The sequence below is a fragment of the Pseudomonas sp. TE12508 genome, assembly GCF_056279485.1.
Window position 1 is genome coordinate 113207 of record NZ_JBWCCN010000006.1, and the last position, 54533, is coordinate 167739.

General features: G+C 57.6%; 58 protein-coding genes (2 of these 58 running past the window's edge). 22 read left to right on the plus strand and 36 right to left on the minus strand.

Features of this window, described 5'->3' with window-relative positions:
- Together ACZ9IM_RS10020 and ACZ9IM_RS10025 are read right to left on the minus strand one after the other, a co-directional pair.
- Positions 1-138, minus strand: partial view of a DMT family transporter gene (locus ACZ9IM_RS10020; RefSeq protein WP_063341262.1) — the 5' end (the start) only. It extends 795 nt beyond the left edge of the window; 138 of the gene's 933 nt are visible here — the first part of the coding sequence; it begins with the start codon at positions 136-138; its stop codon lies beyond the left edge, outside the window.
- Between the two features lie 280 nt (positions 139-418).
- The gene (locus tag ACZ9IM_RS10025; protein ID WP_008076708.1) at positions 419-1255 is read right to left on the minus strand and encodes a CvfB family protein; all 837 of its coding nucleotides are present in this window, start codon (positions 1253-1255) and stop codon (positions 419-421) included.
- Positions 1256-1606: 351 nt separating this feature from the next.
- Here ACZ9IM_RS10025 and ACZ9IM_RS10030 point away from each other — a divergent pair, with 351 nt between their 5' ends.
- The 3 genes from ACZ9IM_RS10030 (at position 1607) to ACZ9IM_RS10040 (ending at position 3668) form a co-directional block, all read left to right on the plus strand.
- Positions 1607-1795 (plus strand): hypothetical protein, encoded by a 189-nt coding sequence (locus ACZ9IM_RS10030; RefSeq protein WP_017337097.1) that lies wholly within the window; start codon positions 1607-1609, stop codon positions 1793-1795.
- 209 nt (positions 1796-2004) lie between these two features.
- On the plus strand, positions 2005-2721 hold the full coding sequence (locus tag ACZ9IM_RS10035; RefSeq protein ID WP_008076706.1) for a TorF family putative porin: 717 nt from the start codon (positions 2005-2007) through the stop codon (positions 2719-2721).
- Between the two features lie 77 nt (positions 2722-2798).
- A complete protein-coding gene (locus tag ACZ9IM_RS10040; RefSeq protein WP_476223818.1) occupies positions 2799-3668 on the plus strand; it encodes a DUF6279 family lipoprotein in 870 nt (289 codons plus the stop codon).
- Between the two features lie 125 nt (positions 3669-3793).
- Here ACZ9IM_RS10040 and ACZ9IM_RS10045 read toward each other — a convergent pair whose 3' ends face one another.
- Positions 3794-4186 carry a transcriptional regulator gene (locus ACZ9IM_RS10045; protein ID WP_427626027.1) on the minus strand — a complete coding sequence of 131 codons (393 nt, stop codon included), beginning with the start codon at positions 4184-4186 and terminating at the stop codon, positions 3794-3796.
- A 201-nt stretch (positions 4187-4387) separates the two neighbouring features.
- Between ACZ9IM_RS10045 and ACZ9IM_RS10050 the strand changes: the two genes are divergently transcribed.
- Positions 4388-5122 (plus strand): DUF899 domain-containing protein, encoded by a 735-nt coding sequence (locus tag ACZ9IM_RS10050; RefSeq protein WP_427626026.1) that lies wholly within the window; start codon positions 4388-4390, stop codon positions 5120-5122.
- Positions 5123-5474: 352 nt separating this feature from the next.
- Here the strand turns inward: ACZ9IM_RS10050 and ACZ9IM_RS10055 are convergent, their stop codons facing one another.
- The 3 genes from ACZ9IM_RS10055 to ACZ9IM_RS10065 form a co-directional block, all read right to left on the minus strand.
- On the minus strand, positions 5475-5678 hold the full coding sequence (locus ACZ9IM_RS10055) for a hypothetical protein (RefSeq protein WP_427626025.1): 204 nt from the start codon (positions 5676-5678) through the stop codon (positions 5475-5477).
- A gap of 164 nt (positions 5679-5842) precedes the next feature.
- Positions 5843-6292, minus strand: a complete 450-nt coding sequence (locus ACZ9IM_RS10060) for a DUF2247 family protein (protein WP_008067910.1) — start codon at positions 6290-6292, stop codon at positions 5843-5845.
- 9 nt (positions 6293-6301) lie between these two features.
- Positions 6302-9631, minus strand: a complete 3330-nt coding sequence (locus ACZ9IM_RS10065) for a hemagglutinin repeat-containing protein (protein ID WP_476223819.1) — start codon at positions 9629-9631, stop codon at positions 6302-6304.
- Between the two features lie 403 nt (positions 9632-10034).
- Between ACZ9IM_RS10065 and ACZ9IM_RS10070 the strand changes: the two genes are divergently transcribed.
- Entirely contained in the window at positions 10035-10307 is a 273-nt protein-coding gene (locus ACZ9IM_RS10070) for a hypothetical protein (protein WP_048397200.1), read from the plus strand.
- 106 nt (positions 10308-10413) lie between these two features.
- The gene (locus ACZ9IM_RS10075) at positions 10414-10689 is read left to right on the plus strand and encodes a ribosome-recycling factor (RefSeq protein WP_476223820.1); all 276 of its coding nucleotides are present in this window, start codon (positions 10414-10416) and stop codon (positions 10687-10689) included.
- Between the two features lie 136 nt (positions 10690-10825).
- Here the strand turns inward: ACZ9IM_RS10075 and ACZ9IM_RS10080 are convergent, their stop codons facing one another.
- On the minus strand, positions 10826-12172 hold the full coding sequence (locus ACZ9IM_RS10080; protein WP_008153197.1) for a DEAD/DEAH box helicase: 1347 nt from the start codon (positions 12170-12172) through the stop codon (positions 10826-10828).
- Positions 12173-12365: 193 nt separating this feature from the next.
- Between ACZ9IM_RS10080 and ACZ9IM_RS10085 the strand changes: the two genes are divergently transcribed.
- Positions 12366-13664, plus strand: coding sequence for a mechanosensitive ion channel family protein (locus ACZ9IM_RS10085; protein WP_476223821.1), 1299 nt, complete (start codon positions 12366-12368; stop codon positions 13662-13664).
- Positions 13665-13704: 40 nt separating this feature from the next.
- Here the strand turns inward: ACZ9IM_RS10085 and ACZ9IM_RS10090 are convergent, their stop codons facing one another.
- The 6 genes from ACZ9IM_RS10090 to ACZ9IM_RS10115 form a co-directional block, all read right to left on the minus strand.
- The gene (locus ACZ9IM_RS10090; RefSeq protein WP_427626020.1) at positions 13705-15177 is read right to left on the minus strand and encodes a S41 family peptidase; all 1473 of its coding nucleotides are present in this window, start codon (positions 15175-15177) and stop codon (positions 13705-13707) included.
- A gap of 31 nt (positions 15178-15208) precedes the next feature.
- A complete protein-coding gene (locus ACZ9IM_RS10095; protein ID WP_476223822.1) occupies positions 15209-15718 on the minus strand; it encodes a TolC family protein in 510 nt (169 codons plus the stop codon).
- Positions 15690-15986 carry a hypothetical protein gene (locus tag ACZ9IM_RS10100; RefSeq protein ID WP_427626019.1) on the minus strand — a complete coding sequence of 99 codons (297 nt, stop codon included), beginning with the start codon at positions 15984-15986 and terminating at the stop codon, positions 15690-15692. Before ACZ9IM_RS10100 ends, ACZ9IM_RS10095 begins: the two co-directional genes overlap by 29 nt.
- An 85-nt stretch (positions 15987-16071) precedes the next feature.
- Positions 16072-16938 (minus strand): carboxylate/amino acid/amine transporter, encoded by an 867-nt coding sequence (locus tag ACZ9IM_RS10105; protein ID WP_427626018.1) that lies wholly within the window; start codon positions 16936-16938, stop codon positions 16072-16074.
- 345 nt (positions 16939-17283) lie between these two features.
- The gene (locus ACZ9IM_RS10110; protein ID WP_427626017.1) at positions 17284-17883 is read right to left on the minus strand and encodes an FMN-dependent NADH-azoreductase; all 600 of its coding nucleotides are present in this window, start codon (positions 17881-17883) and stop codon (positions 17284-17286) included.
- 151 nt (positions 17884-18034) lie between these two features.
- Positions 18035-18364 carry a 3-phosphoglycerate kinase gene (locus tag ACZ9IM_RS10115; RefSeq protein ID WP_476223823.1) on the minus strand — a complete coding sequence of 110 codons (330 nt, stop codon included), beginning with the start codon at positions 18362-18364 and terminating at the stop codon, positions 18035-18037.
- Between the two features lie 49 nt (positions 18365-18413).
- Between ACZ9IM_RS10115 and ACZ9IM_RS10120 the strand changes: the two genes are divergently transcribed.
- The 4 genes from ACZ9IM_RS10120 to ACZ9IM_RS10135 all read left to right on the plus strand — a co-directional run bounded on the left by ACZ9IM_RS10120 (position 18414) and on the right by ACZ9IM_RS10135 (position 22642).
- Positions 18414-19337 (plus strand): PA3225 family LysR-type transcriptional regulator, encoded by a 924-nt coding sequence (locus tag ACZ9IM_RS10120; protein ID WP_476223824.1) that lies wholly within the window; start codon positions 18414-18416, stop codon positions 19335-19337.
- 14 nt (positions 19338-19351) lie between these two features.
- Positions 19352-20155 carry an alpha/beta fold hydrolase gene (locus tag ACZ9IM_RS10125; protein ID WP_218397847.1) on the plus strand — a complete coding sequence of 268 codons (804 nt, stop codon included), beginning with the start codon at positions 19352-19354 and terminating at the stop codon, positions 20153-20155.
- A gap of 3 nt (positions 20156-20158) precedes the next feature.
- Positions 20159-20716, plus strand: coding sequence for a peptidylprolyl isomerase A (locus tag ACZ9IM_RS10130; RefSeq protein ID WP_008013582.1), 558 nt, complete (start codon positions 20159-20161; stop codon positions 20714-20716).
- A 93-nt stretch (positions 20717-20809) separates the two neighbouring features.
- Positions 20810-22642 (plus strand): ABC transporter ATP-binding protein, encoded by a 1833-nt coding sequence (locus tag ACZ9IM_RS10135; protein WP_401174062.1) that lies wholly within the window; start codon positions 20810-20812, stop codon positions 22640-22642.
- A 149-nt stretch (positions 22643-22791) separates the two neighbouring features.
- On the opposite strand, the gene ACZ9IM_RS10140 is transcribed toward ACZ9IM_RS10135, so the two are convergent.
- From ACZ9IM_RS10140 to ACZ9IM_RS10150, 3 genes are all read right to left on the minus strand, one after another.
- A complete protein-coding gene (locus ACZ9IM_RS10140) occupies positions 22792-23280 on the minus strand; it encodes a GNAT family N-acetyltransferase (protein WP_123501442.1) in 489 nt (162 codons plus the stop codon).
- A 101-nt stretch (positions 23281-23381) separates the two neighbouring features.
- Positions 23382-23867 carry a GyrI-like domain-containing protein gene (locus tag ACZ9IM_RS10145; protein ID WP_476223825.1) on the minus strand — a complete coding sequence of 162 codons (486 nt, stop codon included), beginning with the start codon at positions 23865-23867 and terminating at the stop codon, positions 23382-23384.
- A gap of 66 nt (positions 23868-23933) precedes the next feature.
- A complete protein-coding gene (locus ACZ9IM_RS10150; RefSeq protein WP_476223826.1) occupies positions 23934-24596 on the minus strand; it encodes a LysE family translocator in 663 nt (220 codons plus the stop codon).
- Positions 24597-24734: 138 nt separating this feature from the next.
- Between ACZ9IM_RS10150 and alaC the strand changes: the two genes are divergently transcribed.
- Positions 24735-25952 carry an alanine transaminase gene (gene alaC, locus ACZ9IM_RS10155; protein ID WP_123357886.1) on the plus strand — a complete coding sequence of 406 codons (1218 nt, stop codon included), beginning with the start codon at positions 24735-24737 and terminating at the stop codon, positions 25950-25952.
- A gap of 168 nt (positions 25953-26120) precedes the next feature.
- Here alaC and ACZ9IM_RS10160 read toward each other — a convergent pair whose 3' ends face one another.
- Together ACZ9IM_RS10160 and ACZ9IM_RS10165 are read right to left on the minus strand one after the other, a co-directional pair.
- Entirely contained in the window at positions 26121-27473 is a 1353-nt protein-coding gene (locus tag ACZ9IM_RS10160) for a GntP family permease (RefSeq protein ID WP_008069109.1), read from the minus strand.
- Positions 27474-27556: 83 nt separating this feature from the next.
- Entirely contained in the window at positions 27557-28090 is a 534-nt protein-coding gene (locus tag ACZ9IM_RS10165) for a gluconokinase (protein ID WP_007902444.1), read from the minus strand.
- 215 nt (positions 28091-28305) lie between these two features.
- Here ACZ9IM_RS10165 and gntR point away from each other — a divergent pair, with 215 nt between their 5' ends.
- Both gntR and ACZ9IM_RS10175 read left to right on the plus strand, forming a co-directional pair.
- Positions 28306-29337 (plus strand): HTH-type transcriptional regulator GntR, encoded by a 1032-nt coding sequence (gntR, locus tag ACZ9IM_RS10170; protein WP_123501447.1) that lies wholly within the window; start codon positions 28306-28308, stop codon positions 29335-29337.
- Positions 29338-29404: 67 nt separating this feature from the next.
- Positions 29405-30037, plus strand: coding sequence for a glutathione S-transferase family protein (locus ACZ9IM_RS10175; protein WP_476223827.1), 633 nt, complete (start codon positions 29405-29407; stop codon positions 30035-30037).
- 65 nt (positions 30038-30102) lie between these two features.
- Here the strand turns inward: ACZ9IM_RS10175 and ACZ9IM_RS10180 are convergent, their stop codons facing one another.
- Positions 30103-31035, minus strand: coding sequence for a LysR family transcriptional regulator (locus ACZ9IM_RS10180; protein ID WP_427626011.1), 933 nt, complete (start codon positions 31033-31035; stop codon positions 30103-30105).
- 99 nt (positions 31036-31134) lie between these two features.
- Here ACZ9IM_RS10180 and gstA point away from each other — a divergent pair, with 99 nt between their 5' ends.
- Positions 31135-31737, plus strand: a complete 603-nt coding sequence (gene gstA, locus ACZ9IM_RS10185) for a glutathione transferase GstA (protein WP_476223828.1) — start codon at positions 31135-31137, stop codon at positions 31735-31737.
- A gap of 133 nt (positions 31738-31870) precedes the next feature.
- Here the strand turns inward: gstA and ACZ9IM_RS10190 are convergent, their stop codons facing one another.
- From ACZ9IM_RS10190 to ACZ9IM_RS10205, 4 genes are all read right to left on the minus strand, one after another.
- A complete protein-coding gene (locus tag ACZ9IM_RS10190) occupies positions 31871-32884 on the minus strand; it encodes an ABC transporter substrate-binding protein (protein WP_476223829.1) in 1014 nt (337 codons plus the stop codon).
- Entirely contained in the window at positions 32881-33429 is a 549-nt protein-coding gene (locus tag ACZ9IM_RS10195; RefSeq protein WP_427626008.1) for a sigma-70 family RNA polymerase sigma factor, read from the minus strand. Before ACZ9IM_RS10195 ends, ACZ9IM_RS10190 begins: the two co-directional genes overlap by 4 nt.
- 239 nt (positions 33430-33668) lie before the next feature.
- Positions 33669-34460: a phosphate/phosphite/phosphonate ABC transporter substrate-binding protein gene (locus tag ACZ9IM_RS10200; RefSeq protein ID WP_476223830.1), complete on the minus strand. Its 792-nt coding sequence runs from the start codon at positions 34458-34460 to the stop codon at positions 33669-33671.
- A gap of 135 nt (positions 34461-34595) precedes the next feature.
- A complete protein-coding gene (locus tag ACZ9IM_RS10205; RefSeq protein ID WP_476223831.1) occupies positions 34596-35537 on the minus strand; it encodes a fatty acid desaturase in 942 nt (313 codons plus the stop codon).
- Between the two features lie 342 nt (positions 35538-35879).
- Between ACZ9IM_RS10205 and ACZ9IM_RS10210 the strand changes: the two genes are divergently transcribed.
- Positions 35880-36296 carry a GNAT family N-acetyltransferase gene (locus tag ACZ9IM_RS10210; RefSeq protein ID WP_427626005.1) on the plus strand — a complete coding sequence of 139 codons (417 nt, stop codon included), beginning with the start codon at positions 35880-35882 and terminating at the stop codon, positions 36294-36296.
- Positions 36297-36435: 139 nt separating this feature from the next.
- Here the strand turns inward: ACZ9IM_RS10210 and def are convergent, their stop codons facing one another.
- From def to ACZ9IM_RS10225, 3 genes are all read right to left on the minus strand, one after another.
- The gene (def, locus tag ACZ9IM_RS10215; protein WP_008069131.1) at positions 36436-36975 is read right to left on the minus strand and encodes a peptide deformylase; all 540 of its coding nucleotides are present in this window, start codon (positions 36973-36975) and stop codon (positions 36436-36438) included.
- The gene (locus ACZ9IM_RS10220; RefSeq protein WP_427626004.1) at positions 36972-37916 is read right to left on the minus strand and encodes a YihY/virulence factor BrkB family protein; all 945 of its coding nucleotides are present in this window, start codon (positions 37914-37916) and stop codon (positions 36972-36974) included. Before ACZ9IM_RS10220 ends, def begins: the two co-directional genes overlap by 4 nt.
- Before the next feature lie 172 nt (positions 37917-38088).
- Positions 38089-38280, minus strand: coding sequence for a CsbD family protein (locus ACZ9IM_RS10225; RefSeq protein ID WP_095054313.1), 192 nt, complete (start codon positions 38278-38280; stop codon positions 38089-38091).
- 191 nt (positions 38281-38471) lie between these two features.
- On the opposite strand from ACZ9IM_RS10225, the gene ACZ9IM_RS10230 reads away from it, so the two are divergent.
- A complete protein-coding gene (locus tag ACZ9IM_RS10230; RefSeq protein WP_063341286.1) occupies positions 38472-38849 on the plus strand; it encodes a hypothetical protein in 378 nt (125 codons plus the stop codon).
- A gap of 171 nt (positions 38850-39020) precedes the next feature.
- On the opposite strand, the gene fadD1 is transcribed toward ACZ9IM_RS10230, so the two are convergent.
- Together fadD1 and fadD2 are read right to left on the minus strand one after the other, a co-directional pair.
- On the minus strand, positions 39021-40721 hold the full coding sequence (gene fadD1 / locus ACZ9IM_RS10235; protein ID WP_008069135.1) for a long-chain-fatty-acid--CoA ligase FadD1: 1701 nt from the start codon (positions 40719-40721) through the stop codon (positions 39021-39023).
- 378 nt (positions 40722-41099) lie between these two features.
- On the minus strand, positions 41100-42788 hold the full coding sequence (gene fadD2 / locus ACZ9IM_RS10240) for a long-chain-fatty-acid--CoA ligase FadD2 (RefSeq protein WP_427626003.1): 1689 nt from the start codon (positions 42786-42788) through the stop codon (positions 41100-41102).
- A 258-nt stretch (positions 42789-43046) separates the two neighbouring features.
- Here fadD2 and ACZ9IM_RS10245 point away from each other — a divergent pair, with 258 nt between their 5' ends.
- Positions 43047-43991, plus strand: coding sequence for an alpha/beta hydrolase (locus ACZ9IM_RS10245; RefSeq protein ID WP_427626002.1), 945 nt, complete (start codon positions 43047-43049; stop codon positions 43989-43991).
- Between the two features lie 44 nt (positions 43992-44035).
- The gene (locus tag ACZ9IM_RS10250) at positions 44036-44506 is read left to right on the plus strand and encodes a MaoC family dehydratase (RefSeq protein WP_007902410.1); all 471 of its coding nucleotides are present in this window, start codon (positions 44036-44038) and stop codon (positions 44504-44506) included.
- Positions 44507-44628: 122 nt separating this feature from the next.
- Here the strand turns inward: ACZ9IM_RS10250 and ACZ9IM_RS10255 are convergent, their stop codons facing one another.
- From ACZ9IM_RS10255 to ACZ9IM_RS10270, 4 genes are all read right to left on the minus strand, one after another.
- Positions 44629-45492, minus strand: coding sequence for an efflux RND transporter periplasmic adaptor subunit (locus tag ACZ9IM_RS10255; protein ID WP_427626001.1), 864 nt, complete (start codon positions 45490-45492; stop codon positions 44629-44631).
- A gap of 11 nt (positions 45493-45503) precedes the next feature.
- Positions 45504-45710, minus strand: coding sequence for a DUF1656 domain-containing protein (locus ACZ9IM_RS10260; protein WP_008069143.1), 207 nt, complete (start codon positions 45708-45710; stop codon positions 45504-45506).
- Entirely contained in the window at positions 45697-47685 is a 1989-nt protein-coding gene (locus tag ACZ9IM_RS10265) for an FUSC family protein (protein WP_476223832.1), read from the minus strand. Before ACZ9IM_RS10265 ends, ACZ9IM_RS10260 begins: the two co-directional genes overlap by 14 nt.
- A 157-nt stretch (positions 47686-47842) precedes the next feature.
- Positions 47843-48310 carry a ferritin-like domain-containing protein gene (locus ACZ9IM_RS10270; protein ID WP_427625999.1) on the minus strand — a complete coding sequence of 156 codons (468 nt, stop codon included), beginning with the start codon at positions 48308-48310 and terminating at the stop codon, positions 47843-47845.
- 204 nt (positions 48311-48514) lie between these two features.
- Between ACZ9IM_RS10270 and ACZ9IM_RS10275 the strand changes: the two genes are divergently transcribed.
- Positions 48515-48751 carry a DUF3820 family protein gene (locus ACZ9IM_RS10275; RefSeq protein ID WP_003213031.1) on the plus strand — a complete coding sequence of 79 codons (237 nt, stop codon included), beginning with the start codon at positions 48515-48517 and terminating at the stop codon, positions 48749-48751.
- Between the two features lie 25 nt (positions 48752-48776).
- On the plus strand, positions 48777-49958 hold the full coding sequence (locus tag ACZ9IM_RS10280; protein WP_476223833.1) for an aminotransferase class V-fold PLP-dependent enzyme: 1182 nt from the start codon (positions 48777-48779) through the stop codon (positions 49956-49958).
- A gap of 2 nt (positions 49959-49960) precedes the next feature.
- Here the strand turns inward: ACZ9IM_RS10280 and ACZ9IM_RS10285 are convergent, their stop codons facing one another.
- The 4 genes from ACZ9IM_RS10285 to zwf form a co-directional block, all read right to left on the minus strand.
- Positions 49961-50686, minus strand: a complete 726-nt coding sequence (locus ACZ9IM_RS10285; RefSeq protein ID WP_476223834.1) for an intradiol ring-cleavage dioxygenase — start codon at positions 50684-50686, stop codon at positions 49961-49963.
- A 214-nt stretch (positions 50687-50900) separates the two neighbouring features.
- Positions 50901-51566: a bifunctional 4-hydroxy-2-oxoglutarate aldolase/2-dehydro-3-deoxy-phosphogluconate aldolase gene (locus tag ACZ9IM_RS10290; protein WP_007902383.1), complete on the minus strand. Its 666-nt coding sequence runs from the start codon at positions 51564-51566 to the stop codon at positions 50901-50903.
- A gap of 17 nt (positions 51567-51583) precedes the next feature.
- Positions 51584-52297, minus strand: a complete 714-nt coding sequence (pgl, locus tag ACZ9IM_RS10295) for a 6-phosphogluconolactonase (protein ID WP_427625995.1) — start codon at positions 52295-52297, stop codon at positions 51584-51586.
- Positions 52284-53753, minus strand: a complete 1470-nt coding sequence (zwf, locus tag ACZ9IM_RS10300) for a glucose-6-phosphate dehydrogenase (protein ID WP_123495454.1) — start codon at positions 53751-53753, stop codon at positions 52284-52286. The genes pgl and zwf overlap by 14 nt, the downstream gene beginning before the upstream one ends.
- Positions 53754-53981: 228 nt before the next feature.
- Between zwf and ACZ9IM_RS10305 the strand changes: the two genes are divergently transcribed.
- Positions 53982-54533: the 5' portion of a MurR/RpiR family transcriptional regulator gene (locus tag ACZ9IM_RS10305; protein ID WP_177319492.1), read on the plus strand. 309 nt of this gene lie beyond the right edge of the window; 552 of the gene's 861 nt are visible here — the first part of the coding sequence; the start codon lies at positions 53982-53984; its stop codon lies beyond the right edge, outside the window.

The following is a 54533-nucleotide window of genomic DNA, read 5'->3' on the forward strand; positions in this document are numbered from 1 at the left end:
CCGCCCCGCCGCTTGCATGACCGGCGCGATGTCGGGCGCGGCCCACTTGATCATCACCTGCTGCACGCCCCAGATCAGGCACAGCCCGACCATCACTTGCAGGGCAAACCCATCGGCGCTACGCCGGGTGGCGCTCACCGGAACACCTCGATAACACAATCCATGGCAGTGACTCGACAGTAAAAGCAAAGCCCCGACCTTCTGGCTGAGCAGAGTGTCGGGGCGAAAAATTATGCCGTCGATTATTAACCAGATGGACAGAAAAAGGTGTCTGCAAAAGACCTTTAAATCGTTGCTTGCGTCATATGGCGGTCGCGTCCTCCCTGTAGGAGCTGCCGCAGGCTGCGATCTTTTGCCTGTAAAAGATCAAGATCAAAAGATCGCAGCCTGCGGCAGCTCCTACAGGGAGCGCGTAGGGTCAGCTGAGTTCGATACGATCAGCGTGAATGACGATCTGGCCGTTCTTGTACAACGCACCAATGGCCTTTTTGAAGTTGCCCTTGCTGACGCCGAACATACTGCTGATCAGCGTCGGGTCGCTCTTGTCGCTGACTGGCAGAGTGCCGTTGTTGTCGCGCAACCTGGCAAGAATCTTCGAGTTCAGGCTAGTGGCAGCTTCCTCGCCCACCGGTTGCAGGCTCAGGCTGATCTTGCCGTCGGCGCGGACTTCTTTGATAAAGCCCTTCTCTTCTTTACCGGCGCGCATGAACTTGAAGATTTCGTTCTTGTGGATCAGACCCCAATGCTTGTTGTTGATGATTGCCTTGAAGCCCATATCGGTCGCTTCGGCCACCAGCAAATCAACTTCCTGACCCGGGGTGTAATTGGCCGGGGTCTTGTCCAGGTAGCGGTCCAGACGCGCCGTCGCGGTGATGCGGCGCGTGTGTTTGTCGAGATAAACGTGCACCACGACATACTCGCCGGCCGTCATCTGGCGCTTTTCTTCGGAATACGGCAGCAGCAGGTCCTTCGGCAAACCCCAATCCAGGAACACGCCGATGCTGTTGACTTCAACAACTTTCAAACTGGCGAATTCACCGACCTGAACTTTCGGCTTTTCGGTCGTTGCGATAAGTTTGTCATCGCTGTCCAGATAAATAAAAACGTTGAGCCAGTCTTCATCTTCGCTGGGAATATCTTTGGGGATATAACGGTTAGGCAGAAGGATTTCGCCATCCGCGCCACCGTCCAGATATAAACCGAAGTTAGTGTGTTTAACCACTTGCAAACTGTTGTAGCGCCCGACTAAAGCCATGTCCAATACCCTCATTGCGTGGGCGGCATTCTACCCGGTTTTGCGGGCCGCGTTCGGCGGCCGGTCCGGTGGCACAAGAAAATCCGTCGAAGGCCTTAATTTTCCTGGGTTTTACCCGGTGCGCTTGCCCGCTCGTCAGACCATTTGGGTGCCTCGCTCCATGGTCTGCCCATCCGAAAAACGCTTTTTCTTCACTTGGGTTCTTAGTTAAAACAGCAGCTTACGGGAACATTGCGAATAATAACTTGCGATAAATTGCGTTTCTCCGAGGTGTATTTCGGGAGGATATTTACCAAGCAATTGTCAAGTATTTCCTGTACGATGCCTGGCCAAGTTAATTTCTACAGGTTAATGGCCGCCATGCGTGTAAAAGCATCCAACAGCAAAGCAAAGCCAGCTCCAGCCGTTGAAACCAGCGAATCGATCAACAACCAGATCGCTGCGTTTCTCAAGTCCGGCGGAGAGATCCAGCAAATTGCCAAAGGCGTCAGCGGCCAGACGTTCGGCCCGTCCAAGCAGATCACATTGGGCAAGAAGTAATCCCCCTGTGTTAACTGGTCCCTAAGCGCTTTGAGCTTCGAAGCGCTTGGACTGGAACCCTCCCGCAATACCCCATCAAACAAATCAATATTTCAAAAATCGACGAACGGCCCTCGATGCCGAGCATTCGCCGGTATGCTTGCACACGTCTAGATCAAGCGTTTCAGTAGGTTTCAAGGACCTGCTCCTCGCTGTTCATGGAGTGACGCATGCTCAAGCCCTCTCTTTTCCTGCTCTGCAGCGTGCTGTGGTGTTCAGACGCCAATGCGCAAGTCTTCCAGCGCGAACTGGGCGACTTCGATCTTAAACTCGCCACCACGCCCAGTCGCAGCATGGCCCAAGGGCTGGTCAAACCCTCGACGACCGGCTCGTTCCACGGTGGCCTCGACCTGAGCCACGACAGCGGCTTCTATGTGGGTCAATGGTCCCCCAGCATGGGGCTGAGTCCCTCGAGCAATCTCGAAGTCGATTCCTACATGGGCTTTAAACAGCCCTTCGATCACTCCCTCGGCTACGAAGTGGGCATGATCCATTACAGCTACCCGAAAGTGGACACCCTCGACAGCCAGGAGCTTTTCGGCGGCCTGACCCTGCTGGGCAGTCGCTTCGGCGCGGCCTTCAGCAACGACCCGGACAAACAGAACAGCACCCTGTTCGCCGACCTCAGTGGCAACCAGCCGTTCGGCATCGGGATCAGCCTGAAATACACCACCCATCAACTCAACACACCGGTGTCCGTTGACGATGGGTATGTAGGCAGCTTTACCGACTGGTCAGTGAAATTGTCCCGGCCGTTCATGGGCATCGATCTGGACTTGATCTACAGTGATTCAAGCCTGAGCGGCAGCGATTGTTCCGCTTATTCTGGCCACAATAGCCAGTGCGACGGCCTGGTGACGCTCAAGGCTGCGCACAGCTTCTATTAATTGGCTGAACTGCCGGGCTTATCCCGCGATCACACAAGAGACCCCTTTAAGAAACCAGGTCTTCGCAAGGACTCGTCATGTCGCACTGGTTGAAGCAGATCGGCGTCATCCTCACCCTTAGCCTCACCGTCGCCGCGTGCAGCCGCGTGGGCCTGGCTTACCGCAACCTCGACGTGATCATTCCCTGGACGCTCAGCGACTACCTGGAGATGAATCACGAGCAAAAAGACTGGTTCAACGAGCGCCTCAAGGAACACTTGAGCTGGCACTGCACCACGCAATTGCCCGGCTACCTCGACTGGCTGGATCGTTTACAGGCCATGGTCGAAGCCAACCAGATCACCGACGCCGCACTGCAAACCCGCACCCAGGAAGCCAAACAGGCCATCGCCGATACCGCCCGGGAAATCACCCCGTCGGCCATCGAGTTGTTGCAGGGCCTTGATGACAAGCAAGTCGCGGAAATGAACGATGCCTTCGCCAAGGACCAACGTAAACGCCAGGAGGCCTACCTCAAACCGTCTCTGGAACAACAGATCAGAGAGCGGAGCAAGCGCATGGAGAAACGCCTGAATGACTGGCTCGGCCCGCTCAACCCAAGCCAACAGCAACGGGTCGTGGCCTGGTCGAATGCCTTGGGTGATCAGAACAAGCAATGGATTGCCAACCGCGCCCATTGGCAACAGCAATTCAGCGCGGCAGTCGCGCAGCGGCAGAGCCCAGAATTCCCACAGCGAATCGAGACACTTCTGGTGAATCGCGAGAGTTTGTGGACGCCGGCTTACCGCCAGGCCTACGCCAACACCGAAGCCCAGGCTCGGGCGTTGCTGGTGGACGTGATGGCCGAGAGCACACCGGTTCAACGTGAACGGTTGCTGCAAAAGATTGAAGGTGTGCGCAAGGATTTCGTTGATTTGAAATGCCTGAAAGCGGCGCGGCAGGATTAAACGGATCACCACAATCCAATGTGGGAGCGGGCTTGCTCGCGAATGCGGTTCAACATTCAAATCTATGTCGACTGTCACACCGCATTCGCGAGCAAGCCCGCTCCCACAGGGGGTAAACGCGATCTTCAGGCAATCTGCGCCTTCGACGCCACCTCATCAAACGTCATCTCCTCCAGCGCATCTTCCTGCTCATCCAGCACCTCGCGCGGATGCTCATTACCCGGAATGCTGCTGTCAATCAGGCTTAATAAACTCGAGCCCCGAGGCGTCAAAATGTAGTTCTCACCATTGCCACCCTGATCTTCTGGCCGAGACTCGATATAGCCCCGCAGTAGCAGTAACTTTTCGTACTCGCCAGCCACGGTTTTCAGGTGATCCAGGTTCTCAAACGGCTCACCCGCGGAGGCTTTCTCCGCCGCATACTGCTCGGCATAAGGCCGTGGAGTGAAACTGTGGCCAGCGCCGTTCTGCACTTCATGCAGCAAGCGTTCAATCAAATCCCAGTTATAAGTCGTCATCCTGATCAACCTCCAGAGCCCGTGAGTGAAATGGCCTTCATAGGTTGTGACCGACAGGGAGGGCGGCCGTTCAGCCTGGTTATTTCGCCCTACCGACCGGCGGTATGTCGAATAGGGCACAGGCCAAACGACTAGGCTGTGTAAGACGGTTTACCCCTCTGCGCGGATCGACTTTCGCCAAAGCATGCAGGAGAAATCACCATGAACATTCAGAACCATCCGGTCGTGTCCCGGGAAGAATGGCTCGCTGCCCGCAAACAACACCTGGCCCACGAAAAAGCCTTCACCAAGGAACGAGACAAACTCAGCGCCGAACGCCGCACTTTGCCCTGGGTGAAAATCGACAAACCCTACCGCTTCCAGGGCCCCAACGGCGAACTGAGCCTGACCGACCTGTTCGGCGGCCGCAGCCAATTGATCATCTACCACTTCATGTTCGCCGCTGGCTGGGACGAAGGCTGCCCCGGTTGCTCGTTCCTCTCCGACCACATCGACGGCGCCAACCAACACCTGGCCCATCACGATGTAGCCGTGGTCGCGGTTTCCCACGCACCGTTCGCCGAATTCCAGCTTTTCAAACGGCGCATGGGCTGGAAATTCGACTGGGTCTCGTCTGAAGGTTGCGACTTCAACTACGACTTTGGCGTATCAGCCCGGGCCGAAGACGTCGCCGCTGGAAAAGCTACCTACAACTACGAAAAAACCGACGGGGCTGAAGAAGAACTCCCCGGGCTCAGTGTGTTTTATCGCAATGAAGCGGGGGAGATTTTTCACACCTATTCAACGTATGCCCGAGGTTTGGATTTGCTGGTTGGCGCCTATAACTACCTCGATCTCACGCCCAAGGGGCGTAATGAAGAGGAAATCATGGACTGGGTGCGGCATCACGATCGGTATGAGGACAAGGCACCGGCCAGTTGCTGTCATGGGGGGTAGACACTCAGGGATCGAGGCACAGGTCCAGGCTGGACACAGCCCCCATGAACACCACAAATCCCCTGTGGGAGCGAGCCTGCTCGCGATGACTGACTAACATTCAACATTGATGTCGACTGATACACCGCTATCGCGAGCAGGCTCGCTCCCACAAAGTTGCGCGGTGTTCTGTAGGTGCGGCCGGTTGCCTGACTGCAACTGGGGCAAATGCCCTACAACAACCTCGGAATATGGCACCTTGCACCGCTGGAACGATGAAGGGGACAGACCACGTTTTAAATCAAAGGCGCACCGGCCCGCGCTCAAGAAAAACGTGGTCTGCCCCCCGCTTATCCTCCTTATCCTTTAACAATTAATTTATCCAGGAAATATTAAAATCAGCCAATTGCGCTTGAAGACCAGCTTCATGCTCAAACCAATAATCAAATCCTTGACCATCAATTTTTTCCAGATAGAGATAATATCCACCAGTATCTCCGCCACGATCATCATCAATACGCACTCGCCAGCCAGAATACTCACCAGTGACGACTATACCCTCTCGAATTATAGACATAAGAACATCCTAGTCCGCATAGGGGACATGATTATTAGATACATAACTTCAAGCAAAAAGGGGACAGATTTAATTTCTGGACAAGCCAGACAAATAAATCCGCCCCCTTTTCTCTCGGAGTAGATTTGTTGGGATCCCTCGCAGTCTGTTCCAATTTTTGCAAACTAATCAATAAAAAATTGCGCCTTCAACTTTTCCACAACTTCACGCATAACGACAAGCGGACAAGCATTACCTTGAGAGTAGATGCTACATAAAGCCATATCTTCTGGATAACCAAAATCCGCATAGGCCTCCTGAAGCCTATCAATCTTGTGTTCGTCACTATCGCCAGACAAATCAATACACAGTAAAAAAGCCAAACGCCACTTATCCATATCAGCGACATCATCTGATATTTTTATTTGTTTTGAGGCAAGCCCAAGCAACTCTTCATCACTTAGACACATCCCTCCTGCGAGAACAGCAACATCCTCACTTTCACTACCGTTCAGAAGCTGACTGAGAGCATATTCAATAATATCTTCCCGTCCCACCCAACCTTTACCAAACCCTAACAAAATGGTTGACCACTCCATCAAACCTAAACTGATCAAGCACTTTAATGGATCCATCATCCCCTCCTACTTCTTCGGAATTTGGTTAGGCAACCCAGTGACTTTTCCGCCCGGAATAAAACGTCGATGAGTGACATCTCCTTCATCAACAATCCATTCGAAAACCCCTTCGACACCGTTATTACTACCTTCAATTTGACTGAGTTCAGACACCCTAATCACCACACCACCAGGACCTTTGGTGGGTATTTCAAATTTAGTAGCATCACCAGCATAGTTATCAATAATGTCATTAAATCCATGCTGACCATCAGGAATTTTAGTTGCGCTTCCGACTCTTGGTTTCCCTATGATCTGATTTTCAATTTCTTTTGGACCGCCCGTCCCACTACCCGAGGCATTAGATTCCCCCAGTGCCCCCGAACCGCCTTCTTTGGTCGGGCCCTTACCACCACCCGCCCCCACAGACTTGATGGTCGGATTCAACCCGGTCGCGAGCGTCGCAAGATTCTCGATAGCAACAACAGCGGTCTCGTGGCTGATGCCGAATACTTGAACAAGGGTATCGGCAATCGCATTGACCGTGTGCCCGGCGGTAACACCTGCGAGCATGTTCTGGAAACCGTTGTTCTCCGTAATCAACAGGTCAAAGATCTCTTTGGCTTCGGGCGACGCCGAGGCGGCGATGTCTTTGAGATTCTGGGTTTGCTTCTCAGCTTCGGCGACGCGCTTGGAGATGGAACCGCAGTTGGCGAGATTCGCTGCACATTGTGCGACCGCATCAATATCCTGCTGACGGCTCAGTTCGTGATAGTTGGTGTACGCCTTGTTTATACAGGCGGAATCACTCCCGCAGCCCTTCAACTCATTTGCTGCCCGCTCAAGATCCGAATGATTCAGGTAGTTGTATTGAGTGGCATTGGCAGCGATGTTCGCGGCAATAGTGGGATCGCTGTCTGAAAGTACCGCTGTGAGTACGCCAAGCAGCTGCGACATCGCTAACAAGTTGGCTTTAGCCTGGTCGGCCCCCGGCATGTTCGGATCGTAGCCTTCGGGCAGCACCAAGTCCGCCAGGTACTGCACCAGTGCTTCGTTAGCTCCCCCTGCCAATGCTCCCGTCTTGAAGTCACCGCCCATGGCCATCGACTTCAAGCCACCGACCAGTGCGTGAGCCGCGATCTTGGTCGGGCTGCCGTCGATCAGATTCAAGTTGCCGACTTTATTGGCCGCAATTGCGCCGCCAATATTAACGATGGCACCCAGCAGGTTATCGACGAAGTTATCGCCCAGGCTGCCACCCTGGAGGACGGTTTGGGCCACGGTGTCAGCACCGGTCTTGAGAACGACTTGGCCAAGACTGTCCAGGTCGAACCCAATTTTACTTGGGTCATAACCCAGGCTGCTGCTGCCAATTCCACCCAATAATCCGGAGAGCACGTAGCCTTTTAGGCTTTCACTGCTGAAGGTGTCTTTTAAAACTGCACCCAAGTTACCTTTGTTACTGATGGCGCTGTTGGCTGCCGTGGTTTCCACCGCGATCAATACCGCGTTGGCGAAGCCTGCTGAAAAGGTACCCGCCGTAGCACCAATTAACCCGGCTCCTGCCCCGCCTGTGACCGCTGCCAGCAAGATTGCCAAGGCCAATTGTGCGGCGACGCCGAGTCCCGAACTCGAGTATTTGAAGCTCTTGTGGATTTCTTCCACTCGACGCCAATCAACATCGCCTCGCTGTTCGGCCTCTTTCAACCAGACCAGTTTTGGATCAGCCGCCACCATGGAGTCGATGATCTGGCTGACGCTCTTCTGATCGATTTGCTTGATATCGATTTTGAGGCCGTTCACCGCCTTGATCACCAACGCGCCGTTGGCCACCAACTCACTTTGACGCAAGGTTTCATCAGTGTTGCCTTTGCCCTTCATCGAGTTCCAGGCAGCGTTGCTATCGCTCTTGGTGTGGCTCTCGTCATGCAGGTCCTTCACCGCTTCGAAAGTGATGCTGCCACCACTGTCGAGGATGATGTCCTTACCACTCTCCAACTTCGCCACCTGATACCGCTGATCCCCACCACTGACCAAGCTCAGGTTGCCCCCGGTGGTGATTGCACTGCCGATGTTTTTCACATCGGTGACTTCATCACGCTGGGTTTTCTCGGCGCCGAAACCGCCCTTTTTCTTCATGTCATACAGCGTGTAGTCGCGGTCTTGCGCCGCCAGCAGCTCGAGCTTGTCACCGGCCACCAGATAGGCCTCATCCCCGGCGGTGACCTTGCTCGAAATCAGCGTCAAATCCTTGCCCGCCTTCAGGGCAACGCTGCCCCCCGCAGTGATCTCCGAGGACACCTGACTGACATGGTCTTCTTGCTTGGTGACACTCTCGGTTTTTTCATACGAGTGCTGTTCATCCGCCGCCGAGGCCAGGGTCAGATTGTTTGCGGCAGCCATTCCGATGTCGCCTTTGGCATCGATCTGACTGGCAATGGCGCTCAGGTCACGGCCGGCGTCAATGGTCAGGTCGCGACCTGCAGAGACCTGCGAGCCAAGCTGCGTCACCGACGCATCGTTATGATCCCGACCATCGGTGATGCTGTTGGCCGTCTGCGCCGACACGATGTTCACGTCCCGGCCCGCTTTAATCGTCAGCTCACCCCGGCTGTTGATCACGCTGCCAATGGTGTTGAAATCGCGCCCGGCACCGATGGTCAGGCTGTTGGCCGCTTCTATTCGTGCCGCGCTGTCGGCAAAGCCCTGGGACCAGGACCATTGGCCGTTCTGGTCGTCGTAACTGCTGACGGTGCGTTCGTTGATCACGTCGCCCCGGGTGGCGGTGAGCGTGACGTCACGGCCGGCGATGATGCCGCCGGCCTTGTTGACGAGGTTGTTGCTGGCTTTCAGGTCGAGGCGGTTGCCGGCTTCCGCCAGGCCGCTGTTGACCAGGTCGTTGGCGGCGGTGGCCGACAGGTTGTTGGAGGCGCGCAAGGTGCCGGCGTTGTTCAGGTCCTTGCCGGCGATGAGGGTGATGTCGTTGCCGGCAATCAACGCGCCGTTGGGTGCTAAACGGTTGTTGGCCTGGGCCAGATAGAGCACCGGCACCAGCACCTTCTCGCCGTTCACTTCGTGCTCTTCCATCCAGACAATATCGTGGGTCAGCGCTGCGACCTGTTCGGAGGTCAGGCTGACGCCCAGAGACAGGTTGAGTTCCGTTTTGCTGACGACGGCGTTGTTCATCAGGTATTTGAACAAGCCCTCGTCGGAGGTCTGGCCACCGATGAAGCGTTGGCCGGTGCGGGCCACTACCGCTTGCTGGATCAGGCGTTGTTCGAAGAGGCCGTCGCCAAGTCGTTTGGCGCTGGTGTCCGGGTCGTAACCGAGGTTCGACAGCAGGTAGTCCGAGCTCATGAATTGCTTGAGGTCGGTGAGTACCGGGTTGGTTTCGATCAGGTATTTGTGCGGTTTGGATTGAACGCTGTTGGCTGGTAAGCCCTGGACACGGTTGATCGTAAAAGTCCTACGCCAACCTCGGAATCACGCACCTTGCACCGCTGGAACGATGAAGCTTATAGTCCGCCCGTCGTCCACATGGCGACCGGGTTTGGCGACCTGACGAACGAGTGCGAGAGCTGTCTGCTTATTTGCAGGCGCCTCCGCATCCGCAAAACTGTTTTTATGGCAGTTGTGCGCGGGAGACCTTCGGGTCTGCCGGTTACTCGTTTCCGGTTCGCCAACCTGCGTACAGCTGCCACCCCATTTCGTTTGGCGACGAACTGCTGGCAGTCTCAGCAAACTAAACGAGGCTTCAACGATGGATAGATACATGCCCCTCACCGGAATCGACCTGATCCCGGCTTCTCTGCTTATTGATACCCAAGCGCCACTCGACGTCCTGCACGCGATGGCGGATTACCGCATTCGCACGGTTACCCAGGTGCTGGAGAACATCGCCTTTCGCGCCGAGATCGGTTGCGACACGGTGGTGCTTTCCGACTTCTCCAAACTGCTGGCCATTCCGTTACGCGATGGTTGTGATTTGATGGATGTCATTGGCAGACGGCTGCGGGCGCAGGCTGCGGAGTGAATGAAAACGGGCGACCTGTGGGTCGCCCGTTTCTGTCACTGAACTTTTTTCGCCCTTCAGCCCTCAACCGGATAACCCGCCTTAACCGGAACCGAGGCCTGACTTTATGAAAACCCTGCTCAAACTCACCTTCGCCGCCACCCTAGTCTGTGCCCTCCCCGTTTGGGCCTGCCCTCCCGACGAAGCCACCGCCAAGCGCGAACAACTGGCCAAGGAAGTCGCCAAGATCACGGAGCAGAATCCGGCCAAGGCCAAGGAGATCAATGACGAGTTGAAGAAGATGGACCTGGAGACGGCCAGCAAGGATCTGCCGGATAAGTGCCAGTTGATCGATCAGCGTCTCAAAGAGTTGCAGTCGGCGGAGAAGAAAGCCGAGAGCTGAACGGCGAGATCAAAAGATCGCAGCCTTCGGCAGCTCCTGCACGGGTTTGAGCGTGCAGCTGTAAGAGCTGATGCGATTTTTTGACGTAAAAAAACCCGGACACTGTCCGGGTTTTTTATGGGAACGCTACAGCGCTTTATTCAGCCGCTGGCGCTTCCGGCTTGCGGCGTTTCAAAGGCGCCATGCCGTCCTTGCTAACCAGCGACAGGGCGTCGGTCTTCGGGCGGTTGGCGATCTTGCGCTTGGTCGGGGCCTTGGCGCCGGTTTTCTTCTTGTCGCCTTTGGCGTCGACCTTTTTCTTCTTCACGCCAACGGCTTTGCCCGAGGCCTTGACCTTTTTCGGTCCGCCGTAGGTACCTTTGACTTCCTTGATGGTGCGGCGCTCGAAGCTCTGCTTGAGGTAGCGCTCGACGCTCGACATCAGGTTCCAGTCGCCATGGCAGATCAGCGAGATGGCCAGGCCATCATTGCCGGCGCGGCCGGTGCGACCGATGCGGTGAACGTATTCGTCGCCGCTGCGCGGCATGTCGAAGTTGATCACCAGGTCCAGGCCTTCCACGTCGAGGCCACGGGCGGCTACGTCGGTGGCCACGAGGATCTTCACGCCGCCCTGCTTCAGACGGTCGATGGCCAGTTTGCGGTCTTTCTGGTCCTTGTCACCGTGCAGCACGAACGCTTTGTATTCTTGCGCCACCAGACGGCCGTAAATACGGTCGGCCATGGCCCGGGTGTTGGTGAACACGATGGCCTTCTGATAGGTCTCGTTGGCCAGCAGCCAGTTCACGATCTGTTCTTTGTGCTGATTGTGGTCGGCGGTGATGATCTGTTGACGAGTGGTGGCATTCAGATCGCTGACGTTGTTCAACTGCAGGTGTTCAGGGTTGTTCAGAACCTTGGCGACCATCTCGCGCAGGCCCGAACCGCCGGTGGTGGCGGAGAACAGCATGGTCTGCTGACGGTTGGTGCACTCTTCCACCAGACGCTGCACGTCTTCGGCAAAGCCCATGTCGAGCATGCGGTCGGCTTCGTCGAGCACCAGCACTTCGACTTCTTTGAGGTCGAGGTTGCCGGCGTTCAGTTGCTCGATCATCCGGCCCGGCGTACCGATCAGGATGTCCGGCACCTTGCGCAGCATGGCGGCCTGGACCTTGAAGTCTTCACCGCCGGTGATCAGGCCGGACTTGATGAAGGTGAACTGAGCGAAGCGCTCGACTTCCTTGATGGTCTGCTGGGCCAGCTCGCGGGTCGGCAGCAGGATCAGGGTCTTGATGCTGACGCGGACTTTAGCCGGGCCGATCAAGCGGTTGAGGATCGGCAAAACGAATGCAGCGGTTTTGCCGCTACCGGTTTGCGCTGTCACCCGCAGGTCACGCCCCTGGAGCGCGAGCGGGATAGCCGCTGCTTGCACAGGCGTTGGCTCGACAAATTTAAGCTCGGCCACGGCTTTGAGCAGGCGTTCGTGCAGGGCGAATTGGGAAAACACGGGTGCTACCTCGAAGAAATACAAAAAAACAGCTGCATAGGGTAACGGTTTCGAGCGCGAAGGCCGAGTTTCTTTATACAAACGGCTGCAAACAGTGGTTTTTTTGTTGCCTGTTTTGCCTCAAAACGTCATCCGGAACGTCTTAAATGCTCTAATCGCCCCGTCGCGTCCTACAGAAGAACCGTTTTCACCCATGGATATCAAACAGCTCTGGCTCCACGCCCAAGACCTCTGGGGTGCTCTCGATCAGCACCCACTCCTGCATTCCACGCTCGCGCTGATGTTGCTGCTGGTGGTGGCGCTGGTGCTCGGACGAGTGGCGCGTTACCTCATTCTTCATGCGACCAAAATGCTCGGTCGCCAGCCCTCGTTGCACTGGATCACCGATTTTCGCCACAACAAAGTGTTTCATCGCCTGGCGCAGATGACGCCCTCGCTGGTGATCCAGTTCGGCCTGCACCTGGTGCCGGAACTGAGCAAGACCGCCCTGAACTTCCTCGGCAATGTGGCGCTGGCGTTCACCATTCTGTTCCTGGTGCTGGCCGTCAGCGCATTGCTCAATGCCCTGCTGGACATTTATGCCCGCACCGAACACGCCCGCACCCGCTCGATCAAGGGCTACGTGCAACTGGCGAAAATGGTGTTGTTCGTGTTTGGCGCGATCATCATCGTTGCCACGCTGATCGACCGGTCGCCGCTGTTGCTGCTGTCGGGTCTGGGCGCCATGTCGGCGGTGATTCTGTTGGTCTACAAAGACACCCTGCTGTCGTTCGTTGCCAGCGTGCAACTGACCAGCAACGACATGCTGCGGGTCGGCGACTGGATCGAGATGCCACAAGTCGGTGCCGACGGTGACGTGGTGGACATCACCTTGCACACGGTCAAGGTGCAGAATTTCGACAAGACGATTGTGTCGATCCCGACCTGGCGCCTGATGTCCGAGTCGTTCAAGAACTGGCGCGGCATGCAGCAGTCCGGTGGCCGCCGGATCAAGCGCAGCCTGTTCATCGATGCCAGCGGCGTGCGGTTTATTCGCGATGACGAAGAGCTGAAGCTGTCCCAGGTGCATCTGCTGACCGACTACATCAACCGCAAACAGGCCGAACTCAAGGCCTGGAACGAAGCTCAGGGCAACGTCGCAGCGATGTCGGCCAACCGTCGACGGATGACCAACATCGGCACCTTTCGCGCCTATGCGCTGGCATACCTGAAGAGTCACACGGAAATCCAGCCGAACATGACCTGCATGGTTCGCCAGATGCAGACCACCGCTCAAGGCATTCCGCTGGAAATCTACTGCTTCACCCGCACCACCGTGTGGGCCGATTACGAGCGGATTCAGGGGGATATTTTCGATTACCTGCTGGCGGTACTGCCGGAGTTTGGTTTGAGCCTTTATCAGCAGCCGAGCGGTGGGGATTTACGCGCCGGCTTACTGCCGGCGGTCCTCGGTGCAAGCCATATTCCCGAGCCTGAAAAACACGTCATGTAAACACCGGTTTCGGCGCACTTGAGGAATGGCGCCGATCCGATCATAAGTTATCAAGAACCCACTTTTGAACTGCCGCTGTATCGTTTATATCCCCATCAAAAACAAACTGGGGATCATAACTTTGATTATTTCCTCGTGTTCGGCCTCTCCATACCTTTAACGGTAGCCAGAACTGGGCACCACTCGGCAGTGTTTGAGAGCCTATATCAATATAAAGTGTATCAGCGCTCGTTGATAACCCCAAATGGACAACCCCCGGAACAGCAAGAACGACGTCCGCAAAGTCTAGACAGGCACTAGCGCAAAATGAGTCAGTCACCAGTGCAAGCTTACCTTTAAAACCTTGGGCATTGACTCCTCTCGAACCCTCTTGATCGACCGAGGAAGTGCTCGGCTGGCGCAACCAGTCTTTCTTCTCGTGAAGCGCGAGTTCCATTGACTGGGTTAAACCAAAAACAAATCTATAAGCTTCACTATTTTTTCCATAGTCGCTTTCCATGGTAGTTAGAGCTTTATTGAGCGTTGAGAGTGCAAAAGGAGAAACTCGCCACATCGCATACGCACGAGATGGCCCATCCAAGCCTTTTACCAATGGCGAGCCTAACAGAGCAGAAAGTATTTCAGCACCCACTAAACTGTTACCGCCGCGATTGCCTCGTGTGTCAAGCACAACCAGCTTGGCATCATTGATACTCTTGATGACGTCGAGCATTTTATCGAGGGAAGCATTCTCGGCTGCTGATGGCATGAAGTTTGACACATGTATCCAATATCGCCCGCCTCCCAAATTTTGGAGAGTTTGGGGCGGTTGAGGCTGGCGCAGAAAAGCCTCCAATTGCCCGCGATCCTCTTGCCATAATAAAGTAAAGTTTTGTCTTGCTCCATTAGGGAGAACAACCAAACAGCTTTTTGATAAGACCCTCGCCAGCACGGGATAGTTGGCATCATCGACAGTCAACTGCTTAGCTAAATGCAACCAAGTGGATTTCAGATTAAGTCTGCGATCAACATAAGGAGATATTTCATTCTTTAGTATCTCGTGGACTGATTTGCTATCACACGATACAACAGTGGAATTCATCGGCGGTAACGGTATAGGCCAATTTTGAGCGACGTGTTTTACAACGAATTTCTGCCCCTGCATGTCCAAAATAAAACCTGCCCAAGAAGAATTCCCAGGGTTATTTTGATTCAGCCCAACGTGTCCGTCTTTGAAGCCCGCAATGTAAAAATTAAGAACGGCTTGAGAATCCTTCCTTGAGTTGACACGCTTGGACAGCTGACTCGCTTCCAAATAACCTCGTTCGACCCAGTCTGCAAAAGACTCATTATTACTATCTAAAGCGCCTGGATGAGAAGCAACTATCAGTTTCCGCATCACTAAAAGATCATTGACAGTTAAATCTTTCCAATCCTGCGCGTGCAGTTTTTCAGCCAGCACAAAATAAGACAAAACAACAAAAAGTATCAGACATAAGTTTCTGAAAAAAAACACATTAGCACTACAAGTCATTTAAAACACCAAAAAACTAGATGAATGATGGTCACATAGATATCATCTGATCATTGCGTACCAGTACGCCAACGCTCGCTGCTAACCGTATACGAGCAGCTCTCCATCGAGCAAGAGACTGCACATACTGCTGATTAGCATTGGCTAATGCGGTCTGAGCGTTCAATAGTTCAATAATTGAACCGACTCCAGCTCTGTATCTTCCTTTAGCTACCCCAGAAGACTCCTCAGCCGAGCGCACCAAACTTTTAGATATATTAATACTATCTATTTCTGTTTTAAGATCCGAGTAATTTATCCATATAGCATTGGTCACGTTTAATTCAGCCTGTTTCAGTAGCGTTTCCTGCAGATGTATGTCCTCATTTGCCTCCGCGACTCTGGCACTATTCCTAAATCCTTCAAATAGAGGGATTGATAGTTTTAATCCTATTTCCGTTGAATTAAAATCTTTTGAATTGTTCTGATTGTAGCGTTCCTCGGAATAAGAGCCCACAAAAGAGAGGCTGGGCTTACCCTCGGAGGTATTTAAAGATTTCAACGTCGGCTATTGTGTCAACGGTGAGCCGCGTTACCGTATGAAGAGGGTGCGAAGCTACGAGCAGGTTGATAGCCGGTACTGACGAAGTGTGTGCAGCATCTGGTGTCGGCACTTCGGCTTGAACGACCGGTTTTGCAGCCTGAACAACAGTCGATTTGGATTCAGGGGTATTCCTGGTGTCTTGGTGCTTGAGCCCCATATAACCAAGACCAGTCAAGCCGACCCACAGGCAGGCAGCCAAAGCTTTTTTTTTGTACGCGGATTTCATGCAGGCATTCCCTTAGTTTTGTTGTCCATTACTTACCAGCTGAACCTCTGCGTGCCGGTCCATCTTCCGCAGGCTGCGGCGGATCCTACACGAACTTAGTTGCGCGCCGAATGCCCAACCGACTAATCCACACCGCCATCAAAATCACCGACCCACCAAACAACAACCGCCCCAGCTCTTCATGCTGATTCCAGATCAACAAGTTGATCAGCAACCCCACCGGCACATGCAGGTTGTTCATCACCGCCAACGTTCCGCCGTTCACCAGGCACGCGCCCTTGTTCCACCAGTACAGACCCAGCGCGGTCGAGACCAGGCCGAGGAACAGCAGCACGCCCCATTGCAGCGGCGCTTCGGGCAGGAAGTTCTGTTTGCCGAACAACAGGAACGCCGGCAACGCCACCGCCAACGCGCCCAGATAGAAGTAGCCGAAGCGTCGGTAATGCGGCAGATCACTCGGATGGCGGGCCACCAGATGTTTGTAGAGCACCTGCCCGGCGGCGTAGGTGAAGTTGGCCAATTGCAGCAACAGGAAACCCATGAAGAAATCCGGGTTGATCCGGTCAAAGCGAATCACTGCCGCCCCGAGTACCGCCACTAATGCCGCGATCAAGGCCCATGGATTGAAGCGCCGGTTCAGCGCGTCTTCGATCAGGGTCACGTGCAACGGTGTGAGGATGGTGAACAGCAACACCTCCGGCACCGTCAGCACCCGGAAGCTCAGGTACAGGCAGACGTAAGTCACGCCGAACTGCAACGCGCCGATCAACAACATGCCGCGCATGAAGGCCGGTTCCACCGAGCGCCAGCGCGTCAGCGGAATAAACACCAGCCCCGCCAGCAGCACCCGCACCAGCACCGCGAAGTAACTGTCGACATGCCCGGCCAGGTATTCGCCGATCAAGCTGAAGGAAAACGCCTGGATCAGCGTGACAAAAAGTAGATAGCCCATGGTCGCCTCATTTCGAATGGCGGCGACGATAGCGGGTTTTCCCTTTCATCGCGAACAGTCAGGCAACACAAATCCCTGTGGGAGCGAGCCTGCTCGCGATGACGGCGTTACATTCAACATTGATGTTGGCTGACACACCGCTATCGCGAGCAGGCTCGCTCCCACAGGGGGTTGTGTGCTCATTCACTAAATCGCAGGCAAAAAAAAGCCCGATCTCGCTAATGCGTTCAATCGGGCTAGAGCACTCAGGAGCAACAAGTGCAAAGGGAGGTTCGATGCGCATGCAGGCTTGAAGGGTTGCGCCAGGTCACTAGACCATCCAGCGATTATCTGGCGATTAACGGCTCAAGCGACCTGGGAAAGCTTGGCGTTGGCCTGGTTCAGGCCTTTCTCCTGGAAGTCACCGCCCAGGTTCATGCCTTCGGCGTGAATGAATGTGACGTCGTGGATGCCGATGAAGGCCATGACCTGGCGCAGGTACGGTTCCTGGTGATCGGCGGTGCTGCCGGCGTAGATCCCGCCGCGAGCGGTGAGTACATAAGCACGCTTGCCGCTGAGCAGTCCTTGCGGGCCGGTTTCGGTGTACTTGAAGGTCACACCGGCACGCAGCACGTGGTCGAGCCAGGCTTTGAGGGTGCTCGGAATGGCGAAGTTGTACATCGGCGCAGCCATTACCAGTACGTCGGCGGCCAGCAGTTCATCAGTCAGCAGGTTGGAGCGCTCCAGCGAGGCCTGCTCGATCTCGTTGCGTTGTTCGGCAGGCTTCATCCAGCCGCCCAGCAAGTTGATGTCCAGGTGCGGCACCGGGGTTGTAGCAAGGTCACGGACGGTGATCTGGTCGGCCGGGTGTGCGGCTTTCCATTGGTTGATGAAGGTCTGGGTCAGCTGGCGGGAAACCGAGTCTTGCTGACGGGCGCTGCTTTCGATGATCAGAACGCGGGACATGGGATGTAGCCTCCATCTGAGAATGCTGTAGGTCGATGGAGTGAAGGTTAAACAGAGTCATATCGATGAAAAAGCGCAAATAACTGCTATAAAGCATCGATAAATTCGTTTATAAGCGGAGCATGTCCCAGCTGGGCTGCTCCGCTCGATGTCATTTCGGGGTGCAGGTGAGGTTGATACGCATCTTGATGATGGTGCGGGTGAACTTGGCGGTGGCGTTTTTATGTTTACCGGCAGGCACTTCGATTGTGCGGGTGCGCGGCGACTCCGGGCCATTGTTGAAAACCACCTTGCAGATCGCATCAGTGCTGCCGTAGTTGTTCACTTGAATGGAGGCGATGTCGGCATCTGTATCAAAGGCGTTGTAGTCGATGCTCAAGCCGTTCAATTGCTTTTGAACGTCGATCGGATAGGCAAACGCAGTCAGCGGCAACATCGCCAACGCCGCACAACCCGCCATCACACAACAAAGTTTTTTCATTCAGCAGTCTCCAATAAGGACTGCCAGCTTAGGACAAGAGGAGCTCAACATGAAAGCGCCCCGCGTGACCCTTGATCAATGGCGAACATTGCAAGCCGTGGTCGATCACGGCGGTTTCGCCCAGGCCGCCGAAGTGCTGCACCGCTCGCAATCGTCGGTCAGCTACACCGTAGCGCGCATGCAGGACCAGCTCGGTGTACCGCTATTGCGCATCGACGGCCGCAAAGCGGTGCTCACCGAAGCCGGCGGCGTGCTGCTGCGCCGTTCCCGGCAACTGGTGAAACAGGCCAGCCAACTGGAAGACCTGGCCCATCACATGGAGCAAGGCTGGGAAGCGGAAGTGCGGCTGGTCGTCGACGCCGCCTACCCCAGCGCCCGCCTCGTTCGCGCCCTGACTGCGTTCATGCCGCAAAGCCGTGGTTGCCGGGTGCGTCTGCGCGAAGAAGTGTTATCGGGTGTCGAGGAAGTGTTGCTTGAAGGCGTGGCCGATCTGGCCATCACCGGGTTCAGTATTCCCGGGTATCTGGGCGCAGAATTGAGCGACGTCGAATTCATCGCGGTCGCCCACCCCGAGCATTCCTTGCATCGCTTGAACCGCGAACTGAGCTTCCAGGACCTGGAAAGCCAGATGCAAGTGGTGATCCGCGACTCCGGCCGCCAGCAACCACGAGACGTCGGCTGGCTCGGCGCCGAGCAGCGCTGGACCGTCGGCAGCCTGGCCACCGCCGCGACTTTCGTCAGCAGCGGCCTGGGCTTCGCCTGGCTGCCCCGGCACATGATCGAGCGCGAATTGAAGGAAGGCACGCTCAAGCTGCTACCGTTGGACCAGGGTGGCAGCCGCAACCCGAGCTTCTTTCTGTATTCGAACAAGGACAAACCCTTGGGCCCGGCCACGCAGATTCTCATCGAACTGCTGCGCACCTTCGATACCGCGCCGCTGGATGCACCTTTCGCCGCCCCTGAACAAGCCTGACATGGAGTGTACGTATGGCCTATTTCGAACATGAAGGTTGCAACCTGCACTATGAGGAATATGGCCACGGCACGCCGTTGCTGCTGGTTCACGGGTTGGGCTCCAGCACCCTGGACTGGGAAATGCAGATCCCGGCGCTGTCAGCCCGCTACCGGGTGATCGTCCCGGACGTACGCGGCCACGGGCGCTCCGACAAACCCCGTGAGCGTTACAGCATCGCCGGATTCAGCGCCGACCTGATCGCTCTCATTGAACACTTGCACCTCGGCCCGACACATTATGTAGGGCTTTCCATGGGTGGCATAATCGGCTTTCAACTGGCGGTGGATCAGCCGCAATTGCTCAAAAGTCTGTGCATCGTCAATAGCCAGCCGCAAGTCAAAATGCAAAAGCCCAGTGACTACTGGTGGCTAATCAAACGCTGGAGCATGGCCCGACTGCTGAGCATGGAAACAATCGGCAAAGCCTTGGGGCGCATGCTGTTTCCCAAACCCGACCAAGCCGATTTGCGGCAAAAAATTGCCGTGCGCTGGGCAAAGAACCACAAACATGCTTATCTCGCCAGCTTCGATGCCCTCATAGGCTGGGGGGTTCAGGAACGACTTTCGCGAGTCACCTGTCCAACCCTCATCGTTAGCGCAGACCACGATTACACACCGGTCTCGGTGAAGGAAACTTACGTAAAACTGCTGCCCGATGCGCGGCTGGTGGTGATCGCCGATTCGCGCCACGCCACCCCGCTGGACCAACCCGAACGCTTCAACCAAACGCTGCTCGAGTTTCTCACCGCAGTCGACACCACCACTCAGGATCACTGACCCATGCTGAAAAAAATTGCCCTCGTCGCCGGCTCCGTTCTGTTTGCCGCCAACCTGATGGCCGCCACGCCCGCCAAGGCGCCGCACGTGCTGCTGGAAACCACCAACGGCCAGATCGAAATCGAACTGGACCCGGTCAAGGCGCCGATCAGTACCAAGAACTTCCTTGAGTACGTCGACAGCGGCTTCTACAACAACACGATTTTTCACCGTGTGATTCCTGGCTTCATGGTCCAGGGCGGCGGTTTCACTCAACAAATGCAGCAAAAAGAAACCAAGGCGCCGATCAAGAACGAATCCAAAAACGGCCTGCATAACGTGCGTGGCACGCTGTCCATGGCTCGTACGTCCGTGCCTGATTCAGCCACCAGCCAGTTTTTCGTCAACGTCAAAGACAATGACTTCCTCGATCAGGGCGACGGCTACGCGGTGTTCGGTAAAGTCGTGAAAGGCATGGACGTGGTGGACATCATCGTCAACTCGCCAACCACCACCCGTGGCGGCATGAAAGACGTGCCGGCCGATCCCGTGTTCATCAAGTCGGCCAAGCGCATCGACTGAGAGTAAGCTGGACAGGGAGTCTTGAGCGGCCGCCGGTTCTGCCGGCGCCGCTCATATCGTTTAAAGGAGAGCCCGTGCGCGGGCGGAGAACTGATGCTTTATCGTCGTTTTGAAAAACTGATCGACATTTTCCGCGATGCACCGACGGCGGCTCCGCCGGATCGGGTTCTCCCCTTCTATACCTATTACCTGAAGCAGGTCTGGCCGAGTTTCGCCGTCCTGCTGATCGTCGGCCTGTTCGGCGCGCTGATCGAAGTGGCGCTGTTCAGCTATCTGAGCCGCATCATCGACCTCGCCCAAGGCACGCCCAACGTCGATTTTTTCAAGGAACACGGCATCGAACTGGCCTGGATGGCGGTGGTGGCGTTGGTCCTGCGCCCGATATTCGTCGGCTTGCATGACTTGCTGGTGCACCAGACCTTGAGCCCCAGCCTGACCAGCCTGATCCGCTGGCAAAACCACAGTTATGTGCTCAAACAGAGCCTCAATTTCTTCCAGAACGACTTCGCCGGACGCATCGCCCAACGCATCATGCAGACCGGCAACTCGTTGCGCGATTCGGCTGTGCAAGCGGTGGATGCGCTATGGCACGTGCTGATCTACGCGATCAGTTCACTGGTGCTGTTCGCCGAAGCCGACTGGCGCCTGATGATCCCGCTGCTGACCTGGATCGCCGCCTTCATCGGCGCCCTCTACTACTTCGTGCCACGGGTCAAGGAACGCTCGGTGGTGTCGTCCGATGCGCGCTCCAAACTCATGGGACGGATCGTCGATGGCTACACCAACATCACCACCCTGAAGCTGTTCGCCCACACCAACTTCGAGCAGCAATACGCCCGCGAAGCGATCAAGGAACAAACCGAAAAAGCCCAACTGGCCGGCCGTGTGGTGACCAGCATGGACGTGGCCATCACCAGCATGAACGGCCTGCTGATCGTCAGCACCACCGGCCTCGCGCTGTGGCTGTGGACGCAGTCGTTGATCTCAGTGGGTGCAATTGCCTTGGCCACGGGCCTGGTGATCCGCATCGTCAACATGTCTGGCTGGATCATGTGGGTGGTGACGGGCATTTTCGAAAACATCGGCATGGTTCAGGACGGTTTGCAGACCATTTCCCAGCCAGTCAGCATCACCGACCGCGAGCAGGCCAAGCCTTTGAAGGTGGCCCGTGGCGAGGTGCGTTTCGATCACGTCGATTTCCACTACGGCAAGAAAAGCGGGATCATCAGCGACCTCAACCTGACGATCAAACCCGGCGAGAAAATCGGCTTGATCGGCCCGTCCGGTGCCGGCAAATCGACGTTGGTCAATCTGCTGCTGCGCCTCTATGACGTGCAGGGTGGGCGGATTCTCATCGATGGCCAGAACATCGCCGAAGTTGGCCAGGAAAGCCTGCGTGAACGCATCGGCATGATCACTCAGGACACCTCGCTGCTGCACCGTTCGATCCGCGACAATTTGCTGTACGGCAAACCCGACGCCACCGATGCCGAACTCTGGGAAGCGGTACACAAGGCCCGGGCCGACGAGTTCATCCCGTTGCTGTCGGACTCCGAAGGTCGCACCGGTTTCGATGCTCATGTCGGTGAACGCGGTGTGAAGCTCTCCGGCGGTCAGCGTCAGCGGATTGCCATCGCTCGGGTGCTGCTCAAGGACGCGCCGATCCTGATCATGGACGAAGCCACCTCGGCCCTGGACTCGGAAGTCGAAGCAGCGATTCAGGAAAGCCTCGAAACCCTGATGCAGGGCAAGACCGTGATCGCCATCGCCCACCGCCTCTCGACCATCGCGCGGATGGACCGTTTGGTGGTGCTGGAAAACGGCAAGATCGCCGAAACCGGCAGCCACGCCGAACTGCTGGCCCATGGCGGCTTGTATGCGCGGTTGTGGCAGCACCAGACCGGCGGGTTTGTCGGGATCGATTGAGGTTTGTGATCAACACCGGCCCTGTGGGAGCGGGCTTGCTCGCGAATGCGGTGTGTCAGGCAACATCGATATTGACTGACACTCCCTCTTCGCGAGCAAGTCGAATCGTCGCACCGCCGCTCCCACACTGGATCTCCAGTACCCGCGGGTTACAGCGTCAACACCATCTCATGCCACGCCATCCCGCCATGGTCCGACGCAGAGGGCTTGATGTAGGCAAAACCAAACCCGGCATAGAGCGCAATGTGCCGCTCTTTGCACATCAAGTTGATGCTGGACTTGTTCAGTGCACGCATGCGCTGGATAAACTCACTCATCAAGCGTTTCGCCAGCCCCTGCCCCTGATAGTCCGGATGCACCACCACCGACATGATCACCACGTGCGGGCCGGCCGGGTCGTGGCCGATCAGTTCCTTGAACGCTTCGTCCGACATCTCCACCTGAAATGCCGCACCGGAATTGATGAAACCGGCGACAACGCCATTCACTTCAGCAACGATGAAGCCCTCGGGCCAGGTGGCGATGCGGGTGGCGATTTTCTCGCGGGTAGCGGCTTCATCGCCTTCGTAGGCAACGGTTTCGATGGCATAGCAACGGTCCAGGTCAGCGGGGCTGACGTGGCGGATGACGGTGTTCATGGCAGCTCGGAATCGGCGTGGGAAAGGTTGGGATCATAAATCAATAAGGTGTTGATATCGATCAGAGCGGCGGATCGCCGATCCGCCGCTTGACCCGCTCATTACACTTTTAGCGGCAGCCAGATTTCCAGCACGCCGGTATTGAGCTTGGGGTTGAAATCGTCGCTGTAGCGTTCGAACTCCGGAGCGTCCGCCGCTTCATGACCGGACTTCGGCAGCCAGGTTTTCCAGATGTATTGAAAGGTCTGGGGCAAGGCATCCAGAGAGCCCTTGTGTTCGAAGACTGCATACTTCTGAGGCTGAACTTCGATCCAGCGGTACTTCTCGGGCAGGTCGTCGAGCTTGCTGATTTCGACACCGGCGATGTATTCGAAACCACCCTTGCCATCCGGATTGCAGCAGATGCCGTAGGTTACTTCGCTTTTCTGACCGGGAATTTTGCCCATCTCGGGAATGAATTTCTCCCATAGGTCGGGGATCGCTTTGGTTGTCTCCGCCGTAAATCGTCCGCCAAGCCCCGCTATGAGCATGAAGTGCCCGTTTTCAAAGCGTGGCTCGACCTTCTCGGCGCTTGTTTGCTCATCCATGACTCAACTCCTGGTACAAAAGGTGGGTTCGGCTGGGAGTATAGAAGCCAAACCTGATTCGCCCAGTTACAGTGCGTGCAACTGTTCGAGGGCGCCCGGACCGATGAACTCGTTGTAACCCGATAGGATCACGTAGACCGCGAAATAGCAGAAGATCGCTGCCGATGCCATGTAGGAATAACGCAGTAGTTTGTCCCCGAGCAATTTGCCACCGTGGCTCGCAGCGAAGCACAGACCCACACACCAGAGCACACCGGCGCACAAGAAACCGCCAAGAAACAGCGCCGAGCTGACCGCGCCACCACCACCGGAACGGGCGATCAGTGTTCCGCCTACCGCGGCGAACCAGAGAATGGCGCTGGGGGACGACATGGCGAGGAAAATCCCGCGAAAGAACTCCTTGCGGTGGGAGTTGTGACCGACTTCAGCGGTCTGCGCCAACAGCGCTTCATGGTGGATCGCCGAATAAATCATCTTCGCCGCGAAATACAGCAGCAGCGCCGACCCGCCGATCCAGAGCACCCATCGCACGGTTTCGTATTGCAGCAAAACGGTCATGCCAGCCAGGGCCAGCACGGCGTAAATCAGGTCGCCGACACACGTCCCCAGTCCCAGCGCAAAGCCTTGGAAATAGCCGCGCTGCATCGCCAACGTGATCATTGCGATATTGGCCACACCGATGTCCAGGCACAGCGAAAGGCTCAGCAAAAAGCCGCTGGTAAATTCCATCAACCGATTTCCTTCGCAAAAATTGTTTACATAGACGCTGGACAGTCTGCCACAGCTGCCCTTACATTCCGCCACAGGCCACCGCAGTGGCCAGCGTCGCTCGGACGGTTCCGGGCGCTTACGTTATCCGAGGCAACAATGGCCGAACAAGGTTCGCCGCGCCGCTTTGCGCGCATAGATCGACTCCCCCCTTACGTTTTCAACATCACTGCCGAGCTGAAGATGGCCGCCCGGCGTCGTGGCGAAGACATCATCGACTTGAGCATGGGCAATCCCGACGGCGCCACGCCGCCGCACATTGTCGAAAAACTCGTCACTGTTGCCCAGCGTGAAGACACCCACGGCTATTCCACGTCCAAAGGGATTCCGCGCCTGCGCCGGGCGATCTCCAATTGGTACAAGGATCGCTACGAAGTCGACATCGACCCGGAAACCGAAGCCATCGTCACCATCGGTTCCAAGGAGGGTCTGGCGCATTTGATGCTGGCCACCCTCGATCAGGGCGACACCGTGCTGGTGCCGAACCCAAGCTACCCGATTCACATCTACGGTGCCGTGATTGCCGGTGCCCAGGTGCGCTCGGTGCCGCTGATTCCTGGCGTGGATTTCTTCGCCGAGCTGGAACGGGCGATTCGCGGCTCGATCCCGAAACCGAAAATGATGATCCTCGGCTTCCCGTCCAACCCCACCGCCCAGTGCGTGGAGCTGGATTTCTTCGAGCGGGTAATCGCCCTCGCCAAGCAGTACGATGTTTTGGTGGTGCACGACCTGGCCTACGCCGACATCGTCTACGACGGCTGGAAAGCCCCGTCGATCATGCAAGTGCCCGGCGCCAAGGACATCGCGGTGGAGTTTTTCACCCTGTCCAAGAGCTACAACATGGCCGGCTGGCGCATCGGTTTCATGGTCGGCAACCCGGAATTGGTCAACGCCCTGGCGCGGATCAAGAGCTACCACGATTACGGCACCTTCACCCCGCTGCAGGTCGCGGCCATCGCGGCGCTGGAAGGCGATCAGCAATGCGTCAAAGACATTGCCGATCAATATCGGCAGCGTCGCAACGTGCTGGTCAAAGGCCTGCATGAACTGGGCTGGATGGTCGAAAACCCGAAAGCATCGATGTATGTCTGGGCCAAGATTCCCGAGGCTTACGCACACATGGGCTCGCTGGAATTCGCCAAGAAACTGCTGGCCGAGGCCAAGGTCTGTGTCTCGCCGGGCGTGGGATTTGGCGAGTATGGGGATGATCATGTGCGCTTCGCGCTGATCGAAAACCAGGACCGGATTCGTCAGGCCGTGCGCGGGATTCGCGGGATGTTCCGGGCGGATGGGCTAGTAACCAAAACCAACGCCTGACACATTGATCGTTCCCACAAAAAAACCGCATTGCTGCGGTTTTTTTTTGCTTGATCGTTCCCACGCTCTGCGTGGGAATGCCGCCATGGACGCTCCGCGTCCACTGTGACGCGGAGCGTCACGGGATGCATTCCCACGCGGAGCATGGGAACGATCAGTGCAGTGTGCTTAAACGAACAACGACAACAGCAGGATGAAGCCCAGGCCCACCACGGACAGGATGGTTTCCATCGCGGTCCAGGTCTTGAAGGTTTCCGCCACGGTCATGTTGAAGTACTGCTTCACCAGCCAGAAACCGGCGTCGTTGACGTGGGACAGGATCAACGAACCGGCACCGGTGGCCAGTACCAGCAGCTCACGGTTCACGCCCGGAATCATCCCCACCACCGGCACCACGATGCCCGCGCCAGTAATGGTCGCCACGGTCGCTGAACCGGTCGCGATGCGGATCACCGCCGCCACCAGCCAGGCCAGCAGGATCGGCGAGATCTGTGCGTTCACCGCCATGTGACCGATCACGTCACCCACACCGCTGGTCACCAGCATCTGCTTGAAGCCACCACCGGCACCGATGATCAGAATGATCGCGGCGGTCGGCGCAAGGCTGGCATCCAGCCATTTCATCATTTGGCTGGAACCGATGCCCTGCTTGTAGCCGAAGGTATACAGCGACAGCAGCAATGCCAGCAGCAACGCCGAAATCGGGTGACCGATCAGATCCATGAAAGTGCGGAAGATGTTGCCATCGGGCAGCACCACGTCGGCAAATGTCTTGAGCAGCATCAGGAACACCGGCAGCAGCACGGTCACCAGAGTGATGCCAAAGCTCGGCAGTTCAGCCGAATCCGTTTCGCGCGACAGTTGATCCACCAGCTCCTGGTTCGGATGACCGGGAATGTGCTTGGCAATGAACGTACCGAAGATCGGGCCAGCGATGATGGCCGTTGGAAGCGCAACGATCAGGCCGTACAGAATGGTTTTACCGATGTCGGCACCGAACACACCGATGGCCAGCAGCGGACCCGGGTGCGGCGGCACCAGGCCGTGTACCGCGGACAGACCAGCCAGCAGCGGGATACCGATCTTGATGATTGACACGCCAGTGCGACGGGCCACGATGAACACCAGCGGAATCAGCAGCACGAAGCCGATTTCGAAGAACAGCGGAATGCCGACCAGGAACGCGGCGAACATCATGGCCCACTGCACCTTGTCCTTGCCGAAGGCGCGGATCAACGTCTGCGCAATCTGATCCGCACCGCCTGATTCGGCCATCATTTTGCCGAGCATCGTGCCCAGCGCCAGGATGATGCCGACGAAACCGAGTACCCCACCGAAGCCATCCTGGAACGCCTTGATGATGGTGCCGATCGGCATGCCGGACGTCAGCCCGAGGAAGGCGGCGGCGATGATCAGTGCGAGGAATGGGTGCAACTTGAACTTGGTGATCAGGACGATAAGCCCGATCACTGTGACCACTGCGTCTAGCAGCAGGAATGACTCGTGGGACATGCCAAACATGGGGGGTGTCTCCGTTGTTTGTTGTTGTTATGAAAGCAATTATTCAAATGCCGTCAGGACAGCGCTATCTCTTGGAGCAAAACTCAACTGGCGAGTTTCAAGCCATGATCGAGCCACCATGCATGAGCCTGCTTCGCCAATTCATCGACGCTGTGGCTGGACGCATCCAGAGCCAGGGTCAGGGGCTCACCAACGGGCGATTCAAGTGTGGCGAACTGGCTGTCGATCAAGGTCGACGGCATGAAGTGGCCCGGCCGATGAGACACACGATCGGCGGCGACTTCGGGGGTCAGCTCAAGAAAAACGAAGCCCAGGCCCGGCAAGGCACTGCGCAAGCGTTCGCGGTAACTGTGTTTGAGGGCCGAACAGGTCAGCACCGGGCGCTCGCCTTTGGCGTCGACGCGGCGCAGTTCATCGCACAGGCTGTCGAGCCAGCCGGCACGGTCTTCATCGTTCAGGGGGATACCCGCGCTCATCTTTTCGATATTGGCGGCAGGGTGGAAAGTGTCGCCTTCAATGGCGGTCGCGCCGCTAAGCTGGCACAAGGACTGGCTGACGCACGTCTTGCCGCAACCGGCAACGCCCATGATGACCAGGGCGGTGATGGGATGATTCATGTAACACCTCAGCGCGCAGACAGCGCTACCTTTGCGACGTAAGACTCAAGTGCAAAAGCAGAAGTTGCCGACGCCTTCTTGTCATTTTTGTGGGTTGCAGCATGTTCGTTCTCGAGGCCAAAAAGCGAGGATCAGGCAAACCTCGTTCACGCATTTGCAGCTGCATCGAGACAGCGCTACCTTAGTGCCTTGAATTTTGTTTGGCAAGCCGTCCGATGAATACCCCTAAAAACGATAAAAATACTCGCACCACTGGCCGCCCTACCCTCAACGAAGTCGCGCGCCTGGCCGGTGTCAGCCCGATTACAGCGTCCCGCGCGCTGCGCGGCGTCAGCACGGTGGCCACCGAACTGGTGGAAAAAGTCCAGAAGGCCGCCCTCGACCTGAACTATGTGGTCAACCCCGCCGCCCGCGCCCTGGCCTCGGCCCAGAGCCATTCCGTGGTGGTTTTGGTGCCGTCATTGTCCAACCTGCTGTTCATCGACACGCTGGAAGCCATTCATCAGGTTTTGCGACCAAAGGGCTTCGAAGTGCTGATCGGCAACTTCCATTACTCACGTGATGAAGAAGAAAACCTGCTGCGCAATTACATGGCTTATCAGCCTCGCGGCCTGTTGCTGACCGGTTTCGACCGCACCGAAAGTTCGCGACGGATGATCGAGGCCAGCAACATTCCCTGCGTCTACATGATGGAACTGGACAGCGCGGCGGGGCTCAATTGCGTCGGCTTTTCGCAAGTCGCTGCCGGCGAAACCGCTGCCGGGCATTTGCTGTCACGCGGTCGCAAACGCCTGGCCTACATCGGCGCGCAACTCGATCAACGAACGCTACTGCGTGGCGAAGGTTTCCGCCGCGCGCTGCAAAAGGCCGGTTTGTATGATCCAGCCCTGGAAGTGCTGACACCACGAGCCTCTTCGGTGGGTCTGGGAGGCGAATTATTCCTGCAACTGCTCGCTGCCCATCCAGACGTCGATGCGATCTTCTTCGGCAACGACGACCTGGCCCAGGGTGCGTTGCTCGAAGCGTTGCGCAATGGAATCAAGATCCCCGAGCGCGTGGCGATCCTCGGCTTCAACGACCTGCCGGCATCAGAGCACATGGTGCCGCGCCTGAGCAGCATCAGCACCCCACGAGAAGCCATCGGCCGTCGCTCCGCGGAGCTGATGCTGACCTTGCTGGCCGGCAATTCAGTGACCAAACCGGTGCAGGATATGGGGTTTGAATTGAAGGTGCGCGAGAGCACCTGAAGCGCGACCATTCCCACGCTCCGCGTGCTAGATTCCCGATACCTGGAACAGCAAACGGAGAAGCTCAATGGGACATACGCTGAAGATTTTGGGTCGGGCCTCGTCAATCAACGTCAGAAAAGTCCTGTGGACCTGCGACGAACTGGGCGTTTCCTACGAACGCGAAGACTGGGGCAGCGGTTTCGCATCGACCCAGAGCCCGGAATTTCTCCAGCTCAACCCCAATGCACAAGTGCCGGTCCTCATCGATGAAGCCGGCGTGCTGTGGGAGTCCAATACCATTTGCCGGTACCTGGCCGGCAAACACCAGAACACTGATCTGTTGCCCATCGAACCGGCGGCGCGCGCTCGCGTGGAGCAGTGGATGGACTGGCAAGCCACCGAACTCAACCCGTCGTGGGGCTACGCATTTTTTGCGCTGGTCAGGCAATTGCCGAACTTCCAGGACTCGCAGCGGATTGCTGATGGCGTTCGCGGCTGGAACGCAAAAATGGGCATCCTCGAACAGCAACTCGCGACAACCGGTGCATATGTCGCCGGACCGCAGTTCACACTGGCCGATATCCTCATCGGATTGTCGGTCAACCGCTGGCGGATGACCCCGATGGAACGCCCGGACTACCCCGCCGTCGACGCCTATTGCCAGCGGCTGGCGTTGCGGTCGGGGTTTATGGAACACGCTTGCAACGGCGTGCCTTGATTTCACCCCCGGCCCAGTTCAAGCGCGAAACCTGCGGGAGCGGGCTTGCCCGCGATAGCGGAATGTCAGTCAACGAATGTGTTGAATGTGACGCCGCCATCACGGGCAAGCCCGCTCCCACATGGATTGCGGTCTGCAAGCATCCCCAACAACACCCGCACCGCCGCCGAAGGTTCTTTGTGAGGCGCGACCACCAAGGCAAACTCCCGCTCGATATGCGGCATCACCGGCACTACTCGCAAGCCTCGGCGATTGGCAGGCAAGGTCATTTCCGGCACCAAAGTCACACCGATGTTTTCCCGCACCAGAGTGAACGCACTGCTCCACTCTCGCACCTCGGCTCGCACATCCAGCAGTTGTAGCCCGGCGTCGGCGGCCAGGCTGCGGGCATTGGTCGAACAACCGCCCGTGGCCAGCACAAAGGGTTGCTCCGCCAGTTCAGCCAATGAAACGCCCTCCTCATTCGAGCGGCGCGCCAAGGGGTGGCCACCAGGCAGAACCGCCACCCAGGCATCACGCCCCAGACGACCGGCACTGCGCGCGGGTACCGGGTTCAATACCACGCCGACATCCACCAGCCCGGTACTGAGCAATGTTTCCACTTCATCGTCGCTGACCTCCAGCGCCACCACTTGAATGCCGGGATACAGCCTATTGAACTGGCGCAGCAGCGGCGGCAGAAAGGTCGCCAACACCAACGGAAAACTGGCCAGGCGAATCGTCCCGCGCTGGATGTCCTTAGCGGCATCGACGGTACTGCGAATGTTCTCGAGGGCGCCGAGCATGGTTCGCGCCTGTTCGATCACAGGCAAGCCGATGGCGGTCGGCAAGGTCTGACGGTTTTCCCGGCTGAACAGCTGAACGCCCAAGGTTTCTTCGATCAGTGCCAGCGCCTGACTGGCACCGGACTGGGTCATCCCGACCCGCTCGGCCGCCCGGGTGATGTTGCCGGTGTCGGCCACCGCCACCACCATTCGCCAATGCATCAGGTTCATCATGGCAGTAGCTTTCCTAATGGCAGTGTTCTGAAAGATTAATTTTACCGAGGGTGCCGCGCACTATGACACTGGCGCAAACCTGCAACCAGAGCCCTGCCCATGAAGTTGTATTACGCCCCGCAAGCCTGCTCATTGGCGCCGCACATCGTGCTGCGCGAACTGGATCTGCCGTTCGAGTTGGTCCGCGTCGACAACAGCACCAAGCAAACCGCCACCGGCGAGGACTTCCTCGCCATAACCCCCAAAGGCTACGTCGCGGCGTTACAGCTGGATAACGGTGATGTGCTGACCGAAGGCCCGGCGATCCTGCAGTACCTGGCGGACTTGCGGCCCGAGGCCAACCTGGCAGCGGAGAACAGGACGTTCGAGCGGGTGCGTTTGCAGGAATGGCTGAATTTCGTTTCGACCGAGATTCATGGCGGGCTGGGTTGGCTGTTCAATTCGCAGTTTTCGGATGACGTGAAAGCGCTCATCAAAGAGAAGCTGTTCAAGCGTTTTGTCGTGTTGAGTCAGACGCTGGAGGGGCAGGATTATCTGATGGCTAGCGGATTCAGTATTGCTGATGCGTATCTGTTTACGGTGTTGCGCTGGACGCAGGTGTTTGGCATCGATCTGGATCAATGGCCGGCGTTGGCGCGGTTTCAGGCGCGGGTTGATTCGCGGCCAGCCGTGAAGGCGGCGTTGGCTGCGGAGTTGCCGTAAGGCTTGAAATCATTCGCGAGCAAGCCCGCTCCCACATTTAACCGAGTTCTTACTGTAAGAATGCGATCAAATGTGGGAGCGGGCTTGCTCGCGAAGGCGGCAGTTCAGACACTACAGAAACATCAGACAAAAACTACAAACTCTCACTCACCTTCGTAGCCACCTCCCCCGGCACCCAAACCTTCCACACCTGCGGCTGATCGCGCAAAAACGCTTCGGCCACCTGACGCGGTGGCTGGCGTTTTTCGCTCATCTGCCCGAGGGTCTGGTTCAGCAGATTGATCGGCAAATCGACCTTTTCGAAGAACGCCACCAGGTCCGGGTACTGCGCCTTGAACGGTGCCGACACACCGATAGCCAGGCTGGCCGGCATCGAACGTGTGCCCTTGGGGTTCGGGTTGTTGGCATCGGCCAGGGTCTTCCAGGCTTGCGCATCGAACGGCGGCTCTTCGAGTTTCACCAGTTTGAATCGACCCAGCAGTGGCGTCGGCGACCAGTAGTAAAACAGTACCGGTTTGCCACGGCGGATCGATGAAGCGACCTCGGCATCCAGCGCCGCGCCGGAACCGGTGCGGAAGTTGACGTAGCTCGCAGTCAGGTCATAGGCCTTGAGTTTCTGGCTGTTGACGATCTCCGATGTCCAGCCGGTCGGGCTGTTGAGGAAACGCCCGCGGCTTGGGTCTTCGGGGTCGCGGAACACGTCCTTGTAGCGCGCCAGGTCGGCGACGGATTTCAGCTCCGGCGCCAAAGGTTTAATGCCGCGTTCCGGGTCGCCCTTGATCACGTATTCCGGCACCCACCAACCTTCGGTGGCGCCTTTGACCGTGTCGCCCAAACCAAACACTTTGCCCTCCGATGCCGCCTTGACCCAGGCCGGACTGCGCCCGGCCCACTCTTCGCCGATCACTTGAATATCGTTCTTCGCCAAGGCTGCTTCGAGGCTGACAGTACTGCCCGGCAAGGTGTCGGTCGGGTAGCCATAACCTTTCTCGACGATCAACCGCAGGATCTCGGTGATCAGGCTGCCACTTTCCCAGGTGATGTCACCGAAGTGGATGGGCGTGGTTTTTTCTGCAGCCGGAACGTGCCCAGCCACAAGGCTCAGGGCCAGCAGCGAACTGCCGAGCAGGGTTTTGATCGATCTCATGCAGACCTCTGGGTCAGGGGTAATCGGTTCAAGGGTTCGTTGGCACTGTGCCGGGCGCACAGTGCCTGGGAGCGGGTCATGTAGACGCTGACCGAGCGCAGGGAAATGCCCAGTTCGGCGGCGATTTGGGGGTAGGTCAGGCCGTCGATTCGCGACAACAGGAAGGTTGCCCTGACCTTGCCCGGCAGGCGCTCGAGGGTTTGATCAAGGCGTGTCAGGGCCTGGGAAAACTGCGCCAGATCTTCAGGCGATGGTCCGCCGAACGGGTCAATCGGCGATAGCTGATCGAGGTGTTGGCGTTCCAGGTCGCGACGACGCCACAGCTGATAAATCAACCGATGGGCAATGGTGGTGAGCAAGGCGCGAGGTTCGCGAATTGGCGTCAGACCTGGCGATTCGAGCAACTGCACGAAGGTCTCGGCGGCGATGTCTTCGACGCTGGGACTGGCCCCCAGGTATCGGCGCAGCCGTGTACACAGCCAGGCATAGTGGGCGCGGAACAATCCGCCCACGTCGTTGCGATGAGAAAGGTCGGCGCCGGACATAGAGGCTCCATGGGTTAGGGGTCGCTGAATGTCCGGTGATCCGGTGGCGCGATCCTAGCAAGGAGCCTTATTCATTAATAATACTTAAAATGAATTTTTATATTCCATAAATGAATTTAAATAAGCGGCCTCTGATACATCGCTATCGCGGGCAAGCCACGCTCCCACAAATCCACCGAAATGCTGTGGGAGTGTGGCTTGCCCGCGATTGATGGGATTGTTGGCACAAGCCTCAAGCCTCAGCGCAACCGCCCGTACCCCAACGCTTCGGCCTCCTGCTGATAATCGAGAATAACTTGATAGTCGCTTTCGGTGGCCGGCAGCACTTCCTGCAGGCCGAGGATTTCCGCGACTTCGGGCAGTTCCTTCAACGTCTGATTCATCACCCGTCGAAGCTGTTCAGCCTGCTCATCGGTGGTGCCAGCGGCCGCGATGTAGGGCAACGTCGGGCTGAACGCCGTGCGTGCCAACACGCGCAGGCCTTCGACTTCTGCTTGGGCATGCTGCGCCAGATAGGCGAAGGTCACGCTGTCGATGGCGGCCAGGTCTGCCAGGTCATCACGCAGCCAACGCAGGCTTTCGCGGTGGCTGCCACTGATGGCCACACTGGCAAAAAACTGCCCGTCGCGGTGCAGTGGCGCCAGTCGGTGACGCAACAGGTTCATGCCACTGTTGGAGTCTTCGCCGTTGATCACACCGCGACTGCCTCGCAAGGCTGACAAGGTCCATCGAGGATCGTCGGCGCGAGTCAATAACAGGCTGCAATGGTTACCGCCATTGCTGTCCGGAAGTTCGTAACGAGGACGACCGATAACCCGGACACGACCGCGTAAAGCCGTCATCAGGGGATAGCCGCAAGTCTGGGTCAGCAGCAGGCGCGGGGACAACCAGAGGTCCATCAGCGACAGCCCTTCGGCATCGAGGCGAGTGCTGCCGAGCTGTTCGAGAATCCGCGCTAGCCAACGCTCGTTGGCTTGGCGGATCGACTCGGGAGCGACGTACATCAGTAATTCAGCGAGGTGTTGTGTCATCAAAGTCTCCCTACAACAAAAATCCAGTGTGGGAGCGAGCCTGCTCGCGATGGCGGTGTGTTTGGCAACATCAATGTTGGATGTAATGGCCTCATCGCGAGCAGGCTCGCTCCCACAGGGGGAACGCGTTCGCAATCAGTGGAACGGGTGTTTCGGGCTATCAATGGCTTTCACTCCATTTTCTCGCCACAACTGAACATAACCCTGCACCACAAACCCGCCACTACGCGTCAGCCATTGCTCGCGGCGCGTGCGATAGGCCCGCGGCAGGTCGTACCAGGGCAGGCCCGGCAAGTCGTGGTGCACCAGGTGCAAGTTGAGGTTCAGGAATAGCCAACGCCACGGCCATGCCGCTTCATTGATGACGGTGCGTTGCTCGGGTTGCACGTGGGGACGGTGTTCATAGTAAGAGCGGATCATCGCAATCGACAGCGCCGGCACGCTGATCAGCAACAGGTAATGCCAGACCGGCAGCACGCTGTAGCGGGCGATGAACGTCAGCATCAGCAGCGTCAGCGCACCGTGGGTAAGCCACATCAACCAGGCTTGGCGCTGACCCGCTTTTAGCCTTTGCAACTCATCCCGGGCCAGCGCCAGCAAGGCCAGTGGCGCACCGAGGACAAAGCGCCCGAGCACGGTTTTGTTCAGCCAGTGCAGGCCCTTTTCGAACAGAGAACTGCGCTGCCACTGTTCAGCGCTCAGGTAACGGCTTTCCGGATCGCGACCGGGAACGGTCAGGTCTTCATCGCGGTGATGCAACAAATGACTGTCGCGGTACAAGGTGTAGGGATACCAGACCGCGAACGGCGCATAACCGAGGATTTTGTTCAGCGTTTGCCAACGGGTGGGATGGCCGTGCAGCAATTCGTGCTGCACCGACAACCACAACACCAACAGTGGAATCAGCAACAACGCGCTCCACCAGAGCCCCAATCGAGCGCCGCCCAGGACAATGCTGAACCAGCCGACATACACGCCGACCAACAGCAGCCAGGTCGGCCACTCGGTGCGAGCGGTCAAGCGTTGGCGCAGGGTTTCGATTTCTTCACGGTGGGCAGCATCAAAATAATGGGGCATGGCTTTGCTCAGATCGGGAACCAGTCCCCCTCTGTGCAATGGCGCAGGGATTTCTTGCAGATTATCTGGTTATTTCGATAGGCCTGAAAAACAAGGAGCCCGAGGACTCGGGCTCCGTTGACGCGGGATCAGTGGCCGAACACGCCCACCTTCTTGGCCTTCTTGTCCGCACGTTTTTCATCGGCGGTTTTAGCCGGTTTCTTCTTTGCCGCTTTCTTTGAATCCATGCCTTTGGCCATGATACATACTCCACTCATACGGGACGTGAGATCAGGTATACACCTATCGCGGCGCCCGCGTTCTTTTATAATCACCCGCTTTGCGCACTGACAGTCCAGGCCCATGCCCAACACCCAGTACACCTTGCTCGACGAGCCGTTATGGCCGTTGATGAACAAGTTTTACCGCGCCCACCAATCGTCGATGAAAGCAGTCCGCGACGCTCGCCTGTGGGTCGCGAAACGCGATGAGATCATTGCGGCGTTATGTTTGCGGCCAGTGGCCGGCGGGCATTGGCTGACCGGGTTGTTCGTCGACCCGCGCTGTCGCGAGCAAGGGATCGCCGCGACGTTGATCGCCCACGCCATCAAGCACCTCGAAGAACCAGTCTGGTTGTTCTGCCATCCGGATCTGCGTGGTTTTTATGAACGTCGAGGTTTTACATTCGACCCGCCCCTGCCCTACGCCATGGCTGAACGGTTGAGCCGTTATGCGCGGAGCAAACCGATGATTGCGATGGGTTTGGAACCGACCAGATAAAGCCCTAAAAGGCTTATGGAGATCACCTGTGGGAGCGAGCCTGCTCGCGATAGCGGTGTACCGGTCACCATCAATGTTGACTGTCAGAGCCTCATCGCGAGCAGGCTCGCTCCCACATTGGTTTTGAGGTGTTTTCGAATCAGTCGTCCGCCGCAGGGTCCAGGTCCGGGAACATCACCTCGGTAAACCCGAATTTGCTGAAATCACTGATGCGCGACGGGTATAGCCGGCCGATCAGGTGATCGCATTCATGCTGCACCACCCGCGCATGAAATCCCGAGGCAATGCGTACAATCGGCTCGCCCTTGGGATCGAAGCCTTCATAACGAATCTGCTGATAACGATCCACTGCACCCCGCAGGCCCGGCACCGACAGGCAGCCTTCGAACCCCTCTTCAAGGGTCGGACTCAATGGAGTGATCAGTGGATTGATCAGAATCGTCTGCGGCACCGCTTCGGCGTCCGGATAGCGTTCGCTGTGTTCGAAACCAAAGATCACCAGTTGCAGGTCGACACCGATCTGCGGCGCGGCCAGGCCGACCCCACCGACGCTTTCCATGGTCTGGAACATGTCGTCGATCAACTGCCACAACTCAGGGCTGTCGAACATTTCTGTCGGCACCGGTGGGGCAATGCGCAGCAGGCGTTCATCGCCCATTTTCAGAATTTCACGGATCATTTCAGGGCTTCGTCAGTGGTTGGCTTGATTGAGTGATCCCGTCCCAATCCCGAAACGTGATGTTTGGGTTCTTCGGGCACTTTTTCGCCAGGTTTCTTGCCTTCAGATGACATGTGCTCGATCACCGCATTCATTTCCGCGCCGAGCAACAGCACTGCAGCGGAAATATAGAAGTACAGCAGCAACACGATGATCGCGCCGATACTGCCATACATGGCGTTGTAATTGGCGAAGGTTTTGACGTAGAGACCGAAGCCCAGCGAAGCAATGATCCAGACCACCACGGACAACACCGCACCTGGGGTGATGAAGCGAAACTCTTGTTTAACGTCGGGCATGACGTAGTAAATCAGCGCCACCGCCATCATCAGCAGAATCACCACCACCGGCCAGCGGACGATGGTCCAGACGGTCACAATGAAATCTTCGAGGCCCACTTGCGCGGCGATCCAGCTCATCACCTGCGGCCCGAGCACCATCAGCGCTGCGGCGATCAGCAGCATGCCGGCGATGCCGATGGTGTAGAAAATCGACAGCGGAAAGCGCTTCCAGACCGGACGGCGTTCGACCACGTCGTACGCGGCGTTCATCGCGCTCATCATCAGCCGCACACCGGCAGATGCGGTCCACAGGGCAATCACGATACCCACCGAGAGCAAGCCGCCCTTGGATTGCTGAAGCTGGTCGATCACCGGGTTCACCTGTTCCAGTGCCTGGGGGGGCAGGACCAGTTCCGATTGCAGGCGCAGCCAGGAGAAGAAGTCCGGCAAATGCAGAAAACCGATCAGGGCGATCAGGAACAGGATAAAAGGGAACAGCGAGAACAGCATTTGATAGGCCAGCGCCGAGGCATAGGTCGACATCTCATCGTCGATGAACTCAGTGACCGTACGCATCATCACCCGATGCAGGGGCAAACCTTTCATGGTTGGAAAAAACATTAGCGTCTCCTTTCGCCGCAAAAAGGTTGAAGTCATGGCGACTCAGGGGCCGTTTTCTACAACAAAGTAGCCTACTTGGCGACTTTGAAACAATCACAGGGTATATCTCGCCTATCCAACATAAAAACGGCCATCTTCGGATGGCCGTTTCTGTTACTCGTCAAATGCCGGATTACGCCTTATCGATGCCTTTTTTGAGAGCATCCTTGGCTTTGCCGATCGCTTGCTGGGTTTCGCCTTTCCTCTCCTGCGCCACGCCTTCGGAGCGCAGTCTTTCGTTGCCGGTGGCCTTGCCGACGCCTTGCTTGACGTTGCCGGCCGCTTCATTTGCCATGCCTTTAACTTTATCGCCAGTGCTGCTCATGGTATTTCTCCTGTGAACATTTCAACGGGGAAAGTAGTTACACAAGGATTGACCGGGGGCCTGTGCGCGGAGTTTCATTTATTTATTAACCGGACATTTCGCAGGTTAGGCTTTATGTTTGCAGCCTTTGCCCCGAGAATGCGCAACGTATTCAGGCCATGGCGCTGAAGATCCATTCCCGTAGGAACGTTATGAAACTCGATAAAAAGCAGGCCATTGCCCGCAGAAACCAGGAACTCGGCGGTGCTGTGCTTGGTGTCAACAACTGCCATTTCACCGAATTGAACCGCAACCGCAATATCTTCTGGTTCGATATTCCGGTCGCGCGCCTGGCCGTTGGTCAGTACGAATGGATTCACTTGCTGATGCACACCCCGGATACCGACGAACTGTTGCACCTTAAAGTGCCGACGGTGTTCCTGCGCGAGAAACTCGAAGGCCTGGTGGTGCGCAACCAAGGCAAGCGCAAGGCAGCCCTGAGCCTGGAACTGAGCGCCGACAAGGACTCCTACCTGCAGGACATGCGCCCGGCCGGTACCAACGTCAACTTCGTGCAGTTCCGTCAGTAACAGCAAAAGCTAAAAGCTTTGATCGTTCCCACGCTCTGCGTGGGAATGCCGCCACGGACGCTCCGCGTCCGATGCTGGGACGCAGAGCGTCCCGGGCTGCGTTACCACGCAGAGCGTGGGAACGATCAGTCAGGCAACAAAAAGCCCCGCATCTGCGGGGCTTTTGTTTGGCTAGGCGCTGACTTTCTTCACGCCCAGCTTCTTCAGCTCTTCGTCGCGCAGTTCGCGGCGCAGGATCTTGCCGACGTTGGTGGTCGGCAGCGCGTCGCGAAATTCCACGGCTTTCGGCACTTTGTAGCCGGTGACGTTGGCGCGCATGTGCTCCATCACCTGATCCTTGGTCAGGGTCACACCCGGTTTGGCGACGATAAAGATCTTGATCGCCTCGCCCGACTTCTCGTCCGGCACACCGATGGCCGCGCATTGCAGCACGCCCGGCAGAGTCGCCAGCACGTCTTCAAGCTCATTGGGATAAACGTTGAAACCGGACACCAGGATCATGTCTTTCTTGCGATCGACAATGCGCATGTAACCGTCAGGCTGGATCAGCGCGATGTCACCGGTCTTCAACCAGCCTTCGCTGTCGAGTATTTCATCGGTGGCGTCCTGACGCTGCCAGTAGCCCTTCATGACTTGCGGACCTTTCACACACAGCTCACCGATGGCGCCCAACGGCTGTTCAACACCGGCATCGTCGATGACTTTGCACAGCGTCGATGGCACCGGAATACCGATGGTGCCGATCTGGATGTTCTGGCTCGGGTTCACCGTGGCCACCGGGCTGGTTTCGGTCATGCCGTAACCTTCGCAGATCGGGCAACCGGTAACCTCTTTCCAGCGTTCGGCCGCGGCCAGTTGCAAGGCCATGCCGCCGGACAGAGTGATTTTCAGGCTGGAGAAATCCAGCTTGCGGAACGCTTCGTTGTTGCACAGCGCGACGAACAGCGTGTTCAGGCCGACGAAACCACTGAACTTCCACTTCGACAGTTCCTTGACCATCGCCGTCAGGTCGCGCGGGTTGCTGATCAGGATGTTGTGGTTGCCGATCAGCATCATCGCCATGCAATGAAAGGTGAACGCATAGATGTGGTACAGCGGCAGCGGGGTGATCAGGATCTCGCAACCTTCATTGAGGTTGGAACCCATCAGCGCTTTGCACTGCAGCATGTTCGCCACCAGATTGCGATGGGTCAGCATCGCACCCTTGGCCACGCCGGTAGTGCCACCGGTGTATTGCAGCACGGCAACGTCGCTGCTGGCCGGGTTGGCTTCCGCCACTGGCTGGCCATGGCCCTTGCGCAGCACGTCATTGAATTTGATGGCCTTGGGCAAGTGATACGCCGGAACCATCTTCTTCACGTACTTGATGACGCTGTTGACCAGCAGACGCTTGAGCGGCGGCAGCAGGTCGGCCACTTCAGTGACGATCACATGCTTGACGCCGGTTTTCGGCACGACGGTCTCGGCCAGATGCGCCATGTTGGCCAGGCAGACCAGGGCTTTGGCACCGGAATCGTTGAATTGATGTTCCATTTCCCGCGCGGTGTACAGCGGGTTGGTATTGACCACGATCAGCCCGGCGCGGATGGCACCGAAAACGGCGACCGGGTACTGCAGCACGTTGGGGAGTTGCACGGCGATTCGATCGCCGGGTTGCAAATCGGTATGCTGTTGCAGGTAAGCAGCAAAGGCACCGGACAATTCGTACAGCTCACCGTAGGTGATTGTCTTGCCCAGGTTGCTGAATGCCGGTTTGTCAGCGAAGCGTTGGCAGGATTGCTTCAACACTGCCTGAATATTCGGATACTCGTCTGGATTGATCTCGGCAGCAATTCCAGCTGGGTACTTATCCTTCCAAAAGTCTTCGATCATGGAAGCCCACTCCTCAGCAACGCGAATTCAAATACCGCATTTGATGCGATTATTATTGGTGTTTGATTATTGGTGAGTCTGGCTTTTAACAAGGCCGAGAAGTCACAAAGCGCGCCGAGAGTAGCAGCTTTGCCAAGGGCCGACCAGAGCCAAAAACGGCCTCTATAGTCACTTTAATGACTCAAGACAAACAAACGGTCATTTTAGAGCAAAAATTCTATATAGCCTTAAAAGCCCCGTACTTTGGGCCTCTTCCCTGAAAAGCATCGCGGGCAAGCCCGTTCCCACAAGGTCCGCGTCGTACACATTCTTTGTGCACACTGAACATGTGGGAGCGTGGCTTGCCCGCGACCCGCGCGAAGCGCGGCCATTCAACGATCAGGCGATCTCTCGCAACTCCCGCCGCAGAATCTTGCCCACCGGCGTCATCGGCAACGACTCTCGCAAGACGATGTGCTTGGGGACTTTGTACGCCGTGAAGTTTTCCTTGCAGTAGGCCTTCAGCTCTTCAAGGCTCACCCCGGATTCGCGGGCCACCACAAACAACTTCACCGCCTCCCCCGAACGCTCGTCCGGCACGCCGATCACCGCGCAGTTGGCGACTTTCGGGTGAGCCATCACCACGTCTTCGATCTCGTTCGGGTACACGTTGAAGCCCGAGACGATGATCATGTCTTTCTTGCGATCGACGATGCGCACGAAACCGTCCGGGTCGATCACCGCAATGTCGCCGGACTTGAACCAGCCGTCGGCGTCCAGCACTTCGGCGGTGGCTTCGGGTTTCTGCCAATAGCCCTTCATGATCTGCGGGCCCTTGATGCACAGTTCGCCACGCTCGCCCAGCGATTGCTCGACGCCTTCATCGTTGATCACTTTCAGGGTTGTGCCTGGCACCGGCAGGCCGACCGTGCCGATGCGCGACTTGTCGCCGTAGGGATTGGTGCAGGCCACTGGCGAGGTTTCGGTCAGGCCGTAACCTTCGGTGATGCGGCAACCGGTGAGCTGCTCCCAGCGCTCGGCCGTGGCCTTGACCAGCGCGGTGCCGCCGGAGTTGGTGAGTTTGAGGCTGGAGAAATCCAGGGTCTTGAAGTCGGGATGGTCCATCAGCGCGACGAACAGCGTGTTGAGCCCCAGCAGCGCCGAAAACCGCCAGTTCTTCAGTTCCTTGATGAAGTTACCAATGTCCCGTGGATTGGTGATCAGCACGTTGTGGTTGCCGGTCACCATCATGCACATGCAGTTCGCCGTAAAGGCATAGATATGGTACAGCGGCAGCGGCGCGATCATCACTTCCTGACCTTCGCGCAGCAGTGGTTGACCGTCTGCACCAAATTGCCCCAGACACGCCCGCGCCTGCTGCATGTTCGCCACCAGATTGCCGTGGGTCAGCATGGCGCCCTTGGCCAGCCCGGTGGTGCCGCCGGTGTATTGCAGCACGGCGATGTCGTCGAGGCCGACGTACAGCGGTTTGATGCCCAGGCCCCGGCCCAGACGCAGCGCGCTCTTGAAGGAAATAGCCTGCGGCAAGGAATAGTCCGGGACCATCTTCTTGACTTTGCTCACCAGGGTATTGACCAGCCAACCCTTGGCGGTGGGCATCAAGTCGCCCATCTTCGCTTCGATCAGGTACTGAATGTCGGTGTCGGGCAGCACTTCCTGGACCTTCTGTCCGAACACGTTCAGGTAGACCAGCGCCCGGGCACCGGAGTCCTTGAACTGATGACGCATCTCCCGCGCGGTGTACAACGGGTTGGTATTGACCACGATCAGCCCGGCGCGCAAGGCGCCGAACACGGCAATCGGGTAATGCAGGACGTTGGGCATCTGCACTGCGATGCGATCCCCCGGCACGAGGTCGGTGTGGGCTTGCAGGTACCCGGCAAACGCGGCGCTGTAGCGTTCCAGTTCGGCGTAGGTCAGGGTCACGCCCATGTTGCTGAACGCCGGGCGGTCGGCAAATTTCTTGCAGGAACGCTCGAACACCTCGATCACCGACTTATAGGCTCCAAGATCAATATCCAGGGGCACGCCAGCCGGGCGCTTGTCATTCCAGAAATCAGGTTGCATTGTTCTTGTCCTCTTTACCTGAGCCTATCCGGGGCCGCTTTCTGTCCTTTCTCAAAAACAGAAAGCGAAAAACGGTGCTTCCCGGACACTAGCAGCTATAACGAATCAGGCAAATATGCGTACGGTCGTCATTGATTGCGTGAATCTTGCTGCCCCGCCGTGGCCTGATCAGACAGTAGGCGACGGGATGCGCTATACAATGCATCGAGGCTGTTTCCCACCCGGCAGCCTCATGCAGCCCAACGCAAAGGAATCGCCATGATCCACGACACTTTCTGGCTGACCGCGAGTGACCGCAGCAGCCTCTTCGTCAACCAGTGGCTGCCGGCCGCGCCGCTCAAGGCGGTGATCCTGCTGGCCCACGGCATGGCGGAACACAGCGGCCGTTACGCCCGTCTGGCGCAAGCATGCTGTGATCAGGATTACGGCGTTTATGCGCCCGACCTGCGTGGACATGGCAAAACTGCCGAAAACGGCACCTTGGGCCATTTCGCCGATGATGATGGCTGGTGCAAAGTGGTCGGCGACCTGGCCAGCCTTAACCAACATATCGGCCAACAGCATCCCGGCGTGCCGATCGTGTTGCTCGGCCACAGCATGGGCAGCTACATCGCCCAGGCTTATTTGCTGCACCACAGCGCCAGCCTGCACGGGGCGATTCTCAGCGGCTCGAACTTCCAGCCCGTAACGCTCTATCGCGCAGCGCGACAGATTGCTCGCCTCGAACGCCTGCGCCAAGGGCCCAAGGGTCTCAGTGCGCTGATCGAATGGCTGTCGTTCGGCTCATTCAACAAGAAATTCAAACCGGCGCGCACGCCGTTCGACTGGCTGAGTCGCGACCCGACTGAAGTCGACAAATACGCCAATGACCCGCTCTGCGGCTTTCGCTGCACCAATCAACTGTGGATCGATTTGCTCGGCGGCTTGCAGCAAATCAGCAAAGCGTCCAATCTCGCCCAGATCGATCCGGGCCTGCCGCTGCTGGTGATCGGCGGCGAATGTGATCCGGTGAGCGAAGGCAAACGTCTGAAAGATCTGGCCCACGCCCTGCGCGACGCTGGCTGCCAGAACCTGCAGCTGACTATTTACCCGCAGGCCCGGCATGAACTGTTCAATGAAATCAATCGCGATGAAGTGACTGCCGATGTGCTGAACTGGATCGCCCAGGACTTGAGCGCTCGCCGGCCACCCAGAACCGAATAGTTTTTTTGTGGATTTTTTTTAATTCGTCACAGGAATAGAGACAGATGACCCAGGTTACCAACACGCCTTACGAAGCCCTTGAAGTCGGCCAGACCGCCAGCTACAGCAAGACCGTCGAAGAGCGCGACATTCAGTTGTTCGCCGCGATGTCCGGCGACCACAACCCGGTGCACCTGGACGCCGAGTTCGCCGCCGCCAGCATGTTCAAGGAGCGTATTGCCCATGGCATGTTCAGCGGCGCATTGATCAGCGCGGCGGTGGCTTGCGAGTTGCCTGGGCCGGGGACGATTTATATCGGTCAGACGATGAGCTTTCAGAAGCCGGTGAAAATTGGCGACACACTGACCGTGCGCCTGGAAATTCTCGAGAAACTGCCGAAGTTTCGTGTACGTATCGCCACCCGGGTGTTCAACCAGCGCGATGAGTTGGTCGTGGATGGCGAGGCGGAAATTCTGGCGCCGCGCAAGCAACAGACCGTGACGTTGCCGACGTTGCCGGCGATCAGCATCGGCTGATTTGCAAGTCCGCATGATCATTCCCACGCTCCGCGTGGGAATGCATCCAGTGACGCTCCGCGTCACCAACGGCAAGACGCAGAGCGTCCTGGGCGGCATTCCCACGCGGAGCGTGGGAATGATCAGTTACCTTCCTCCTGCACCTGCACACTCGCCGTCATCCCCGCGCTCAAACTGATCCCTTCAGGCAACGTGTCGAGCTTGATCCGCACCGGAATCCGCTGCGCCAGGCGTACCCAGTTAAACGTCGGTTCCACCTCGGCCAGCAACTGCCCATCGGGCGTGGTATTGCGGTCGGTAATCCCGCGACTGATGCTTTCGACGTGCCCCTGCAACGCCTCCCCGGCGCTCATGAGCCAGACTTTGACCGGATCGCCGACGCGAATTCGCGGCAGTTTGGTTTCTTCAAAATACGCCTGCACATAAAAGGTCGAATCGTCGATCAACGCCATCACCGGTTGCCCGGCATTCACGTAATTACCCTGGGCCAGACGCAGGTTGGTGACGTGACCGCTGCGCGGCGCATGCACCTCGCTGCGAGTCAGGTTGAGTTGCGCGACCTTGGCTTCAGCCTGAGCTTCACGCAGTTCGCCCCGGGCGATGCCGGCATTGATTTGCGCGTTCTCGCGCAGTTCGGCACTGATCGCCTGCGGCCCGAGACTGGCTCGGCGGCTGGCTTCGTGTTCACGCAAACCGAGTTGCTGCTGACGGGTCTGCACCACCGCTTGCGCCTTCTCCAGCGCGGCTTCGAAACGATCACGGTCGATACTCAGCAACACATCGCCAGCCTTGACCTGTTGGTTATCGAAAGCCTTGAGCTCTCGCACCCAGCCAGACACGTCGGGGGCGATGACTACGACGTCGGCTCGGATCCGCGCGTCGCGAGTCCAGGGCGTCAACATGTAGTACTGCCACAGATGGAAGCCGGCAAAAATCGCCAGCGCCGTCAGGCTCAGGGTTATCGCGACACGTACGGATGTACGCATATTCAACTCCTTTATAAAGGCCCGAGTACGACGGTGATCAAGGTCAATACACAGACGTACAAGGCGCAATCAAACAACGCTTCGTGCCAGATCCAGCGACCGACCGGGGTCAGGCGCAATACCATGCGCAACGCTCCGGTCACCAGCAACGCCAGCAACACATCAATCAGAAACGGACTGAGCAGCACGCCGCCCACCGACCACTCACGCAAGCCCATGGCTTTGCTCCTGTTGGTGACACCAGGCACGCCAGCTGCTTTGCAATTGCAGCACAGCGCCCTGGGCGAGTTTCACCGCGTCGCTGGGCGGCAACGCGTACAAGGTTTTCAATAACGCTTCGCTGGGTTGCGCCAGCGCCTCGGCGCGACTGCCGGCCGGGCCTTGCCCGAGGACTTTTTCCAGTTGCTCGAGATAACGCTGCTGGGGCGCACTGACCGGCACCTGTGCGGCCGCCAGGCTCAAGCGCAAATGCAGCAACTCATCGCCGATGTCCAGGCCGAGCAAGCCGTCATCCCAGCGGCTGCGCGCCGGCTCCGGCAACTCGGGATAATGCCGCGCCAGTTGCAGCAAACGGTCGGCCATGCGCCCGCCGAACCAGCTTTCGGCGCCGCGCAGATTGCGTCGGGTGAGGCGCACCAGATCGGCGAGGGTCGCCGCCAGTAAGCGTCGGCCATGCCATGTCGGGTTACGCATGATCAGCAAGTGAAACGCCAATACGGCAGCGCCGACACCGATCAACATGGCCTGAGCGCTATTGAAGAAATTCGCGACATCGAACTTCATCGTGTTCAGCGGCGAAACCAGCACAATAAAGTGCAGACAGAAGGAAGTGGCCGTGGCGCCGATCTGCGGTTTGGCCATGCCCAGCGCGCCGAGAAACAGCGGCACGCCCATGCCCATGCACAGCAGCGCAAACCCGCTCCATTGCGGCAGCAGAAACTGCCCGACGATAAACGCCGATGGAATCGCCAGCAGGATGCCCCGTAGAAAACTCATGCCGATTTGCGCCCCATTCTCGCGGCTGGCAAACAGACTGCACACCACACACGTCAGCACCAGAGCGCCCGACGCCGCAGGCCATGCCGTCGCCAGCCAGAAACCCGACACCACCAGAAACGCCAGCGCACTGCGCGCGCCAAAGACCAGCGCCAATGACAGGTCGCGATGCGGCGTAAGGGTTCTCGGCGGGTCGGCCGTTTCACGCCCCTCCTGCACCGCTTTCAATGCGGTACAGGCCGCCATGGCGGTATCGAGCAACAAAGTGAAACGGGCCAGACAGTAACTTTGCGCAGCACTGATGTGTGGATCGTGAGAGGCGTCGAGCAACCTCGGGCGCAAGGCTTGCAACTGGGCGGTATCACAAGCGCCAATCGCTTCTTGAACCTCGGTCATCCATGGCATCAGTTGCTCGGCTTCGAGCAGTTCCAATTGATTCCATTGGCGGCGTACCGAACGGGCGATGCGCAACAGCATCAACAACTTCTGACTCAAACCGCTGATGGCCCGCGCTCGTTGCCGACCGAGGCTACCTTCAAACCAGGCATGCTCGCGCTGGGCATCGACCGCGACGATTTTCCCGAGTATTTCCAGTAAGCCTTTACGCGCCTGAGCGTCGCCGGCCAACGTCGCACGCGCGGCATTCATGCCGCTTTGCCAGGCTGCCCGGGCCTGGTCCGCCAGTTGCCGTTCGACCCGCAAAGGCCAGAGCAACGCACTGGCAGCGGTGGCGCAGAGAATGCCCAGGCAGATTTCCGTGCAGCGCGCCACGGCTTGATCGAACACTGTCAGCGGATGGGTAATGGCTGGCAATGCGATGATCGCCACCGTGTAACCGGCCAACACGAAGGAATAGGACCAGGCACTGCGCAGCAAGGTCGAACTCGCCGTACACAACCCGAGCCACAACGCCAACGCCAGCAAAAACAGCCAGGGCGTCTGAGCGAACAGGCCCATGAACACCACCGACATGATCGTCCCGACCAGCGTACCCAACAGCCGTGCCAAACCCTTGTGCACCACCATCCCGGACAACGGTTGGGCGACGATAAATGCCGTCATCAACGCCCACGACGGTTGCTCCAGCCCCCAGCGCAACGCCAGCCACAGTGCCAGGCCGCCGCCGATCAAAGTCTTGATCGCGAACTGCAAGGCGCGGCGGTCAGGCGCGAACAAGGCCTGCAAAGTGATAGGCACGTAGGACACTCTTGAAAGGACGGTTTAACGATAGCCGGGTTAGGCGTGATGATTTGAATAACAAATTATTAGCTAGCTATCTATATCCCGTCCAGTGTTAAATCCCGAACATAAAAAAACGCCAGACTGGCTGGCGTTTTTGACAGATAACGAACGCTTATGAGCGTGCGCGAGCCTGGTTACGCAGGGCTTTCACCTGATCGTGGTTGCGTTGCACACCGTGATACTGGCGTTCAACGATGTCACGAATGCTCACCAGGTTGTCTTTGTTGATTTTTTCCAGTGCTTCCTTGTAGGCCTTCAGCGCGTGGTCTTCACCGCGTTCGGCTTCGTTCAACACTGCCTCTTCATCCTTGCCGGTGAACATCGCCTTCACATCGACCCAGCGACGGTGCATATCGCCACTGACACTGGTGGAGGTTTCCGGATCACCACCGAGGGAGCGCACAGTCGCCTGCAGCTCGGCAGCGGCAGTAGCGCAGTCGGCGGAGCGCTGCATGAACAGGTTTTTGAGTTCTGGATTCTTGATGTCTTCAGCGCAAGTCTTGAACCCTTCCTGACCGTCTTTACTGGTTTCAATCAGGTCGTTGAGTACAGAAATCGCTTCTTTATTAATGTCGGTCATTTTTCAATTCCTTGCGGTTGATGAAAGATGCAATAAGTAGTTGCAGCCTGCATGCCAGCTTTGAATTTATAACTTTTTACTTATATTTCAATTGGTTAGGTTTTAACGAGGAATCTGTATCCGCTTTTTTTGCATGATCTGTCATTTGGCCTGCATGCAGAATGCCTGTATTTTCCAGACTGCCTTGAATCAAGATGACTGATGATGAATCCCGAAAAGCTCGAACTGCTGATTACCCGCGAAATGCCCTTCGGCAAATACAAGGGCCGCATCATCGCTGACCTGCCCGGCCCATACCTGAACTGGTTCGCTCGCGAAGGTTTCCCCCACGGTGAACTGGGCGGTTTGCTGGCTTTGATGCAGGAAATCGACCACAACGGCTTGTCGGAACTGCTCGAACCCCTGCGCGCCAAACACGGCAAACCCGCGCCTCGCCACTGACCCGCCCTACCTCACCGAGTTGCTCATGCCCGATAACACCCGCCGTACCCGCGATGAAGCCTTTTGGCAGACCTTTGCCGACCGCTACGCTGTCGAACCCGGCCCCCTGAACCTGGAAAACGGTTATTTCGGGCGCATGTCGCGCACCGTGGTCGAGGAGTATCAGCGCAACATCGAACTCATCAACCGCGGCAACTCGGTGCATGTGCGCCAGCGCTTCGAACAGGGTGAAAGCGTCAAGATTCGTGCGCAACTGGCCGAGCTGATCGGTGCCCCCGCCGAAGCCGTTGCCTTCACCTGCAACGCCTCGGATGGCCTGCAATCGCTGATCCGCAACTACAATCGCCTGGCACCGGGCGATCAGGTGCTGATAAGCGATCTGGAGTACGACACGGTCAAGGGCGCAATGCGTTGGCTGGCACGTTATCGAGGCGTGGAAGTGATCGAGATCGAACACCGCCACCCCGCCAGTTTCGACAGTTTACTCACCGCTTACCGCGAAGCTTTCGTGCGTTATCCGCGACTGAAGCTGATGGCGCTGACCCACGTCACCCATCGCACCGGACTGGTCATGCCGGTGCAGGCGATTGCCGCTGCCGCCAGGGAACACGGGATCGATGTGATCCTCGACGGCGCCCATGCCCTCGGTCAGATCGAGTTCGATCTCGAGAAACTGGGCATCGCCTTTGCTGGTTACAACTTGCACAAATGGATCGGTGCGCCGCTGACGCTGGGCTTCATTTACATCGCCCCCGAGCGCCTGGCCGATATTGACCCGGACATGGGCGAGATGCATTTCCCGGTCACCGACATTCGCGCCCGCACGCCCTACAGCACGCCCAATATTCCGGCCCTGCTGACCCTGCCGTTGGTGTTCGAAGAACATCACGCCATGGGCGGTTCCGTCGCCAAGGGCATGCGGCTCAATTACCTGCGTAACCGATGGGTCGATGCCGTGCGGGGGTTACCGGGAATTGAAGTCATGACCCCGGATGACCCGCGCCTGTATTGCGCCATCACCTCGATGCGCTTTACCCGGCATGCCGATCAGCAGGCGATGGTCGAGCGCCTGCTCAACGACTACAACCTGTTTACCGTGACGCGCAGCGGTGCGGCGTGTGGCCCGTGCATCCGCATTACGCCGGGCCTCACCACCACCGCAGCCGACATGGATCGGCTGGCACGGGCGCTGACTGAATTGCGCTGAGGTCACACGGTGTATTTGTCGAAGTCCTCGGGCTTGATTTGCGATGACACTGCAAACGTGTCGACGCCGATGGTCATGTGCCCGAAAAAGCCGTCGTCGTTCGAGTCTCGACCGATGGCATGGACATTCAAGGTCGAGGCTTCGCCGCCTCGGTGTTTGTAGTGAAAATCTTCATCGTTTGTCAGCGCTGATACCGTGCGCCCGCCGTATTCTCTGGTATCAAGCACCGATCTCGACGCTACGTCCGGGAAGTAGAGTTGGCCAACCCAGGCGACATGGCGTTCTTCGAGATAGTTGTTGCCGGCTGTGATGCGTACCGCGACATGTATGTGCAGCGCTCGGCCGGCATAAAACCCCGGATAGATCGTGGTAAACCGGACGATGCCGTTTTTGTCCGTGAATTGCCCACCACGCAGGTAGGTATCATCATCGGTACGCGGGATAGACCCGATATCACCGACGCTGACTTTCTTGTCCGGGTTGATCTTGCTCCACCCCGAATACGCCCCGCGCGCGTTGCAATGCCAGATATCGACCACCGCCCCGGTGACCGGTTGACCGGTCATCGCATCGACGATCGTCAGCCGCAGCACCAAGGGGATGCCGTCCACGCCTTCGCTGATGTTGCGCCGGATCAGTTTCGGGTTTCGAAAATACGGGCCGGCGATCTGTTCGGGTGACAGTTGGCAAGCCGGAGGTGGGGATGTCATTGCAGTATTGTCGTCCATGACGTTCTCTCTTCCATAAGATGAACGCAGGTTAACGCTGGACGGGCGACGAGATGCGGTAACTATGTATCGCTTTTTTTCTTGTAGGATTTTTTTGGCAAAAAAGGGGTTGCAGCCATAAGGGGTTTATTTCAGGCAAAAAAAAACGGTGCGCCGACCAAGCGCACCGTAAAGCCGTAGAACACACAACGAAGTGTTTGGTAAATCCGGTTAATCAGTCCAGCAGGGCCAACGCCTCAGCGGTGCATTCCTGGATGCGGGCCCAGTCGCCGTTCTTGATCCACTCGGGGTCAAGCATCCAGCTACCGCCCACGCACATCACGTTTTTCAACGCCATGTAGCTCTTGATGTTGGCCGGGCTGACGCCGCCGGTCGGGCAGAATTTTACTTCGCCGAACGGGCCGCCCAGGGCCTTGATGGCCGCGACGCCGCCACTGACTTCCGCCGGGAACAGCTTGAAGCGGCGATAACCCAGGCTATAGCCTTCCATGATGCCGGAGGCATTGCTGATACCCGGCAACAGCGGGATCGGGCTGTTGACACTGGCTTCAAGCAGATCACGGGTGATACCCGGCGTGACGATGAATTGCGAACCCGCCGCTTCGGCAGCGGCCAGCATGCTGCGATCCAGTACGGTACCGGCACCAGTCACCAGTTCCGGACGCTGCTCGCGCAGGATCTGGATCGCCTTGAGGCCGAACTGCGAACGCAGGGTCACTTCCAGCGCCGTCAGGCCACCGGCCGCCAGGGCGTCGGCCAACGGCAGTACGTCCTGTTCACGGGCGATGGTGATCACCGGCAGGATCCGCGCCTTGGCGCAAAGGCTGTCGATCAGGGCAACTTTGTCCGCCATGGAAACGGTCGGGGATGTGTTTGTCATAGCGGCTGATCCTTGGTTCATGGGCACCAGTAAATCTCTAACGTAGGTTGCAGAAACGCCCGAATCGGCATGGCGGCGACATCGTCACCGGCCAGGGCGGCATTCAGGGTGGTCAGCTTGGACTGACCGGAAATCGATAGAACGGTGTGCTTCGCCGAAGCCAGCAGCGCGCGACTCATGGTCAGGCGTTGATGGGGCACGGTCGGCGCCAGCATCGGCCAGCAACGACGGGTGCCGTCGACTTTCAAGGCATCGGCCAGGTTCGGGCTGTTGGGGAACAGCGACGCGGTATGACCGTCGTCGCCCATGCCCAGCACCAGCACGTCAATCGCTGGCAATTCGGCGAGCAAGCGATCAGCCTGCTCGGCGGCCTGTTCCAGGTTGGCGGTGGCACTGTAGAGGCTCAGGAACTGAGCCTTGGCCGCCGGGCCTTGCAACAGGTAACGCTTGAGCAGACCGGCATTGCTGTCGGCATGTTCCACCGGCACCCAGCGCTCGTCAGCCAGGCTGACCACCACTTTCGACCAGTCCAGCTTCTGCTTGGCCAGGTGCTGGAAAAACGCGACCGGGCTGCGTCCGCCAGACACCACCAGCGTCGCGGCGCCTTGTGCGGTAATGGCGTCGCTCAATTGCTTGGCCACCGTCAATGCCAGGCCTTCGGCCAGCAACACCGGGCTTTTGAACTCATGAGCGCTAACGCCCTGAGGCAGTTTCAATTCAGATATCGCCATACCACGACCTCCCGTCCCGCGTGATCAGTGCAATGGAGCTCATCGGCCCCCACGACCCTGCCGCGTACGGCTTGGGCGCATCGCCGGATTTTTTCCACCCGGCGATCAACTGGTCACACCACTTCCACGCGGCTTCGATTTCATCTTTACGGACAAACAAATTCTGATTGCCGCGCATCACTTCCAGTAACAACCGCTCGTAGGCGTCGGGAATCCGCGCGCTGCGATAAGTGTCGGAAAAATTCAGCTGCAACGGACCGCTGCGCAGCTGCATGCCCTTGTCCAGGCCTTGTTCTTTGGTCATCACGCGCAAGGAAATGCCTTCATCCGGTTGCAGGCGGATGATCAGTTTGTTGCTGATCTGCAAGCGCTGCTCGGGGGCGAAGATGTAGTGCGACGGTTCCTTGAAGTGGATGACGATCTGCGACAGCTTCTGCGGCATGCGCTTGCCGGTCCGCAGGTAAAACGGCACACCGGCCCAGCGCCAGTTACGAATGTCGGCACGCAGGGCGACGAAGGTTTCGGTGTCGCTCTGGGTGTTGGAATTAGGCTCCTCCAGATACCCGGGTACCGATTTGCCTTCGCTGTGGCCGGCGATGTACTGGCCGCGCACCACTTGAGTGGTCAGGCCTTCCGGGCTGATCGGCGCCAGCGCCTTGAGGACTTTGACTTTCTCATCGCGAATGCTGTCGGCGGACAGGTCAGCCGGCGGGTCCATGGCGATCAGGCAGAGCAATTGCAGCAGGTGATTCTGGATCATGTCCCGCAGCTGCCCGGCCTTGTCGAAATAGCCCCAACGGCCTTCGATCCCGACCTTCTCGGCCACGGTGATTTCCACGTGGGAGATGTAATTCTGGTTCCACTGGGTTTCGAACAGACTGTTGGCGAAACGCAGGGCGATCAGGTTTTGTACGGTCTCTTTGCCCAGGTAGTGGTCGATGCGGTAGGTGCGGTTCTCCGGGAAGAACTGCGCCACGGCGTCGTTGACCTTGCGCGAGGATTCCAGGTCCGAACCGATGGGTTTTTCCAGCACCACGCGGGTGTTTTCGGTCAGGCCGACCTTCGACAGGTTCTCGCAAATAGCGCCATACACCGCCGCCGGGGTGGCGAAGTAGGCAATCACCCGCTGGGCACTGCCGGCCTGCTCGGCCAGGGCGACGTAATCGTCAGCCTTGAGGAAGTCGACGTGCAGGTAGCTCAAACGGGCCAGGAAGCGCTCGAGCACCGCTTCATCCAGCTCTTTGGCGCCCACGTAGCGGCGCAGTTCAGTGGCGATGAATGCCAGATGCTGCTGCTCGCTGCCGGGTTCACGGGCCAGCGCGATAATGCGCGTATCCTCATGAAGCAGGCCGGCGCCATCGAGTTGATAAAGGGCAGGAAACAGCTTGCGCAGGGCCAGATCGCCGAGAGCGCCGAACAAGGCAAAGGTGCAAGGTTCAACCGTAATCGAAGGCATGATGTTTGTTCTTTTATCAAGTTAAGCTACAAATACCTTTTTTCAAGGCATCACTCAAGGGAAAATGTAGTAATAACCACAACATTTTCGCAAAATACAGATTCCGAGTGGTGGTCGGTCGGAGCCATCAGTAGGATAGGCCACCGTTATGGGCCGTATCAAAGGCCCAATTTGCATTAGTCGAACGCTTATTTGCGCTGCTGACCTAAGGAACATGAAATGGATCGCGTGCGAAATTTACTGGAACAGATCCAGAATCGCCTTGAAGACCTGAACAAGGCTGAACGCAAAGTCGCCGAAGTGATTCTGCTCAACCCGGAGCAGGCCACCCGGTTCAGCATTGCCGCCCTCGCCCAGGCCTCGAAGGTCAGCGAGCCGACGGTCAACCGTTTCTGCCGCTCGTTCGGCGTCAGCGGCTACCCGGAACTGAAACTGCAGCTGGCCCAGAGCCTGGCCAGTGGCGCGGCGTATGTCAGCCGGGCGGTTGAAGCCGATGACAATCCGGAAGCGTATACAAAAAAGATTTTCGGCAGCGCCATCGCCTCTTTGGACAGTGCGTTGCAGGCGCTTGACCCGAGCCTGATCAGCCGTGCCGTTGACTTGTTGATCCAGGCCCGGCAGATCCACTTCTTCGGCCTCGGCGCCTCGGCCCCGGTGGCGCTGGATGCCCAGCACAAGTTCTTCCGCTTCAACCTGGCCGTGACCGCCCATGCCGACGTGCTGATGCAACGCATGATTGCCTCGGTGGCCCACACCGGTGAGTTGTTCGTGATCATTTCC

Excerpts from the sequence above, each read along its gene's own strand:
- ACZ9IM_RS10025 (WP_008076708.1), bottom strand. The coding sequence starts at position 1,255 with ATGGCTTTAGTCGGGCGCTACAACAGTTTGCAAGTGGTTAAACACACT.
- ACZ9IM_RS10030 (WP_017337097.1), top strand. The coding sequence starts at position 1,607 with ATGGCCGCCATGCGTGTAAAAGCATCCAACAGCAAAGCAAAGCCAGCT.
- ACZ9IM_RS10035 (WP_008076706.1), top strand. The coding sequence starts at position 2,005 with ATGCTCAAGCCCTCTCTTTTCCTGCTCTGCAGCGTGCTGTGGTGTTCA.
- ACZ9IM_RS10040 (WP_476223818.1), top strand. The coding sequence starts at position 2,799 with ATGTCGCACTGGTTGAAGCAGATCGGCGTCATCCTCACCCTTAGCCTC.
- ACZ9IM_RS10045 (WP_427626027.1), bottom strand. The coding sequence starts at position 4,186 with ATGACGACTTATAACTGGGATTTGATTGAACGCTTGCTGCATGAAGTG.
- ACZ9IM_RS10050 (WP_427626026.1), top strand. The coding sequence starts at position 4,388 with ATGAACATTCAGAACCATCCGGTCGTGTCCCGGGAAGAATGGCTCGCT.
- ACZ9IM_RS10055 (WP_427626025.1), bottom strand. The coding sequence starts at position 5,678 with ATGTCTATAATTCGAGAGGGTATAGTCGTCACTGGTGAGTATTCTGGC.
- ACZ9IM_RS10060 (WP_008067910.1), bottom strand. The coding sequence starts at position 6,292 with ATGGATCCATTAAAGTGCTTGATCAGTTTAGGTTTGATGGAGTGGTCA.
- ACZ9IM_RS10065 (WP_476223819.1), bottom strand. The coding sequence starts at position 9,631 with ATGAGCTCGGACTACCTGCTGTCGAACCTCGGTTACGACCCGGACACC.
- ACZ9IM_RS10070 (WP_048397200.1), top strand. The coding sequence starts at position 10,035 with ATGGATAGATACATGCCCCTCACCGGAATCGACCTGATCCCGGCTTCT.
- ACZ9IM_RS10075 (WP_476223820.1), top strand. The coding sequence starts at position 10,414 with ATGAAAACCCTGCTCAAACTCACCTTCGCCGCCACCCTAGTCTGTGCC.
- ACZ9IM_RS10085 (WP_476223821.1), top strand. The coding sequence starts at position 12,366 with ATGGATATCAAACAGCTCTGGCTCCACGCCCAAGACCTCTGGGGTGCT.
- ACZ9IM_RS10090 (WP_427626020.1), bottom strand. The coding sequence starts at position 15,177 with ATGACTTGTAGTGCTAATGTGTTTTTTTTCAGAAACTTATGTCTGATA.
- ACZ9IM_RS10100 (WP_427626019.1), bottom strand. The coding sequence starts at position 15,986 with ATGAAATCCGCGTACAAAAAAAAAGCTTTGGCTGCCTGCCTGTGGGTC.
- ACZ9IM_RS10105 (WP_427626018.1), bottom strand. The coding sequence starts at position 16,938 with ATGGGCTATCTACTTTTTGTCACGCTGATCCAGGCGTTTTCCTTCAGC.
- ACZ9IM_RS10110 (WP_427626017.1), bottom strand. The coding sequence starts at position 17,883 with ATGTCCCGCGTTCTGATCATCGAAAGCAGCGCCCGTCAGCAAGACTCG.
- ACZ9IM_RS10115 (WP_476223823.1), bottom strand. The coding sequence starts at position 18,364 with ATGAAAAAACTTTGTTGTGTGATGGCGGGTTGTGCGGCGTTGGCGATG.
- ACZ9IM_RS10120 (WP_476223824.1), top strand. The coding sequence starts at position 18,414 with ATGAAAGCGCCCCGCGTGACCCTTGATCAATGGCGAACATTGCAAGCC.
- ACZ9IM_RS10125 (WP_218397847.1), top strand. The coding sequence starts at position 19,352 with ATGGCCTATTTCGAACATGAAGGTTGCAACCTGCACTATGAGGAATAT.
- ACZ9IM_RS10130 (WP_008013582.1), top strand. The coding sequence starts at position 20,159 with ATGCTGAAAAAAATTGCCCTCGTCGCCGGCTCCGTTCTGTTTGCCGCC.
- ACZ9IM_RS10135 (WP_401174062.1), top strand. The coding sequence starts at position 20,810 with ATGCTTTATCGTCGTTTTGAAAAACTGATCGACATTTTCCGCGATGCA.
- ACZ9IM_RS10140 (WP_123501442.1), bottom strand. The coding sequence starts at position 23,280 with ATGAACACCGTCATCCGCCACGTCAGCCCCGCTGACCTGGACCGTTGC.
- ACZ9IM_RS10145 (WP_476223825.1), bottom strand. The coding sequence starts at position 23,867 with ATGGATGAGCAAACAAGCGCCGAGAAGGTCGAGCCACGCTTTGAAAAC.
- ACZ9IM_RS10150 (WP_476223826.1), bottom strand. The coding sequence starts at position 24,596 with ATGGAATTTACCAGCGGCTTTTTGCTGAGCCTTTCGCTGTGCCTGGAC.
- alaC (WP_123357886.1), top strand. The coding sequence starts at position 24,735 with ATGGCCGAACAAGGTTCGCCGCGCCGCTTTGCGCGCATAGATCGACTC.
- ACZ9IM_RS10160 (WP_008069109.1), bottom strand. The coding sequence starts at position 27,473 with ATGTTTGGCATGTCCCACGAGTCATTCCTGCTGCTAGACGCAGTGGTC.
- ACZ9IM_RS10165 (WP_007902444.1), bottom strand. The coding sequence starts at position 28,090 with ATGAATCATCCCATCACCGCCCTGGTCATCATGGGCGTTGCCGGTTGC.
- gntR (WP_123501447.1), top strand. The coding sequence starts at position 28,306 with ATGAATACCCCTAAAAACGATAAAAATACTCGCACCACTGGCCGCCCT.
- ACZ9IM_RS10175 (WP_476223827.1), top strand. The coding sequence starts at position 29,405 with ATGGGACATACGCTGAAGATTTTGGGTCGGGCCTCGTCAATCAACGTC.
- ACZ9IM_RS10180 (WP_427626011.1), bottom strand. The coding sequence starts at position 31,035 with ATGATGAACCTGATGCATTGGCGAATGGTGGTGGCGGTGGCCGACACC.
- gstA (WP_476223828.1), top strand. The coding sequence starts at position 31,135 with ATGAAGTTGTATTACGCCCCGCAAGCCTGCTCATTGGCGCCGCACATC.
- ACZ9IM_RS10190 (WP_476223829.1), bottom strand. The coding sequence starts at position 32,884 with ATGAGATCGATCAAAACCCTGCTCGGCAGTTCGCTGCTGGCCCTGAGC.
- ACZ9IM_RS10195 (WP_427626008.1), bottom strand. The coding sequence starts at position 33,429 with ATGTCCGGCGCCGACCTTTCTCATCGCAACGACGTGGGCGGATTGTTC.
- ACZ9IM_RS10200 (WP_476223830.1), bottom strand. The coding sequence starts at position 34,460 with ATGACACAACACCTCGCTGAATTACTGATGTACGTCGCTCCCGAGTCG.
- ACZ9IM_RS10205 (WP_476223831.1), bottom strand. The coding sequence starts at position 35,537 with ATGCCCCATTATTTTGATGCTGCCCACCGTGAAGAAATCGAAACCCTG.
- ACZ9IM_RS10210 (WP_427626005.1), top strand. The coding sequence starts at position 35,880 with ATGCCCAACACCCAGTACACCTTGCTCGACGAGCCGTTATGGCCGTTG.
- def (WP_008069131.1), bottom strand. The coding sequence starts at position 36,975 with ATGATCCGTGAAATTCTGAAAATGGGCGATGAACGCCTGCTGCGCATT.
- ACZ9IM_RS10220 (WP_427626004.1), bottom strand. The coding sequence starts at position 37,916 with ATGTTTTTTCCAACCATGAAAGGTTTGCCCCTGCATCGGGTGATGATG.
- ACZ9IM_RS10225 (WP_095054313.1), bottom strand. The coding sequence starts at position 38,280 with ATGAGCAGCACTGGCGATAAAGTTAAAGGCATGGCAAATGAAGCGGCC.
- ACZ9IM_RS10230 (WP_063341286.1), top strand. The coding sequence starts at position 38,472 with ATGAAACTCGATAAAAAGCAGGCCATTGCCCGCAGAAACCAGGAACTC.
- fadD1 (WP_008069135.1), bottom strand. The coding sequence starts at position 40,721 with ATGATCGAAGACTTTTGGAAGGATAAGTACCCAGCTGGAATTGCTGCC.
- fadD2 (WP_427626003.1), bottom strand. The coding sequence starts at position 42,788 with ATGCAACCTGATTTCTGGAATGACAAGCGCCCGGCTGGCGTGCCCCTG.
- ACZ9IM_RS10245 (WP_427626002.1), top strand. The coding sequence starts at position 43,047 with ATGATCCACGACACTTTCTGGCTGACCGCGAGTGACCGCAGCAGCCTC.
- ACZ9IM_RS10250 (WP_007902410.1), top strand. The coding sequence starts at position 44,036 with ATGACCCAGGTTACCAACACGCCTTACGAAGCCCTTGAAGTCGGCCAG.
- ACZ9IM_RS10255 (WP_427626001.1), bottom strand. The coding sequence starts at position 45,492 with ATGCGTACATCCGTACGTGTCGCGATAACCCTGAGCCTGACGGCGCTG.
- ACZ9IM_RS10260 (WP_008069143.1), bottom strand. The coding sequence starts at position 45,710 with ATGGGCTTGCGTGAGTGGTCGGTGGGCGGCGTGCTGCTCAGTCCGTTT.
- ACZ9IM_RS10270 (WP_427625999.1), bottom strand. The coding sequence starts at position 48,310 with ATGACCGACATTAATAAAGAAGCGATTTCTGTACTCAACGACCTGATT.
- ACZ9IM_RS10275 (WP_003213031.1), top strand. The coding sequence starts at position 48,515 with ATGAATCCCGAAAAGCTCGAACTGCTGATTACCCGCGAAATGCCCTTC.
- ACZ9IM_RS10280 (WP_476223833.1), top strand. The coding sequence starts at position 48,777 with ATGCCCGATAACACCCGCCGTACCCGCGATGAAGCCTTTTGGCAGACC.
- ACZ9IM_RS10285 (WP_476223834.1), bottom strand. The coding sequence starts at position 50,686 with ATGGACGACAATACTGCAATGACATCCCCACCTCCGGCTTGCCAACTG.
- ACZ9IM_RS10290 (WP_007902383.1), bottom strand. The coding sequence starts at position 51,566 with ATGACAAACACATCCCCGACCGTTTCCATGGCGGACAAAGTTGCCCTG.
- pgl (WP_427625995.1), bottom strand. The coding sequence starts at position 52,297 with ATGGCGATATCTGAATTGAAACTGCCTCAGGGCGTTAGCGCTCATGAG.
- zwf (WP_123495454.1), bottom strand. The coding sequence starts at position 53,753 with ATGCCTTCGATTACGGTTGAACCTTGCACCTTTGCCTTGTTCGGCGCT.